The 57671-nt window shown below is 64.2% G+C and carries 41 protein-coding genes, 2 tRNA genes and 2 pseudogenes (2 of these 45 running past the window's edge); 26 read left to right on the top strand and 19 right to left on the bottom strand.

Features of this window, described 5'->3' with window-relative positions; all coding sequences use genetic code 11:
• Together JD971_RS12150 and JD971_RS12145 are read left to right on the top strand one after the other, a co-directional pair.
• A tRNA-Pro gene (locus JD971_RS12150) sits at nt 1 on the top strand; it begins 76 nt to the left of the window's first position.
• A gap of 955 nt (nt 2–956) precedes the next feature.
• Entirely contained in the window at nt 957–3287 is a 2331-nt protein-coding gene (locus JD971_RS12145) for a TonB-dependent receptor (RefSeq protein ID WP_202083739.1), read from the top strand.
• A 349-nt stretch (nt 3288–3636) separates the two neighbouring features.
• On the opposite strand, the gene JD971_RS12140 is transcribed toward JD971_RS12145, so the two are convergent.
• Entirely contained in the window at nt 3637–4416 is a 780-nt protein-coding gene (locus JD971_RS12140; protein WP_202083737.1) for an SDR family oxidoreductase, read from the bottom strand.
• Between the two features lie 536 nt (nt 4417–4952).
• Between JD971_RS12140 and JD971_RS12135 the strand changes: the two are divergent.
• Together JD971_RS12135 and JD971_RS12130 are read left to right on the top strand one after the other, a co-directional pair.
• Nucleotides 4953–6275 (top strand): annotated as a pseudogene (locus JD971_RS12135) (Hsp70 family protein).
• A 141-nt stretch (nt 6276–6416) separates the two neighbouring features.
• Nucleotides 6417–8252, top strand: coding sequence for a DUF885 family protein (locus tag JD971_RS12130; protein WP_202083735.1), 1836 nt, complete (start codon nt 6417–6419; stop codon nt 8250–8252).
• 628 nt (nt 8253–8880) lie between these two features.
• Here the strand turns inward: JD971_RS12130 and JD971_RS12125 are convergent.
• The 4 genes from JD971_RS12125 to JD971_RS12110 form a co-directional block, all read right to left on the bottom strand.
• Complete coding sequence (locus tag JD971_RS12125; protein WP_236672079.1) at nt 8881–12213, bottom strand: efflux RND transporter permease subunit; 3333 nt, start codon at nt 12211–12213, stop codon at nt 8881–8883.
• Complete coding sequence (locus tag JD971_RS12120; RefSeq protein ID WP_202083733.1) at nt 12203–13354, bottom strand: efflux RND transporter periplasmic adaptor subunit; 1152 nt, start codon at nt 13352–13354, stop codon at nt 12203–12205. Before JD971_RS12120 ends, JD971_RS12125 begins: the two co-directional genes overlap by 11 nt.
• 11 nt (nt 13355–13365) lie before the next feature.
• Entirely contained in the window at nt 13366–14619 is a 1254-nt protein-coding gene (locus tag JD971_RS12115) for a TolC family protein (protein WP_202083730.1), read from the bottom strand.
• A 118-nt stretch (nt 14620–14737) separates the two neighbouring features.
• The gene (locus JD971_RS12110) at nt 14738–15022 is read right to left on the bottom strand and encodes a hypothetical protein (protein WP_202083728.1); all 285 of its coding nucleotides are present in this window, start codon (nt 15020–15022) and stop codon (nt 14738–14740) included.
• 493 nt (nt 15023–15515) lie between these two features.
• Here JD971_RS12110 and JD971_RS12105 point away from each other — a divergent pair, with 493 nt between their 5' ends.
• Both JD971_RS12105 and JD971_RS12100 read left to right on the top strand, forming a co-directional pair.
• The gene (locus JD971_RS12105; protein ID WP_202083726.1) at nt 15516–16820 is read left to right on the top strand and encodes an MFS transporter; all 1305 of its coding nucleotides are present in this window, start codon (nt 15516–15518) and stop codon (nt 16818–16820) included.
• A 138-nt stretch (nt 16821–16958) separates the two neighbouring features.
• Entirely contained in the window at nt 16959–17984 is a 1026-nt protein-coding gene (locus tag JD971_RS12100) for an aromatic ring-hydroxylating dioxygenase subunit alpha (protein ID WP_202083724.1), read from the top strand.
• Between the two features lie 42 nt (nt 17985–18026).
• Here the strand turns inward: JD971_RS12100 and pcaD are convergent, their stop codons facing one another.
• Genes pcaD through pobA form a run of 7 tightly spaced genes read right to left on the bottom strand, consistent with a single transcriptional unit; the run spans nt 18027 to nt 24329 of the window.
• Nucleotides 18027–19223 (bottom strand): 3-oxoadipate enol-lactonase, encoded by a 1197-nt coding sequence (pcaD, locus tag JD971_RS12095; protein ID WP_202083721.1) that lies wholly within the window; start codon nt 19221–19223, stop codon nt 18027–18029.
• Nucleotides 19224–19225: 2 nt separating this feature from the next.
• Nucleotides 19226–20323 carry a lyase family protein gene (locus tag JD971_RS12090; protein ID WP_236672078.1) on the bottom strand — a complete coding sequence of 366 codons (1098 nt, stop codon included), beginning with the start codon at nt 20321–20323 and terminating at the stop codon, nt 19226–19228.
• 38 nt (nt 20324–20361) lie between these two features.
• Nucleotides 20362–21066, bottom strand: a complete 705-nt coding sequence (gene pcaG / locus JD971_RS12085; RefSeq protein WP_202083717.1) for a protocatechuate 3,4-dioxygenase subunit alpha — start codon at nt 21064–21066, stop codon at nt 20362–20364.
• The gene (gene pcaH, locus JD971_RS12080) at nt 21059–21772 is read right to left on the bottom strand and encodes a protocatechuate 3,4-dioxygenase subunit beta (protein ID WP_202083715.1); all 714 of its coding nucleotides are present in this window, start codon (nt 21770–21772) and stop codon (nt 21059–21061) included. The genes pcaG and pcaH overlap by 8 nt, the downstream gene beginning before the upstream one ends.
• Complete coding sequence (locus JD971_RS12075; RefSeq protein ID WP_202083713.1) at nt 21769–22443, bottom strand: 3-oxoacid CoA-transferase subunit B; 675 nt, start codon at nt 22441–22443, stop codon at nt 21769–21771. Before JD971_RS12075 ends, pcaH begins: the two co-directional genes overlap by 4 nt.
• Nucleotides 22440–23150, bottom strand: a complete 711-nt coding sequence (locus tag JD971_RS12070) for a CoA transferase subunit A (RefSeq protein ID WP_202083711.1) — start codon at nt 23148–23150, stop codon at nt 22440–22442. Before JD971_RS12070 ends, JD971_RS12075 begins: the two co-directional genes overlap by 4 nt.
• Nucleotides 23151–23153: 3 nt before the next feature.
• On the bottom strand, nt 23154–24329 hold the full coding sequence (pobA, locus tag JD971_RS12065) for a 4-hydroxybenzoate 3-monooxygenase (RefSeq protein WP_202083709.1): 1176 nt from the start codon (nt 24327–24329) through the stop codon (nt 23154–23156).
• A 131-nt stretch (nt 24330–24460) separates the two neighbouring features.
• Between pobA and JD971_RS12060 the strand changes: the two genes are divergently transcribed.
• The 5 genes from JD971_RS12060 to JD971_RS12040 all read left to right on the top strand — a co-directional run bounded on the left by JD971_RS12060 (nt 24461) and on the right by JD971_RS12040 (nt 30938).
• Nucleotides 24461–25345, top strand: a complete 885-nt coding sequence (locus tag JD971_RS12060; RefSeq protein WP_202083706.1) for a helix-turn-helix domain-containing protein — start codon at nt 24461–24463, stop codon at nt 25343–25345.
• A gap of 787 nt (nt 25346–26132) precedes the next feature.
• On the top strand, nt 26133–26774 hold the full coding sequence (locus tag JD971_RS12055; protein ID WP_202083704.1) for a TetR/AcrR family transcriptional regulator: 642 nt from the start codon (nt 26133–26135) through the stop codon (nt 26772–26774).
• Nucleotides 26771–28456, top strand: coding sequence for an MFS transporter (locus JD971_RS12050; protein WP_202083702.1), 1686 nt, complete (start codon nt 26771–26773; stop codon nt 28454–28456). The genes JD971_RS12055 and JD971_RS12050 overlap by 4 nt, the downstream gene beginning before the upstream one ends.
• A complete protein-coding gene (locus JD971_RS12045) occupies nt 28453–29574 on the top strand; it encodes an HlyD family secretion protein (protein WP_202083700.1) in 1122 nt (373 codons plus the stop codon). The genes JD971_RS12050 and JD971_RS12045 overlap by 4 nt, the downstream gene beginning before the upstream one ends.
• Complete coding sequence (locus tag JD971_RS12040) at nt 29571–30938, top strand: efflux transporter outer membrane subunit (protein ID WP_236672077.1); 1368 nt, start codon at nt 29571–29573, stop codon at nt 30936–30938. The genes JD971_RS12045 and JD971_RS12040 overlap by 4 nt, the downstream gene beginning before the upstream one ends.
• Nucleotides 30939–31506: 568 nt before the next feature.
• Here the strand turns inward: JD971_RS12040 and JD971_RS12035 are convergent.
• Nucleotides 31507–31580, bottom strand: a tRNA-Gly gene (locus tag JD971_RS12035).
• A gap of 184 nt (nt 31581–31764) precedes the next feature.
• Here JD971_RS12035 and JD971_RS12030 point away from each other — a divergent pair.
• Nucleotides 31765–32556, top strand: a complete 792-nt coding sequence (locus tag JD971_RS12030) for an SDR family oxidoreductase (RefSeq protein ID WP_202083699.1) — start codon at nt 31765–31767, stop codon at nt 32554–32556.
• A 16-nt stretch (nt 32557–32572) separates the two neighbouring features.
• Here the strand turns inward: JD971_RS12030 and JD971_RS12025 are convergent, their stop codons facing one another.
• The gene (locus JD971_RS12025; protein ID WP_202083697.1) at nt 32573–34621 is read right to left on the bottom strand and encodes a S46 family peptidase; all 2049 of its coding nucleotides are present in this window, start codon (nt 34619–34621) and stop codon (nt 32573–32575) included.
• 280 nt (nt 34622–34901) lie between these two features.
• On the opposite strand from JD971_RS12025, the gene JD971_RS12020 reads away from it, so the two are divergent.
• Together JD971_RS12020 and JD971_RS12015 are read left to right on the top strand one after the other, a co-directional pair.
• Complete coding sequence (locus JD971_RS12020; protein ID WP_202083696.1) at nt 34902–36125, top strand: argininosuccinate synthase; 1224 nt, start codon at nt 34902–34904, stop codon at nt 36123–36125.
• 101 nt (nt 36126–36226) lie between these two features.
• The gene (locus JD971_RS12015) at nt 36227–36814 is read left to right on the top strand and encodes a septal ring lytic transglycosylase RlpA family protein (RefSeq protein WP_236672076.1); all 588 of its coding nucleotides are present in this window, start codon (nt 36227–36229) and stop codon (nt 36812–36814) included.
• Here JD971_RS12015 and JD971_RS12010 read toward each other — a convergent pair.
• The 3 genes from JD971_RS12010 to JD971_RS12000 all read right to left on the bottom strand — a co-directional run bounded on the left by JD971_RS12010 (nt 36811) and on the right by JD971_RS12000 (nt 38198).
• Nucleotides 36811–37152, bottom strand: a complete 342-nt coding sequence (locus JD971_RS12010) for a hypothetical protein (protein WP_202083695.1) — start codon at nt 37150–37152, stop codon at nt 36811–36813. The two genes, JD971_RS12015 and JD971_RS12010, sit on opposite strands and share 4 nt — an antisense overlap.
• Before the next feature lie 186 nt (nt 37153–37338).
• On the bottom strand, nt 37339–37989 hold the full coding sequence (locus JD971_RS12005; protein ID WP_202083694.1) for a hypothetical protein: 651 nt from the start codon (nt 37987–37989) through the stop codon (nt 37339–37341).
• Nucleotides 37989–38198, bottom strand: a complete 210-nt coding sequence (locus JD971_RS12000; protein WP_202083693.1) for a hypothetical protein — start codon at nt 38196–38198, stop codon at nt 37989–37991. The genes JD971_RS12005 and JD971_RS12000 overlap by 1 nt, the downstream gene beginning before the upstream one ends.
• Before the next feature lie 534 nt (nt 38199–38732).
• Between JD971_RS12000 and JD971_RS11995 the strand changes: the two genes are divergently transcribed.
• Nucleotides 38733–39488 (top strand): hypothetical protein, encoded by a 756-nt coding sequence (locus tag JD971_RS11995; RefSeq protein WP_202083692.1) that lies wholly within the window; start codon nt 38733–38735, stop codon nt 39486–39488.
• Nucleotides 39489–39501: 13 nt separating this feature from the next.
• On the opposite strand, the gene uvrA is transcribed toward JD971_RS11995, so the two are convergent.
• Entirely contained in the window at nt 39502–42408 is a 2907-nt protein-coding gene (gene uvrA / locus JD971_RS11990; protein ID WP_202083691.1) for an excinuclease ABC subunit UvrA, read from the bottom strand.
• A 193-nt stretch (nt 42409–42601) separates the two neighbouring features.
• On the opposite strand from uvrA, the gene JD971_RS11985 reads away from it, so the two are divergent.
• The 6 genes from JD971_RS11985 to JD971_RS11960 all read left to right on the top strand — a co-directional run bounded on the left by JD971_RS11985 (nt 42602) and on the right by JD971_RS11960 (nt 50361).
• A complete protein-coding gene (locus JD971_RS11985) occupies nt 42602–43087 on the top strand; it encodes a hypothetical protein (RefSeq protein WP_202083689.1) in 486 nt (161 codons plus the stop codon).
• A gap of 60 nt (nt 43088–43147) precedes the next feature.
• The gene (locus tag JD971_RS11980) at nt 43148–44971 is read left to right on the top strand and encodes a von Willebrand factor type A domain-containing protein (protein ID WP_236672075.1); all 1824 of its coding nucleotides are present in this window, start codon (nt 43148–43150) and stop codon (nt 44969–44971) included.
• An 8-nt stretch (nt 44972–44979) separates the two neighbouring features.
• Nucleotides 44980–45513 (top strand): RNA 2',3'-cyclic phosphodiesterase, encoded by a 534-nt coding sequence (gene thpR, locus JD971_RS11975; RefSeq protein WP_202083687.1) that lies wholly within the window; start codon nt 44980–44982, stop codon nt 45511–45513.
• Between the two features lie 465 nt (nt 45514–45978).
• Entirely contained in the window at nt 45979–47523 is a 1545-nt protein-coding gene (locus JD971_RS11970; RefSeq protein WP_202083686.1) for a hypothetical protein, read from the top strand.
• 3 nt (nt 47524–47526) lie between these two features.
• Nucleotides 47527–47997 carry a YadA-like family protein gene (locus tag JD971_RS11965; RefSeq protein ID WP_202083685.1) on the top strand — a complete coding sequence of 157 codons (471 nt, stop codon included), beginning with the start codon at nt 47527–47529 and terminating at the stop codon, nt 47995–47997.
• 198 nt (nt 47998–48195) lie between these two features.
• Complete coding sequence (locus tag JD971_RS11960; protein ID WP_236672074.1) at nt 48196–50361, top strand: M3 family metallopeptidase; 2166 nt, start codon at nt 48196–48198, stop codon at nt 50359–50361.
• Between the two features lie 137 nt (nt 50362–50498).
• Here JD971_RS11960 and JD971_RS11955 read toward each other — a convergent pair whose 3' ends face one another.
• Nucleotides 50499–50798, bottom strand: coding sequence for a GCN5-related N-acetyltransferase (locus JD971_RS11955; RefSeq protein WP_202083684.1), 300 nt, complete (start codon nt 50796–50798; stop codon nt 50499–50501).
• Between the two features lie 242 nt (nt 50799–51040).
• On the opposite strand from JD971_RS11955, the gene mdh reads away from it, so the two are divergent.
• From mdh to lpdA, 5 genes and pseudogenes are all read left to right on the top strand, one after another.
• Nucleotides 51041–52003: a malate dehydrogenase gene (mdh, locus tag JD971_RS11950; protein WP_202083683.1), complete on the top strand. Its 963-nt coding sequence runs from the start codon at nt 51041–51043 to the stop codon at nt 52001–52003.
• A gap of 33 nt (nt 52004–52036) precedes the next feature.
• On the top strand, nt 52037–52927 hold the full coding sequence (gene sucD, locus JD971_RS11945) for a succinate--CoA ligase subunit alpha (RefSeq protein ID WP_202083682.1): 891 nt from the start codon (nt 52037–52039) through the stop codon (nt 52925–52927).
• 111 nt (nt 52928–53038) lie between these two features.
• On the top strand, nt 53039–55885 hold the full coding sequence (locus tag JD971_RS11940) for a 2-oxoglutarate dehydrogenase E1 component (protein ID WP_202083681.1): 2847 nt from the start codon (nt 53039–53041) through the stop codon (nt 55883–55885).
• Nucleotides 55886–55950: 65 nt separating this feature from the next.
• Complete coding sequence (odhB, locus tag JD971_RS11935; protein WP_202083680.1) at nt 55951–57195, top strand: 2-oxoglutarate dehydrogenase complex dihydrolipoyllysine-residue succinyltransferase; 1245 nt, start codon at nt 55951–55953, stop codon at nt 57193–57195.
• A gap of 71 nt (nt 57196–57266) precedes the next feature.
• A pseudogene (lpdA, locus tag JD971_RS11930) lies at nt 57267–57671 on the top strand (dihydrolipoyl dehydrogenase); it runs 1000 nt beyond the window's last position.

The following is a 57671-nucleotide window of genomic DNA, read 5'->3' as shown; positions in this document are numbered from 1 at the left end:
AATTTAGCGCGCTAAGTCGCAGATTTCCGCCTTCCCGCCGGGTTTCCCATCTGTTCAGCCCACACGGCTGCACCGGTAATGACCCGACAAACGGGATGGCCTTCACTTGCGCCCCGCATCTCTTATGCCATCCGCATCGAGGGCCGTAATTCCTTTTGTTGGCGTAGCCGTTTTCGAAACGGGCATCCGCAACCCATCGGCCTTGGTGCTGCAGACCGCCGGACCGGGCGCCGCGCATAAGGCGTGCCGGTCCCGCCAGCGCATTTCGTGAGCGTAAGAGCCAATCAGCCAATTGCGAAGGACGGCCAGGGTCTGCGAACCCGCATCGAAATCGGCGCGATCTTCTGCCGGCAATCCGAATCACGAAATGCGAGCGTGGTGACAGGCTGATAACACCCCCCTTCGTTGTTAATTTTAGGTGCGGGGGCACAGCGCATCCCTCGGAATGGCTAGTTCTTTAGGCCCTGCTCTTCATCTGAAAATCCACGGCGTTCGTGCGCGGTGTTCACGGGGCCTCAGGGCCGGACCTCGCCCCGCATGATTGTTCGAAGGCACGCCCACCCGCGCGCCTTCGATCGCGGAGGGAACATGTCTGCTTCGCTCCATTCGGGACGGGCGATGCATCCGGCTGGCCCAAACATGTCTGAAAGTGTTTGGCATGGCGCGCTGCCCCGGTGGGGCCTGGGCCGGCCGGGTTGTAACGTCCTGCGGGGACTGAATGCGCAGCGCAGGCGGGCTAAACACTGCGGGTCACGCCAGAGAGCGTCACCATAAAATAAGGTCAAGGGGGGAACCCGATGCGAATTTCTTTTCACCACATTTTGCGTGCAACCGCGTCCGCAGCGGCCATTGCAACGATCGTCCCGGTTTCGGCATTTGCACAAGAACTTCCGAGCGAAGAGACAGGCAATGTCGTATCAACCGCGCAGGAGGAACAGGGTGCGTCCCCTCCCGTCGTGGAGGAGATCGTCGTCACCGCAAGACGGCGTGAAGAGACTTTGCTCGACGTGCCGGTGGCCGTTTCCGCCGTTTCGGCAAGCACGCTGTCGCGGTCCAATGCCATAGACCTTCCCAAAATGGCCGAAATCGTGCCATCGGTCATCATCTCGAACTCCCGGTCGTCGGGTGGTGGCTCGATCGCCATTCGCGGCATCAGCTCGCCTTCGGGCGTGGTCGGTTTCGAGCAGAGCGTCTCGGTCGCGCTCGACGGTATCCAGACGAGCAATGGCAAGATTGCGCAGGTCGGCATTTTCGACGTGCAGCAGATCGAGATTCTGAAGGGGCCGCAGGCGCTCTTCTTCGGCAAGAACAGCCCGGCAGGCGTCATATCGGTTACGACGAAGGGCCCGACGGACGAGCTGGAGGTTTCAGGCAGCCTCGGCTATGAATTCGTGGGCCGCGAATGGATCGGCGAAGGCGCGGTGTCCGGCCCGATCGGACAGGACTTCGGCTTTCGCGTCGCTGCGCGTTACCGCGACCTCGATGGTTGGCTCTTCAATGACGCGGGGCAGGCGCCCAACCCATTCTACACGCCCGCCCTGCCCGAAGGCTTCGCCGTTCTGCCCGGCGTAGAGGACAACCGGTCGGGCAATACCGAACTGCTCGGCCGCGTCACCCTTGCCTACACCCCTCCCCGGGCGTTTTCCGCCACTTTGAAGGCTTTCGCGGACCGGTATCGCGACGATGGCGCCGGTTCCAGCGGACAGAACATCGGCCCGTGCAGCGGCCCGCGTCCGCGCATGTACGGCATTCCCGATCCCTTTGGCGAATGCCGCGCGGACAATCACATGACGAACGGGGACATTCCCGTCGCCGTCGCGCAGGCGATCCCGCTCAGCCGGGGGGACGGGCGCAATTTCGGCGCAACCGATTTCCAGTCTGTCTCCCTCAACATGGAGCTGGATCTCGGGGCCGTGTCGATCACCTCGCTCTCGGGCTACAACCACAACTGGTTCCGGTCCGACTACGGCCTCGACAATACGAGCTTCTCGCAGCTTTATGCGGTGGAGCGCGACCGCATCAACGAATACAGCCAGGAATTGCGTCTCTCGACCGATCTGGATGGCCCGGTGAATTTCCTGGGCGGTGTCTATTACCAGAAAACCACGCGTGATGTGCATCAGGACATCTCGCTCGGCTATGGCTTTTACAACCCGGCGAATGACCGGGTGACGACGACCGACACGGTCATCGAACAGGACGGGCGCGCCATTTCGGTGTTCGGGCAGGTGCTTTACGAGATCACCCCCGATCTGGAATTCGCGGCCGGCGGACGGTATACGAACGAACGCAAGACGCACCATCAGGAGGTCCTTTACGGCTTCGGTTCATTCAATGTCGTCGATGTGGTGCTGCCGGGCGAAACCGAACCGGGTGTGATCAACGGCCGTTACGAAGAGAATAATTTCTCGCCGGAAGTGACGCTCACCTGGCATCCCGGCGTCAATCGCACGATCTACGCGGCTTACAAGACCGGGTTCAAGTCGGGCGGCTTTACCGCCGGTTTGCCCAGGGCCACGACGGAAATCGGCGACCTCGATTTCGGTTCCGAACGGGTCAAGGGCGGCGAGATCGGGTTCAAGGGCCGGGAGGGTCCGCTCCAGCTCACCAGCGCGTTTTTCCTCTATAATTTCTCCAATCTTCAGGTGAATGCGTTCGATCCCGCGCGGGTGTCTTTCGTCGTCGGCAACGCGGGTTCGCTCCGCCAGAGAGGTTTCGACGTCGAGACCAATTACGAAGTCAACGACATGCTCACGCTTCACGCTGCGGCCACCTATGTGCACAATCGCTTCAAGGATTACGTCGGGCCCTGCTACTCCTACACGTTCCCGGCCGGCACGACACGGGGCACGGCGGTGCCGCCGCCCAACTGTTCCTTCGTCAACGATACCGCGTTGACGTTGCAGCAGGATCAGGACGGCCGCGTGCCGGCCCGATCGCCGGACTTTTCGGGCAATGCAGGGTTCCAACTCACTGTGCCCACCGGCGGTCTCATGCTGGGCGCCACGGGCGACATGTTCTATTCCGACGGTTACTGGTCGTCCGATACCAAGGCGCCGAGCACCTATCAGGACAGCTTTTTCCGCTTCAACGCCAGCCTGAGCGTCGCGGAACCGGACGATCGCTGGCGGCTGTTGCTGGTGGGTCGCAACCTGTCGAACAAATATTACCTGCAATACGGCATGGATCGTACCGGCGGGGCCAGCGTTCCCGGCAATATCGGCGAGCAGCGCGGCTATGTGGCGCGCGGGCGGGAAATCCTGCTGCAGGCGAGTTTCCGCTACTGATACTGGATCGGGATTTTCGCCAAAAAAGGGGCGTCGGCGCAAATGCCGGCGCCCCTTTTCGCTTCCGGCAATTCCCGAGACCGCGACAGCCGCGCCGGCGGAGTCAAAGCGCGGCAACGCGGTCGCCATTGCGTGGCCTGACCGCACCGACTCTCGCCGCACGCCCAAACGATCGCGATGAGGCTCGGCGCTTGCCGCCTGCCTGCTCCGGCGCGTCACTCGCCCCTTGGGCATCCACGGCATCGACGACGATGTCCATACCACCGTCGCTCTCTCCGATCAGGCACCTCTTCTTCCACCCCGCGGCCGCAAGCCGGACGAGGCCGATATTCCAGCGCCCGGAATACCATCAACCCGGCGACGCGGCAGACCCTGCCAGCAATCCTCCGTCGATATTCACCTCCGTGCCGGTCACATAGGTCGCCTCATCCGAGGCCAGCGTCAAGGCGATGGCCGCCACTTCCTCCGGCATGCCAAACCGCCGCAGCGGCGTGTCCGCGACCAGTGCCGTCATCCGCGCTTCCCGATCGGGCCCCTCGCCCAGCATCGGTTCCCATATCGGCGTCAGAATGGCCGCCGGATGGATCGAGTTGCAACGTATCTGCCAGCCTTGTTGCGCGCAGTAGAGCGCGACGGTCTTGCTATGGTTGCGGATCGCGGCCTTGGACGAGGCATAGGCCGCCGCGCCCGGTATGCCGACCAGACCCGACCGCGACGATATGTTGATGATCGAGCCTGCGCCCGATGCTTTCATCGCGCCAATTGCGTAACGACAGCCAAGAAACGTGCCGTCGAGATTGACCCGGTGCACCGCGCGCCAATCGGCAAGGCTGGCGTGCTCCGGATCATGGGCGGTCATGCCCGTCTCGAACCCCGTCACGCCGGCATTGTTCACGACGACATCGGCCACGGGAACAACCTCGGCCAATCGCGACCAGTCGCCTTCCTCGCGCACGTCGAGCGGTTCGAACCGGCACCCGATCTGCGCGGCAGTATCCGCGCCATTGGCCTCGTCGATATCGGTGACGACGACCAACGCGCCTTCGTCGTGGAAGCGGGCCGCGATGGCACGGCCAATGCCGCGCGCCGCACCCGTGATGACGCATGTCTTGTCTTTCAATCTTTGCATGATGATCCCGAAACCGGAGCCAGGCCCGCGGATTGCTCCCGCAAGCATAGGTTGTGCCAGCCCAGCGGTGACACCCGACGCGCGGAGCGGCCACTGCGAAAGCACGCGGATTGTCACGCCGTTTCGAAGAGGCGCTCTGTCCCTTGCCGGGCGCCTCTTCCTCGACCGACGCGCTGATGACGGCCGCGTCATGGCACGGACCGAACCCCTGCCGCCATAGCCGCATCGCGCACGGCCGTCACCGATTTCCCGCGGCGACGACAGGTGGTAGGCGTCTCGCACGCCGAACGCGAAACGGGCGCTTATCAACGTCGCGGGCCGGATCGCCGGGCGGTGACGACGAAGATCGGGACCGTTCTTCGCACGCCGCCTCTGGCATGTGCCGCGCATTTTGCTATGCGGCACGGCATCATCGACACCATGGCGGCACCTCACCGTCCCTTCCGGGGGCCGTCCTTCGCAGGGGCCGCCGTTCCGGATGCCGGCATGGGCCATGGTGTTTCAAGACTTTTGGATACGAACGGAAAATCCCCGCCATGCTGAAAGATGCATCATGCCCGCGCGCGATCGGAATCGATTTCGGCACCACCAATTCGGTCGTCGCCGGAATCGCGCAGGACGGCGCGCAATCGCTGGTCGATTTCGCCGCGCCCGGCGGTTCGGCGTCCGTTTTTCGCACCGCCCTGTGCTTCTGGCAGGACGAGGTCGTGCCAGGGGCGGTCGCGCATGAGGCCGGTCCCTGGGCGATCTCGGAATTTCTCGATTTTCCGCAGGGCAGCCGCTTTCTCCAATCGTTCAAGTCGCTCGCCGCGAGCCGGCTGTTCGATTTTACCAATATCTTCGGCAAACGGCTTGAGTTCGAGGATCTGGGCCATGTGTTTCTCGACCATTTGGTGCATCATGGCGGCGATGCCCTGGCCGCGCTGCCCGATCGTATCGTCATAGGCCGCCCCGTCCGCTATGCGGGCGCGCGGCCGGACCCGGAACTGGCGCGGGCACGGTATGACGCCATGTTCGCGCGGCTCTACCGGCCGGTCCATTACGTTTACGAGCCGCTGGGCGCCGCCTATGGCTTTGCATCCCGGCTGGATGCGCCCGCCAATGTCATGGTCGCCGATTTCGGCGGCGGCACGAGCGATTTTTCCATCGTCCGCCTGCAACCCGCCGGTTCGCGGCAACCAAGCGTCCCGCTCGGCTAAGCCGGCATCGGGATTGCCGGCGACCGGTTCGACTATCGCATCATGAACCATCTCGTGCTTCCCCTGCTCGGAAAAGGTGGGACCTATCGCTCCTTCGACAAGACGGTCGATATTCCCGCGACCTATTTTCATGATTTCAGCGACTGGTCGCGGCTTTCGCTGATGCGCAATCGCCGCACGCTGGACGAACTCCACAAATTGCAGCGCGGCGCGACGGACCTAGCCGCGATCGACCGCATGATCGCCGTCGTCGAAAACGAGCTGGGATACGGGCTGTACGAGACGGTGGGCAGTGTGAAGCGCATGCTGTCGACACAGACGCATGGCCGGTTTCAGTTCGAGGGGCCGGGCCTGTCGATCGACGCCGACATCGCACGCAGCGATTTCGAGGACTGGATCGCGCCCGATCTCGCCGAGATCGAGGCGACGGTCGACCGCGCCCTGGCCAAAGCGAAGCTTTGTGCAGGCGACATCGACCAGCTGTTCTTGACCGGCGGATCGTCGCTGATCCCGGCGGTTCGCCGCCTGTTCGAACGGCGCTTTGGCGAAGAGCGCATCGCCGCGGGCAACGAGCTGACGTCGATTGCCCATGGTCTTGCCCTGATCGCGCAGGCGGACGATCTCGACCAGTGGACGGTGAAGGATGACGACGAGGGATAGGCATTGGGGCACGCGTCCCCGCGCTTGATGCGATCCGGGTTTCCTCTTGCGCTGCCCCGTCCTACACCTGCTGATCCTGCGCCTGCGCGACCTGTGCATGTTCGGCCTGTGCGCCGCATTTTTGAAAAGGACTTACCCCGCATGATCCATCGCCTGCTTCCCGCCCTTCTCCTCGCCGGTTGCAGCGCGCAGATGGGGCAAGTGCCTGTGGCTACCCCCGCTCCTCCCGCAAATCCGGCGATGTCCTCCACCGCGCAGGACGATGCGCGCCTGCTCGCCTTTCTCGACGCGGCCTTCGATGCGCAGGCGGCGCTGAGTCCCGAAACATTGACGAGCCTGGGTTCTCGGGAGGGTTACGACCGGCTGGACGACTATACGCTCGCGGGGAGACGGGCCGAACTCGCGCTCGCCGAGCAGCAGCTTGCCCGGATGCGGGCGGAGTTCGATCCGGCAAGCCTCGGTCCTTCGGCGCGGATCAGCTATGCCCTGTTCGAACGCGATGTGGAACGCAGCCTGCAGAGCGCCCGCTTCCTCGCCTATGGCTTCCCGGTTTCGACCAATGGCACGCCCGCCGGCGATATTCCGGTCTTCCTCATCAATCAGCACAAGATCGAAAACACCGCCGACGCCGAGGCCTATATCGCGCGGCTGCGCGACAGCGCGCGTGTCATGCGCGAAACCGTCGCGGTGATGAGGGAGCAGGCGGCGATGGGCATCGTCCCGCCCGAAATGGTCTTCGCCCCGGCCACCGCCGATGCGCGCAGCATCATGGAAGGCGCGCCGTTTACGGACGGGGAGGACAATCCGATCTGGGCCGATTTCGGGGAAAAGGTCGACGCGCTGAATATCGTCCCGTCGGAAAAGGACAGGCTCATGAGCGCGGCGCGTTCGGCGCTGACCGGGCCGTTCCGCGATGGGATCGAAACCTTGATCGCGGGCATCGCGGCCATCGAACCGCGCGCCGATGGCAATAACGGCGCGTGGAGCCTGCCCCAGGGCGATGCCTATTATGCCGACCGGCTGAAGATCTCTACGACCACCGATCTCACGGCCGAGGAAATCCATGTCATTGGCCTGCAACAGGTGACCGCCATACGTGCGGAGATGGATGCGGTGAAGAACGAGATCGGCTTTACCGGCACGCTGGAGGAATTCTTTACCGCGCTGCGCACCGATCCCGCCTTTAAATATCCGAACAGCGAACGGGGCCGGGAACTCTATCTGGACGAAGCGCGCAGATTGATTGCCAATGTCATGGCGAAGGCGCCGCAATATTTCGAACGTTTGCCGGAAGCTTCGCTCGAGGTGCGCGCGGTCGAACCCTTTCGCGAGGATACGGCGGCGGTCGCATTCTACAACAGCCCCGCGCCCGATGGGTCGCGGCCCGGCATATTCTACGTGAACCTTGCCGACATGAACCAGGTGAACCGCGTGCAGACCGACGGGATCGCCGCGCACGAAGGCGCGCCCGGCCATCATTTTCAGATCGCCCGCGCGCAGGAGCTCGAAAGCCTGCCGAAATTCCGGCGGTTCGGCGGCTACGGCGCCTATACCGAGGGATGGGCCCTCTATTCCGAACGACTGGCCGACGAGATGGGCGTCTACACCACGCCGGAACAGCGGTTCGGCATGCTGTCGTTGCAGATGTGGCGCGCGATCCGGCTCGTGCTCGACACCGGTATCCATTCCAAACGCTGGTCGCGGGAACGCGCCATCGACTATTTCCGCGCCAACTCGCCCAATTCGGAACGTGATATCGCGAAGGAAGTCGACCGCTACATCAACAACCCCGGTCAGGCGACCAGCTACATGATCGGGCAGCGCAAGATCGCCGAACTGCGCGCGCGCGCCGAGCGCGAACTGGGGCAGGATTTCGATATTCGCGCATTCCACGAAGCCATTCTGGGGCAGGGTTCGCTGCCCCTTGACGTGCTGGAACAGCAGGTCGAACGCTATATTGCCAATGCGAAACGCTGAACCGGCGGAGCGCGACGCGGCACCGGCGATGATGGCCCGGTGCCGCGTGGGGTCGGCAATATCGTTGCGAAGGGCGGAGGCATCCCTGACCCTGCTCAGACGAGCGGCGGCGGCGGATCTTTCTGCTCGTGTCGTTTCATCCATATCCTGATCGGCGGATCGATCGCCGGTGGGACTATTCCTTGGCGTTTTCGAAACCAGTTAGCACGGTAACACTTGCGTCTCGGCTTGGCCGGGGCCGCGTTCGTCGGCGCCCAGGTCGCCCGCTTTGCCTTTGTTCGGTGGCATGGTGAAATCGACACCGGCGGTGCTTGCATCGGTCTCGTTTCGGGGCTTCACGGCGGCTGGCTGCATTCATCGATGACCGATGGTCATGTGAAGGGTTGGGGCGACGGAGATCCGCTCTTGCGAGGGCGGTTTGCCAAATGTTCCGGTCCGCGTGCTGGCTCCAAGAGGGGTGAACTTTCTGCCAACTGCAGTTCGCGCATCCCGGCGATCATTCTGGCCCCGTTTAGCAACACGCGATGGTCGCGGTCGTTCGGCCCTTCGTCCGGGGGGATCGCGCGAGTTTCTCCTGCGCCGGGGGGCTCCCGGCTGACAGGCTTGCGAGCATCGCGCGTCCCGATCATCAGGCATGGTCCGGCATCTCCGGCTGCTCTTCGCGTGCCTTGCTCCGGCGCAGGCGGTTCCGCCACGTCGTCCGACCGCCAGCGCTGTCCCCGGCGCGGTTGAGCACGAGCCGCGCAATCGCGGGCAGGACGAACAGCGTGAGCGCGGTCGCGCTGATCAGGCCGGCGATCACCACCGTTGCCAGCGGACGCTGAACCTCCGCGCCGGTGCCGCTCGCGATCGCCATCGGCACGAAGCCGAGCGACGCGACCAGCGCCGTCATCAGCACCGGCCGCAGCCGCGCCAGCGCACCATCCGCGATGGCATCATCAAGGGCCATGCCGTTGTCCAGACGCTGACGGATCGCGGTCATCATCACCAGTCCGTTCAGGACCGCCACGCCGGACAGCGCGATGAAGCCCACCGCCGCCGAAACCGAAAACGGCATTCCCCGCAGAGCAAGAGCGAACACGCCGCCCGCCAGCGCCATCGGGATCGCACTGAACACGGCGAGCGCCGGAACCCAGCCGCCGAGCGCCACGAACAACAACAGCAGCACGAGCGCGAAACAGATCGGCACGACAAGCGCCAGCCTCGCCTGCGCGGCGCGGAGATTCTGATATTGCCCGCCCCATTCGATGAAGGATGCAGGCGGCAGATCCACCTCTTGCGCCACGCCTGCGCGTGCCTCCTCGACAAAGGAGCCGAGGTCGCGTTCGCGCACATTGGCCGACACAATGACCAGCCGCCGCCCCTGCTCTCGCCGCACCTCGGCAAGGCCGTCCACCACCCGGAATTCGGCTAGCGTGCGCAGCGGAACGGTTGCGCCATTGGCAAGCACGATGGGCAGCGCGCCGAGCTGATCGAAGTCGTCGCGGGCCGCATCCTCCAGCCGGACGACCACGTCAAACCGGCGGTCCCCTTCAAAGACCAGTCCGGCCGGACGACCGCCCAGCGCGACGGCCACCGATTGCGCGACATCCTCCATCGTGAGGCCATAGCGCGCGATCGTCGGACGATCGAAAGCGATGTCGAGCGTGGGGAAGCCCGTGACCTGCTGAACCTTGACGTCCGCTGCGCCTTCGACCTCGCGAAGCACCTCTGCGACCTCGCCGGCGGAGCGGGTCAGCGCGGTCAGGTCGTCACCGAAAAGTTTCACCGCGACATCGCCGCGGACACCCGCGATCAGTTCGTTAAAGCGCAACTGGATCGGCTGGCTGAATTCGTAAAGATTGCCGACGAGCCCGCCCAGCGCATCCTCCATCTGTTCGACCAGCTCGTCCTTGGACAGGTCGGGATCGGGCCATTCCTCCCGCGGTTTCAACATGACATAGGCGTCGGACGCATTGGGCGGCATCGGATCGCTCGCGACCTCCGCCGTGCCCGTGCGCGAAAAGACCAGCGCGACCTGCGGAAACGCTTCGAGCACATCCTCCACCCCTCTTTGCATGGCGAGCGATCGTTCGAGCGAGGTTGACGGTATCCGGAGCGACTGCACCGCGAGGTCCCGCTCGTCCAGCTGCGGCGTGAATTCGCTTCCCAGAAACGTGAACACGACAGCGGCAAGTGCAAAGACACCGGCCCCCGCCCCGATCACGGGCCATGGCCGCGCAATGGCCCGGCGCACAGTGACGCCATAGCGTTCCTTCACCATCCGGACCGGCTTCACTTCCGTCTCGGTCAGCCTGCGATTGAGGAACACTGCGACCATCGCCGGCACGAAGGTCAGCGACAGCACGAACGCCGACGCCAGCGCCAGCATGACCGTGATCGCCATGGGCGAGAACGTCTTGCCCTCGACCCCGGTAAAGGTGAGCAGCGGGGCATAGACGAGCAGGATGATCGCCTGCCCATAGACCGTGGGCTTGATCATCTCCTGCGCGGCGAGCCGGGTCTCGGTCAGCCGCTCGCCGAGGTTCAGCAGCCTGCCCTCGCGATGCTGCCGTGCGGCGAGCCGGGCGACGCTGTTTTCGACGATGATGACCGCGCCATCGACGATCAGCCCGAAATCGAGCGCACCGAGGCTCATCAGATTGCCCGACACACCCAGCCTGTTCATTCCGACCGCCGCCATCAGCATGGAGAGCGGAATGACCAGCGCGGCAATGATCGCCGCCCGCATGTTGCCCAGCATCAGGAACAGCACCGCAATGACCAGCAGCGCGCCTTCGACGAGGTTCTTCTCCACTGTCGCGATGGTCGCATCGACGAGCGAGGATCGGTTGTAGACGATTTCGGCAACCACGCCGGCGGGCAGCGACGCCCGGACCGCGTCCAGCCGTTCCGCCGAAGCTGCGGCAACGGTGCGGCTGTTCTCGCCGCTGCGCATGAGGACGGTGCCGACGACGGCCTCCTCGCCATTGAGCGAGGCGGCGCCGGTCCGCAAATCGCCCCCGATCCGAACCGTCGCCACGTCGGCGATCCGGATCGGGACGCCTTCACGCGTCGCGACGACCGCCTGCTCGATGTCCTGCGTTCCGCCGAGGCGCGCATCGACGCGGACAAGCAAAGCCTCGCCCGCGCGGTCGACGAAATTGGCACCCTCGGCAAGGTTCGCCGCCTCCAGCGCCGTGATCAGCGCATCGAAAGACAGGCCATAGCCGGTGAGCCGGGCGGGATCGGGCTGTACGAGGAACTGCTTTTCATAACCCCCGATGGAATCCACGCCGGCGACCCCATCGATGGAGCGCATCAAGGGCGCAACGACCCAGTCCTGCACCGTGCGCAGATACGCGGCCTTCGCAATGGCGGTGTCGAGGCGCTCGCCGCGCTCGGTGATGAAGCTTCCGTCGCTTTGCCAGCCGGTCCGGCGATTCAGCGGCGCGCCGCGACCGGCGGGATGCTCGTATTCGATGGTATACATCAGCACTTCGCCAAGGCCCGTCGAAATCGGTCCCATCGTCGGTTCCGCGCCTTCGGGCAGCGCGGCGCCGATGGGCGCAAGCCGTTCGTTGACCTGCTGCCGGGCGAAGTAGATGTCGGTGCCTTCCTCAAAAATCGCGGTGACCTGGCTGAACCCGTTGCGCGAGATCGAGCGGGTCGTTTCCAGCCCTTCGATCCCGGCAAGACCGGTTTCGATGGGAAAGGTCACCTGCGTCTCGACCTGCGCGGGCGAAAGCGCCGGGGCGCTGGTGTTGATCTGCACCTGCGTGTTGGTGATGTCCGGCACCGCGTCGATCGGCAGGCGCAGGAGGTTCATCGCGCCGTAGATCGCGGCAAAAGCGGTCAGGACGATCACCGCCCAGCGGAACCGGACGGCAAAATCGAGGATCGAACCGATCGGACCGGGGCGATCGCGCCCCGTGGCGTAATCGGTATCCGCGGCCGGGGCGGGCGCGTGTTCAGTGCCCATGGGTCGCGCCCTCCTTTCCAAGCTCCGCCTTGAGGAGGAAGGCGTTGCCGGCGGCGATGCGCCACCCCTCCTTGAGCCCGGACAGGATCGTCACCATGCCTGCGGATCGGCTGCCGATGGCGACATCGCGCGCCTGAAAGCCGCTTTTCGTCCGGACGAACACGACATCACGGCCTTCGACCACCTGCACCGCGTCCTCGGGTATCGCGATACGGGTGCGGTCCACCTCGCCCGAAGGCCGGATGCGGGCCTGAAGAAATGCACCGGGCTGGAGTCCCGGAACACCGCGCGGGAGGGAGAGAACAGCCGTGGCGCTCCTGCTCTCCGGATCGAGCGACGGCGTCACGGATTTCACCCTTGCGCCGATTTCGCGGTCGTCCCCGGTGATGAGCAGGGCCTCGTCGCCGGGTTGAACAAGGGAGGCTTCCGCGGACGGTAGCGCCACCTCGATCTGAAGCGCGCTTGGATCGATCACGCTATAGAGTTCTTCGCCCGCATCGACGAAGGCACCGAGCATGATCGGTGCGGCGGCGATCCTGCCGGAAAGGGGAGAGGTAACCGCCAGCGAACGCCCGTCGCCGCTGACGCCGGCGGCCGCAACCGCGGCCTGCGCGCGGTTGAGGTCCGAACGTGCGACGCTGAGATTGGCCTGTGCCGCTTCGAGATCCTGCCGCGCGGTCACGTTTTCTTCGAACAGGCGCCTTTCGCGGTCGTAAATGGCGGACAGCTCGGTCATGCGGGCGCGGGCGGCGCTGACCTGCGATGCGAGGGCGGACGCATCCGCACTTTCGATCCGGGCGACGGTTTCGCCGCGCGACACATATTCACCGAGCGTCTTGCCCACCGAACGCACGACGCCCGATGCACGGGCGTCGATACGGGCCGAGGCCGCCGGGCTCGCCGCGACGGTGGCGGGAAAAACCAGCTCGACCGCGGCTCCTGACCGCACCGGTGCGATCTCTATCCCGGCACGCCGGATCTGCTCATCGCTGAGGATGAGCGCTCCTTCGGGCGCTTCGCGTTCGGCTTCCTCGTGACCGTGGGCAGGGTCGTCGGGTTCGGCATGCGGCCGGAATATCAGCGTCAGAGCGCCGATCGCGAACACGATAGCGGCGATGATCGCCAGCTTGCTGCGGGTCATTGCTATATCCTTCATTGTGCGGCCAGAGCGATGAGTTCGGCGGCGGCGAGGCCCCGTTGTTCGCGTGCGGCGATGAGCGTCTCGCGGATCGTGTCGCGTGCCTGCGCGGCGGAGAGAACCTCGATCAGGGCAAAGCGCCCGTTGCGATATCCGATGCGGACGAGGCGCAGCGCCTCCTCGGCCTGCGGGAGCGAAGACTGTGAGAGCGTTTCGACGCGCGCATCGGCGCCGCGATATCGCGCGCGGGCCGCGGCGACGGATTGTTCGTAATCGGCCTGCGCGACGGCCTGGCGGGCGGTCGCCGCGCGCAGGCGGGCCCCGGCCGCCGCGATATTGCCCTGGTTCCGGTCTCGGAAGGGCAGCGGAACCGACACGCCAACGACGAACGCGTTGTCGCTTGTCTGTTCGAGACGCCGCACACCGGCGGAGACGGTCGGGTCCGGGATTCGCAGGCTTCGCTGTCGCGCGATCTCGGCGGCGGCGGCCGTGCTTTCGGCCCGCGCCACGCGATAGCGCAGGCTTTGCGGCACCTCGGACATCAGCGAGGCGGGCGGCACGAGTTCAGGAAACTGCGCCGGAACGAGCGGCGCTTCGGGTCCGGCCCAGAGCGATGCCAGCGCGGTGCGCGCCGACAGGCTTTCGGCCTCGGCTTCCAGCAGACGCGCGCGCGCCTCGGCGAGGGCCGCGTCCGCACGCAGCGCGCGCAGAGGCGGCTCCCGCCCGACTTCGACGAGGACGCGCGCTATGCGTGCCAGCTCCTCGTTGCGCGCGGTCACGTCCCGGGCAAGGTCGTACCGCGCTGCGGCGGCGACCGCCGCGATGTAGCGCTCACGGACCAGCTGCCCCAGTTCCACCGTGGTCAGCTGCGATTTCAGCGACATCAGCGCTGCCTGCGCCTCGGCGGCATCGATCCGGGCGGAACGCTTGCCGCCAAGCTCGACACGCTGGCCGAGCAAGAGGGTGTATTCCGTCGACTGAAGTCCGGAAAACGCGCCGCTTCCGGCTATGTTCTCGACTTCGAAAGACATCTCGGGGTTGGGCCTGAGGCGCGCTTGATCGACGAGAGCCGCCGCCGCGTCCGTCTCGGCGCGGGGGCCGACGAGACGCGGGTTGGTGACAGGGGCATCGCCCTGTTCGGCGACCCCGCTCAGCGCAAGAGCATCGTCGAGCGTGACGACACGCGGACCCTGCGCATTGGCAGGCCCCGTGGACAGGGCGAGCATCAGCCCCCAGATGGGAGCCGCTCGCCATGATATGGCGGACATGAAGGGATATTCCTCTGCTGACGTTCGGTTCGGCGTCGGAAACAGGTCCGACGCGCGGCAAACGTCAGGCGCGAGGAGGGGGTAGGGTCAGTTCAACCAGGATGGACGCAAATCGGGGCTAATCCGCGGCATGGAGCGCGGCCACAGCCGAATCCGGCGCGAACGACCCGGCAGGGCTGCGAACCGCATGCGATGCATGATGACAGTGGCCATGCGCACAGGTACCGTGCTTTTCCGGCCCTGTGTCATCGCTCCCCGGTTCGCCATGCTGCTCCAGCTGCGATGCCACAGGAGCCTCGCCTGCGCATTCGGACGCCTCGGCCACCGGCGCCCAGAGGACACCGAATGCAGTGCACAGCGCGACAAGCTGCAGCATGAAGGAGCGGGCGAAAAGCCGGGACATCGGCGTGGGCCTAGCATCAATTTCCACGCGGGGAAAGCATCCTTCGGGACATGAAAGAAAAGGACCGGTTCCGGAAGCACGCCGATCGTTGCCGGTTTCGCGATACACATGACACGATCATGCTCAAATTCGCCGAACATGTTCGCGGACATTCGGGCAAGGCGCCCGGAGCATTCGTTCTTTGCCGCACCGCCCCGGCCAACCTTGTGGAATGCCCGTCCAATCCGCCACGATAGTGGTGCCTCCAATATTGCAACCGTAACGATGGACGCGATGCTTGCCACGATATCCGGCATCGCTACGACGCGCACGCAGCAGGATCGGAGGGGATTTCAATGGATAATTTCGGTCGGAATCGCTCCGTCACCTGCTATCCCTCACCCCTTTCGCGGGTATGCTGCGTGAAAGATACGGTGGGCGGACGGCTCCGGAACAGAGGCGACGTCGCAATCGCGCGGACGACCAGGCCGCGGTACGAGAAGGATGCAGGTGAATGACCGAAACGGACCCGAGACAGACCATCGAAACAGACAATATGTCACGTTTCCAATGGTCGGTCGTTGCGATCATGGTCGGACTGCTGGCGCTCGACGGGTTCGACGTGCTCTCGATCAGCTTCGCCTCGCCCGGCATCGCCGCGGACTGGGGCATCGACCGGGCCGCGCTCGGCATTGTCCTGTCCATGGAGCTTGTCGGGATGTCGTTCGGGGCGATCATCTTCGGCCGCCTGGCAGATGGGCTGGGCCGGCGCGGCGTAATCCTGGCGTGTCTTTGCATCGTGTCGTTCGGCATGTTCGGCGCCTCGTCCGCGAACGGCGTATACCCGCTTTGCGCGTGGCGAGTGCTCACGGGACTGGGGCTTGGCGGGGTGCTGGCCGCGACCAATGCCGCGACGGCGGAGGTTGCCAACGGACGGTTTCGCGCGCTGTGCATCGTGCTCATGGCCGCAGGCTATCCGCTCGGAAACGTGATCGGCGGGAGCGTCGCTGCACAATTGCTCGCATTTTACGACTGGCGTGCGATCTTTCAGTTTGGCGCGGTGGTATCGCTGCTCTTCATCCCGGTCGTGTGGTTCGGCGCGCCGGAATCGATCAATTTCCTCATGCACAAACGCCCGCCGGATGCGCTGCTGAAAATCAACGCCATCCTCGCGCGGATGAAAAAGCCAGCCATAGGCGCACTGCCCCCGCCCGACGCGGAGCGCGAACGGCCCGGTTTCAAAACGCTCCTCAGCGGGAGCCATCTGCTTCCCACCGCGGCGCTGACCTTTGTCTATTTCGCGCATATCATGACGTTCTATTTCATTCTGAAATGGATACCGAAGATCGTTGCAGACATGGGCTTCGCGCCCTCGTCCGCGGCGACGGTGCTCGTCTGGGCGAGCGTGGGCGGTCTGTTGGGGAGTGTGACGCTGGGGCTTCTTACGCTGCGGGTCAGGGTGTTCTGGCTCACCGTGCTGGCCATGCTGTTGTCGGCGGCGGCGGTCGTCTGGTTCGGACAGATCCGGTCGGACCTTGCGGAACTTTCCATGGCGGCAGCAATCGCCGGTTTCGTGACCAATGCCGGCGTCGTCGGGATTTACGCGGTCGTGGCAAATGCGTTTCCCACCGAATTCCGGGCGTCGGGAACCGGCGTGGTCATCGGCTTCGGCCGGGGCGGCTCCGCCCTGGCGCCGGCGCTCGCAGGTTTCCTCTTTTCTGCCGGATACGGGCTTGGCTCTGTCGCCTTGCTGATGGCGCTGGGCTCCTTGATGGGCGCGGTCGTTCTGACCCTTGTGGTCCGCAGGATCGCGATGTAACGCGCCTTGCAACAAACAGAAATCGGCGTTCTATTATAGCTTCTGCGATCGGGCCGGCGCCTGCATAGCGGAAAACACGCGCCACCCGGTTCGCGCAGGCAGCCAGCGGTGAAGACGATGTTGGAAGAGAGGTGATGAATGACGTGGCTCAACAATGCCTGGTATGTGGCAGGATGGGATTACGAGGTCGGGACGGAGCCGCTCGCGCGGACGATCTGCAACGTGCCGGTGATGCTGTATCGTAAGCTTGATCGCAGTGTCGTGGCCATGCGCGATGCCTGTCCGCATCGCATGCTTCCGCTTTCCATGGGTTTGCGCGAGGGGGATTCGATTCGCTGTCGCTATCATGGCCTGAAGCTTGGCCCGGACGGCATCGCCGAGGAAATGCCGCTGCGCTCCGAACCCGTGAATACGCGCGTTTGCACCGAAACGTTCACCGTCCATGAGAAATATCGCTTCGTCTGGATCTGGATTGGCGAGAAGGAAAAGGCCGATCCGAGCCTCATCCCCGAACTCTGGCCGTGCGAAGCCAACGGATGGACCCACGATGGCGGGTATTACCACGTCGCGTGCGATTATCGGTTGATGATCGACAATCTCATGGACCTCACGCACGAAACCTACGTGCATTCAGGGTCGATCGGGCAGCAGGAATTGATGGAAAGCCCGATGGAAAGCCGCACCGAAGGCCAGACCGCCTATCTCAGCCGATGGATACCCGATATCGATGCGCCGCCGTTCTGGCGCGGCGCGCTCAAGAAAGACGGGAATGTCGATCGTTGGCAGATCTGCCGCTTCGACCTGCCTGCATCGGTCATGATCGACGTCGGCGTCGCACCTGTCGGAGCGGGCGCGACACTGGAATCCCATGATCAGGGCGTGCGCGGCATGGTGATCGATTTCATGACGCCGGAGACGGAAACGACCCATCATTATTTCTGGGGCATGGCGCGCAATTTCGACATCGACGATGCCGGTTTCACCGCGCGTTTTCGCGAACAGCAGGCTGCCGTCTTCGCCGAAGACCGCGAAATTCTGGAGGCGCAGCAGCGGGCGGTCGAGACGAACCCGGACATGAAGCTCAACGCCTATTCCATCGATCAGGGCGGTGTGCGCGCCCGCCGCATCATAGCAAAGGCGATTGGAGCCGAAACGTCCGGCTGATCATCGGATCCGCGGGACCGGCGCCGGGTGGCGCCGGTCCGCTCATTCCGGCGCGGCGGCATCCCTCGCGTCGAGCGCGTCGATGATCTTGACCGCTTCGGAAAAGCCGGTGTTCGCCGCAGGGACGCCGGCGTAGATCGCGGTCTGCATCAACACCTCCTTCAATTCGTCGCGGGTAAAGCCGCCCTGCTCCAGCCCGGAGCGGACATGCAGGGCGAATTCCTCCCAGCGCGACAGGCTGGCGGTAATGGCGAGCACGAGCAGGCGGCGCGTGCGATCGTCGAGACCGGGGCGGCCCCAGATTTCCTGCCACGCGATGCGGGTGATCATCGCCTGGAAATCGGCGGTGAACGGCGTGCGCCCGGCAAGACTGCGATCGACCCACGCATCGCCCAGAACGCGGCGGCGATTGCGCAGACCGGCTTCGAACAATGTTTCGCCCGCTGCATCGACCTGGTGATCGGTGAGGAAGAACCTTCGCAGCGCGCCGGCCAGTGCACGCGGTGCTTCCACCGGCGCCAGATGCGCGCATTTGAGTTCGGTCCCGGTCGCATCCGGAATATCGGCAAGCAATCTCTCGCCATGGGGATCGCGCGGGGTGGAAAGGTCCTGCATGCCGGTCACGACAAGCGTGGGCGCGGCGATCTCGTTCAGCCTGCCCGCAAGCTCCATATCGCGGATCGCGCATCCCGCGCCGGCATAGCCCGCCGGGTCCATGGTGAGCAGGCCGCCGCGAATGCTCTCGGCAATTTCCGGATGGCTGGCGACAAACGCCGGGTCCAGAAAGCGCCCCATGGCGAGGTCGGCAATGGCGTCCATGCCCTCGCTTCGCACCATATCGACACGGGTCTGCCAGGCATCGCGATCCATCGTCGCGGAGGTGCAGATGAGCGAGAGGCCCGCCACGCGGTCCGGATGATCGAGCGCCAGTTGCATCCCGATCATACCGCCCAGCGACACCCCCGCGATGCGCGCCTGCGCGATACCGGCGGCATCCATCGCCGCCACGACATCGCGTGCCAATGTCGACAGCGTATAGTCGCCGTCCGGCGCATCGGACGCGCCATGACCGCGCGTGTCGATCCGCAACACGCGGAAATCGGGCAGCAGATGCGGCAGGCATGCCTCCCACAGGCCCATATCGGTGCCGATCGAATTGAGCAGGACGAGCGGGGCGCGATCCGCCGCCCCCTCTATCTTCCAGTAAATGCGGGCATCGTCATTACGCGCGAAAGGCATCGTCAGTTTTCCTTGCCTGGTGTGAGCAGCGCCTCGATCAGCTTCGCGCTTTCGCCGAGGTCTACCGGACCTTCGGGCACGAATCCGGCGAGCGCCGAACAATCGATTTCAAGCCCCTCCGCCACGTCCGCCATTGCGGAAAGCGCCCCCGCGGCGAGCAGGAACAGCTCTGCCATGACCGGTGCCTCGGCCTGCCATCCGCCAAGCCCACGTTCCAGTTCGGCGCTCAGCCCGCCCAGCATGGTCGCGGCCAGGCCCGGTGCCCGTCCGGCCGCCGAAAGCGCGGTCTGGCACCCGGTCGGATTGCGTTTGTGCGCCATCGCAGAGGAACCGCCGCGCCCCTCGACCGCGGGTTCGCGGGCCTCGCCGATGGCGTTTTGCGACATCAGCGCGACGTCGCGCGCCATCTTGCCGACCGCCCCGATCAGCATGGCAAGCGACGCGGCGATCGATGCGGGGCCATTGCGCCGCGCATGCCACGGCGGCGCCGCACGCAATCCCAGTCGTGCCGCCATGTCGTCTGCAATGGCTGCGCCGTTTCCGCCCTGCGCCGCACGGGTTCCGACCGGTCCGCCCAATTGAAGCACGGCATGGGTTTCGACCGCATCTGCGAACATATCGCGCGCCTGCGCAATTCCCGCATGCCACTGCGCAATGCGAAGGCCCAGCGCAATCGGCAGCGCATCCTGCAACAAGGTGCGCCCCATCGTCGGCGTGGCGGCGTGTTCGCGCGCTTTCGACGACAGCGCCGTCATCACCCGCGATGCATCGCGGGTGATGAGCCTAGCCCCTTCGCGAACCTGCATCATCATCACGCTGTCGGCGACATCCTGACTCGTCGCACCGCGATGAACCGATGGTTTCGCCGCGTCGGGAACGGCGTTCCTGATGAAGCGGACGAGAGGGATCGCGAGCGTTCCGGCGAGCGCGGCTTCGTCCGCCCATGCGGCGGGATCGATGCGCGATGTTGCGCAGCAATCGGTTATGCTGCGGGCGATTTCGCGAGCGATCACGCCATGCTTTGCCTGCGCTTCGGCAAGGGCGCTTTCGAACGCCAGCGCGTGGGCGACGATCCTGTCATCGCTCCACGTGTCGAGCATGGCTGCCGTCGTTGCCGGCCTGCGGAGGAGCCGGTCGCTCACAGGTCGAAGAAGACCGTTTCGTCCGGCCCGCCGAGCGCGATGTCGAGCGTCCAGACGCCCTCCTTCTCCGATCGTGCGAGCAGCGTGCCGCGCCGATCCTTCGGCACCTGCGCAAGGATCGCATCTGAATCCAGCCCCTCGCTCCCGGCAAAATACACCCGCGTCGCCAGCCGGTTCAGCACGCCGCGCGCGAAAACCGAAACCGCGATATGCGGCGCCTGAAGCGTGCCGTCCGGGCCGGGCACGCGGCCCGGCATGATGGTCCGAAACCGGTAGGCGCCGTCATCCGAGGTGGAGGAGCGGCCGAAGCCGACGAAATGCGGGTCGATCGCGGCATCGTCGCGGGCATCGTCCTCGCTTCGATAGCGGCCCTCGGCGTTCGCCTGCCAGATTTCGATCATCGCGTCGGCCACCGGCGTACCCTCGGCATCGCGGACAATTCCGACGAGTTCGATCGGCTCACCGCGCGGCGTCCCGGTCGGCGCGGAAAGATTGAGCACGTAATGCGCCTCCCCGAACAGCTCCGGTCGCGCGCCGAGGTCGGATTTCCCGACCAGGTCGGCCCCGCCCTTCCACGGTAGCCCGTAATGAAAGAATGGCCCGACCGTCTGCGACGGGGTCTGCCCGAACAGCGCAGGATCCTGATTGTCCTGCCGCGGTGCTGCGTTACGGCCTTCCAGCGTTGCGGTCACGTCAGTCATGGCCATCCTCCTCGAACGGGGTCTGCTCGCGGCCTTTGAGGACCACGTCGAACAAATAGCCCAGCGCCCGGTTCGGTTGCGTCGTCTCGATGTCGAACCGGCTCACCATTCGCTGCCTGTAGGGCATCGGTATCGCATTGGCGATGGGGTCGATCTCGATCAGCGGATCGTCCGGAAAATACATCTGCGTCACCAGCCGCGTCGCGAATGCAGGGCCGAGCAGCGAAAGATGGATATGCGCGGGCCGCCACGCGTTCTTGTGATTGCCCCAAGGATAGGCACCGGGCCGGACCGTGGTGAAACGATAACGCCCGTCCGCATCGGTGACGATCCGCCCTGCCCCGGTGAAATTGGGGTCGAGCGGCGCATCCCAGCTATCCTTGGCATGGATATATCGCCCGGCGGCGTTCGCCTGCCAGATTTCCATGACCGTATCGGGCACGGGACGGCCGTCTTCATCCAGAACGCGTCCCGACACCACGATGCGCTGCCCGATGGGTTCGCCGCGATGCTGCGCCGTGAGGTCCGCGGCCGCCTTGCCCATGAGCCGGTCCCAGCATCCCGAAGGCCCGGTCGTTTCGGTGAGCGTGTGCGGAATTTCGATGCGCGGCTTTTGCGGCGCACGCAGCACGGTCGAGCGATATTCCGGGACCAGATCCCGCGGCATTCCCGCGTCGCCCCGGCGATAGGACACAGGCGCGCTCATGCCGCGTCCCCAGCAAGCTCGGCAGGAATGGCGAGCGGTGCATCGGTTGCCGCGCGCACCTCGTCGACCGTCACACCGGGCGCCAGCTCGACCAGCCGCAGCCCCGGCTTGTCGCACGCAATCACGGCTAGATTGGTCACGATGAGATCCACGCACCCTTTCCCGGTCAGTGGCAGCGCACATTCCGACAAAAGCTTGGGTTCGCCGTGCTTGCTCACATGGTCCATGACCACGACCACGCGCTTGACCCCCGCGACGAGATCCATCGCGCCGCCCATGCCCTTCACCATCTTGCCCGGAATGGTCCAGTTGGCGATGTCGCCCTGCGCCGACACTTCCATCGCGCCCAGGATAGTGAGGTCGATGTGACCGCCGCGGATCATCGCGAAACTCTCGGCAGACGAAAAGAAGCTCGACGTGGGCAGAGCGGTGATCGTTTGCTTGCCCGCATTGATGAGGTCGGGATCGGCCTCACCCTCGTAGGGGAACGGACCCATGCCCAGCATCCCGTTTTCGGACTGCAAGGTGACATTGATGCCGTCCGGAATGTAATTGGCCACCAGCGTTGGAATGCCGATGCCGAGATTGACGTAATACCCGTCCTCGAGCTCGCGTGCGGCGCGTGCCGCCATCTGCTCCCGGCTCCAGCCTTTCGTGTATTCGCCCATCATGTCGTCTCCCGCGCCCGTGTTGTCAGCTTCTCGATCCGCTTTTCATTGATGGTCGATTGAACGATGCGATCGACATAGATGCCGGGCGTATGGATGCAATCGGGATCGAAGGTTCCTTCGGGCACGATCTCCTCGACCTCGACCACCGTGACCTTGCCTGCCGCCGCCATGTTCGGATTGAAATTGCGCGCCGTGCGCCGGAACATCAGATTGCCGGCGGGGTCCGCGCGCCACGCCTTTACGATCGAAAGGTCCGATTTCAGCCAGGTTTCCCGCACATACATCTCGCCGTCGAATTCCTCGACCGGCTTTCCTTCGGCCACCACGGTTCCGTAACCGGTCTTTGTAAAGAAGGCGGGAATGCCGGCGCCGCCTGCGCGAATACGCTCGGCAAGCGTGCCCTGCGGATTGAGTTCGAGTTCCAGTTCGCCCGACAGATATTGCTGCTCGAACAGCTTGTTCTCGCCGACATAGCTGGAGATCATCTTCGCGACCTGCCGGCTTTCGAGCAGCATCCACAGGCCGAACCCGTCGGCGCCCGCATTGTTGGAAATCACGGTCAGATCCCGGACCCCCGCCGCGCGAATTTCGGGGATGAGGCTTTCCGGATTGCCGGACAGTCCGAACCCGCCGGACATGATCGTCATGCCGTCGAAGAGCAACCCGTCCAGCGCGGCTGCCGGGCTATCGTATATTTTTTGCGCCATGTTCTACTCCAGGGGCAGGCCGACATAGTTTTCCGCGAGCGTGCGCTGCGCGGGGATCGAACCGCGAATGTAGTCGAGTTCCGCCATCTGTATACGGCGGTCGAAACCGTCCATATCGGGATAGCGATGCGTGACGGAAGTGAACCACCACGAAAACCGAACCGCTTTCCACACCCGCGACAGGGCGCGCGCGGAATAGCCGTCGATCCCCGCCGCCGATTTCTCGCCGTAATATTCCACCAGCGCATCGGCGAGGATTTTCACGTCGCTGATGGCAAGGTTCATGCCCTTGGCCCCGGTGGGGGGAACGATATGCGCGGCGTCCCCGGCCAGAAACAGCCGGTTCCAGCGCATCGGCTCTGCGACATAGGACCGCAGCGGCGCGATGGATTTTTCAAAGCTCGGACCGCGCGTGACCCGCCCGCCGACATCCGGGCCGAGCCGCAGGCACAATTCGTCCCAGAACCGATCGTCGCCCCAATCCTCGATCCGCTCGTCGATCTCGCATTGAATATAGTAGCGGCTGCGCGTGGGGGACCGCATCGAGGCCAGCGCGAAACCACGTTCGTGATTGGCGTAGATCAGCTCGTCCTCGACCGGCGGAACCTCGGCGAGAATGCCGAGCCAGCCGAAGGGATAGACCCGCTCGAATTCCTTGAGCACGCCGGTGGGGATGGTCTTGCGGCTGACGCCGTGCTGACCGTCGCAGCCGACGATGAAATCGCATTGCAGTTCGTGCGCCTCGCCATCGTTGCGCCAGCGCAGCATCGGCTTGTCCGTGGCGGCGTCCTCGATCGCGACGTCCTCCGCGTTCCATACAATCTTGACCCCGCGCGCATCGGCGGCGGAGAACAGGTCGCTCATCACTTCCTGCTGCCCATAGACCGTGACGGTGCGCCCGCCCGTAAGACCGGCCATGTCGATATGGATGAGTTCGCCATCGAGGCTGAGATTGGTGCCGCCGTGCACGAGCCCCTCGGCGTCGAGCCGCTCCGCCAGACCGAGGGAATGCATGACATCGACCGTCACCTGTTCGAGCACGCCGGCCCGGACGCGCCCTTCGACATATTCGCGGTCGCGGCGTTCGAGGACGACGGCGTCGATACCCTGCTGCGCCAGAATATGCGCGAGGACCATCCGCCCCCGCCCGGCGCCGATAATGCCGATCTGGGTTCGCATGCGATTTCCTCTCCTTGCCGTTGCGCCACTTTCGCAGCGAGCCGGCAATCTGCCACGAGGGGCGCCGTGGTGACCATGCATGCGCCGCGCGAACACTTGGACAATTCGCCAGACCGGTGGTAGGCCGAGATATGGCAAGCAGCGCGGTCCCGAGTTTCTATCTCTATGGCGAACCGCCACGGAAGGCGGATGCGAACTTCGTTCATATCGAAGCGCTCGTCGATCGATCGCGGCCGAGCGAATGGACGATCCAACCACATTCGCACCGCGACCTGCACCAGATCTTCATCCTTGAAACCGGGTTCAGCGCCATTTCGATCGAGGATGAAACCCATCGCATCGCCGCCCCGGCCCTGCTCCTCGTTCCCGCAACCGTCGTGCATGGTTTCGCGTGGGAAGAGGATTCACGCGGATGGGTCGCCAGCGTCGCGCGCTCCTATTTTGACCGGCTGGTGCAGCCCCATGGCGAGCTCCGGGCTCTTTTCGCGCGCAGCAGGATCGTGCCTCTCGACAGTCGGCTTCGCGCGATGGTCATCGCGCTGGCGGGCGAACTGCGCCGCGAACTGGGCTGGTCGGCCATCGGGGACCGCGCGGCAACAGAGGCGCTCACCCTGCAACTGCTGGTGCAATGCACACGCAGCGTCGCGGCCGATCGCACCGGGATCAGTGTCGCGCCATCGCGGGCGGCCGAGCTGGTCGCACGGTATCGGGAGCTTGTCGAAAGGCGGTTTGCCTTTCGTGAACCGGTCGCGGCCCATGCCGCGGCGCTCCATGTCAGCGAAAGCGCGTTGCGGGACGCCTGCGCGCGCGTGGCCGGCAAATCGCCCGCACGCATACAGGACGACCGCAGCCTGCTCGAGGCGAAGCGTCTGCTGATCTACTCCCACCTCTCCATCGCCGAGGTGGGCTATGCGCTGGGGTTCGCGGACCCCGCCTATTTCTCGCGCTTCTTCCGCCGGAACGAAGGCGATACTCCGTCCCGATTTCGCACGCGATCGCACGAACGGCAGGCTTGAATTGAAGGGGCGGCGTGACGAACTGGTCTGATCGCGAGTGCCCCCCGCAATCGGTGCGATGTCAATACCGGGACTGTCGCTCGGGCGGGAAACGGAGCACGGCCCGACGGTCACGCGCGCCCTCACCTCCGCGGAATATCGCGACATCCGGATGATCGGCTGGCAGGTGCCGTCCCCTGTAGCGACAGGGCACGGCGCCGAACAGGGCAACCAAAATGGGTACTGTCGTTCCCGGGCCGAAGTTGCGACAATAATCCGTACGGTCGTCGAGGGCCAAATCTTTCGCGCCTGCTCCGACGCAAGAAACGACGAGGCCGACCTCATTCTGACCCGTCTCCGACATGCGTCCGGTTTCGTCCCATTCCGCCTTCGGCAAGCATCAAACCGTTCGAACCAAGGCAATCTGTTTTTCAGGCGACATGCCCGCCATCGTCCACAGCACAAGTCGGATGGCGACGAGCGAGATGGGCCTGTGCGCTGTGCTCTGCGTATTCGCCTGTCGAATCCGGCGCGCGCATCACATTCGCACGATACTAAAGGCGAACGGGGGGTCGTGATCGGGCGGGCAAGTTGTGCCGAGGACAGACACCGATACCTCTATGACGCACCCGCGCGGGGCCGCTGTTTCGCGACGAATTGTCTTTTTTTGCAAGAGGCGGGAGGCGGGCGAATATCCCGAAATGTCAGGCGGCACTGACCGACATCGCATGTGTCGAGGCCGGCTTATTCAACGGTCATTGAATATTTACCTGTCGGGTATTATGTCGCACTGCACAAGGAGCGGCGAATGACTGAACGACGCGGGCGCGGACGTCCGACAGGACCAGATGCGGATACCGGTGCGGCAATTTCCATGGCCGCGCTGCATCGCTTTGCAGCGCAGGGTTTCGAGGCGACGTCCCTGCGCGAAATCGCGAAGGATGCCGGCGTCGATGTCGCGCTGATTTCCTATCGCTTCGGCGGGAAGACCGGCCTGTGGAAGGAGATCGTTTCGCAGGCATCGGGCGACCTTCGCGCGGCGCTCGATCAGGCTCTCGGCGAGATGGACGGTGCGAATGCGCAGGACCGGCTGGACCATTCGGCACGCGTCTTTCTGGCCTATCTGCTCGATCGCCCGGAGGTGCCCCGGCTTTTGCTGCGTGACATCACCGTCGACACCGACCGGTCGCTATGGCTGCTCGAGACGCTTTCGCTACCGCTGCACCGCCATTTCATTGCCCTTGCGCAGGCCGCGGCGGACGAGCGGCCCACAGAAACGGAGCATCTGCAGTTCCGGGTCGCCAATTTCATCTATTCCGCCGCCAGCACGGTCGCGCGGCGCGAACGGCTGAGCAGGCTCGTCGCGGACATGGGGGCCGACATGGGGGATGACGCGCAATTCGCAGCGGCGCTGGAAGCGACGCTGGTGGAAGGAGCGCTGGCGCTGTGACCGACCACGACACGCTCATCGACCATGTCGGCGGCTATCGCTTCAAACCGCACGAAATGCCGATCCTTCCCGGGTCCCCGGCCAATCCCGACAACCCGCCGGGGCGCCGGGCGGCCTATCTGCTGATCGGCATGTTCATGGGATTGCTCGCCGGCGCGCAGAACGGTTTCCTCCTCGCCAATTCGCCCGCGTTGCAGGCCGAATTCGCGTTGACGCCCGTCGAAGCGGGCTGGTTCACGGTTGCGTTCTATTCGACCTATGCGACGATGAGCATGCTCTTGTTCCGGGTGCGGCAGGAATTCGGCATTCAGCCTTTCGTACGCTGGGCGATGGCAGGGCTGGTCACGGCCAATTTCGTGCAGATGATCGAGCCCGGATACTACCCCGAACTTGCTGCGCGGGCGGTTGCGGGCATTACGGCAAGCGGGCTGTCGGCGCTTGCCATCTACTATCTCATGCAGGGGTTGCCCGCCGCGATGCGCGTGGGCGGACTGGTGATTTCGCTGGGCATGACGCAGGTCGCATTCCCGCTCACCCGCGCGCTGTCTCCGGCCTTGCTGGTGGATGGCGACATCACCCATGTCTTTCAGTTTCAGTTCGCGCTGTCGCTGCTGGGTTTCGGTATGGTCTACCTGCTCCGCCTGCCACCGGGCATTCGCAAGAAGACTTTCGAGACGCTCGACATTCCCAGCATCGCGCTGTTCATCATCGGCGTTGCGGCGCTCTGTGCGTTCATCATTCAGGGCCGTATACAATGGTGGGACACGCCCTGGCTGGGCTATGCGATGGTCGTCGCGATCATCGGGTTGGGCGGGTGTTTTCTAATTGAGGCGAACCGCAGAAGCCCCATGCTCGACCTCAGCTGGCTGTCGAGCCGGTCCATTCTGGCGCTTGCGCTGACCGGTGCGACGGTGCGCATCCTTGTCGCGGAACAGGGCTTCGGAGCGAGCGGTCTGTTTGCCACGCTGGGGTATGGCAACGAACAATTGACCACCTATTTCTGGATCCTGACCGGGGCGACGTTCGGCGGCATGGCGTTGTCGATGGCGCGGCTCGACCCCAAGGATCTTACCCGGCCGGTGCTTTTCGCGATCCTCGTCATCGGCGTGGCCGCCTTCGTCGATACGCGCACGGGCACGATGACGCGGCCGCAGGATCTCTACCTCACGCAGGCCGCAATTGCGTTCGGGGCAGTTTTTGCCATGGGGCCGATCATGATGGAGGGCCTCTTGCGCGCGCTGGCCGCGGGACAGAGCTATGTCATCGGTTTCATTGCGATCTTCTCGCTCTCGCAATCGGTCGGCGGGCTTGCCGGGAACGCGCTCCTCTCCGCGTTTCACACGGTGCGGTTGAAGATGCATCTGATCGATGCCGGCGGCACGCTCACGCTTGCGAACCCGCTACTGGGACAGGCGATAGGCAATGCCGCGAGGAATGCCGCACCGCTTCAGGGCGATCCCGCGCTGCAACAGATGACCGCAGCAGCCAGCGTGTCGCAGGAAGTAGGGCGCGAAGCCGCGGTGCTCGCCTTCAACGACGTGTTTTTCCTTATCGGCACGCTTTCGGCGGTGACTTTCGTCGTCGTCTTTGTGCCCTGGCTCATCAACCGGATACGCGGGCGTAACCCGCTCGCCAAGGAATTGGCCTTCCTGGAGGCCATGCTCACAAGGACCAGACAATGACGAATTCGACCCCGTCTGACATCGAAGAAGAGACCATCACCGTCGAAACGCCCGCGCCGGAGCAGGAGACAGGATGGTCGCCCAACCCCTCGCGCCGACGCATCGTAATCGCCGTCGCGGTCATTCTGGTCGGCGTGTTCGCCGCGCTTTTCGCCTGGGGCCTTCCACCCTTCGGCGGCGGCGACGAAACGACCAACAATGCCTATGTCTGCGGACGAACGACGGTGGTCAGCCCGCAGGTCGCGGGCTATCTCGTCGAGGTGCCGGTCGTGGATTTTCAGCGGGTGAAGGAGGGCGATCTGCTCGCCCGGATCGACGATGCCCCGTTCCAGGAAAAGGTCCTGCAGGGCGCTGCCAACACGGCGGCGCAACAGGCCACCCTCGCCAATAGCGCGCAGAGCCTGCGCTCGGCACAGGCGCAGCTCGAACTCCAGGATGCAGCGGTGGCGTCCGCGCGTGCCGGATTGCAGAAGGCGCAGGCCGACATGAACCGCGTTGCCGAACTGGTCGACGAAGGATCGGTGTCCCTGCGCGAACGCGATCAGGCGCGCGCGGCCCTGCAACAGGCGCAGGCCGGAGTGAGGCAGGCGCAGGCACAGCGCTCCATCGCGGCAGAGAGCGTGCGGTCGGTCACCGTCGGTCGAGGCGCTCTCGAAGCGCAGGTTGCCGGCGCGGAAGCGTCGAAAGGGCTGGCCGAATTCGAACTTTCACGCACGGAGATCCGCGCGCCTCGTGCCGGGCGGTTGAGCGAGGTTACCGCGCGCGTCGGTCAGCTTGTGAGCGCAGGCACGCAGCTCATGTATATCGTGCCCGACGATCTTTGGGTGGTGGCCAATTTCAAGGAAACGCAAACCGCGAACATGGCAGTGGGCCAGCGCGCAACGCTCGAGATCGACGCGCTGGGCGGTATCGTACTGTCCGGCCGCGTGCAGAGTATCGCACCTGCCGCCAGCAGCGAATTCAGCCTGGTGAAGCCGGACACGGGCGCAGGCAATTTTGTGAAGGTGCCCCAGCGTATCGCCGTCCGGATCGTGCTTGACAAGGGACAGGAAGCCGCCCGCCGGCTCGGCCCGGGCATGTCCGTCATCGCCACCGTCCATACGGAGGACAGGTCGTGACGCGCAGACCGCTCTTCCTGATGGCCGCATCCGCCCTCGCCCTTGGCGCTTGCGCTCCCACTTTGCAGGATGCCCCGCCCGGCGCGGCGGTTGCGCCGCCGACGGCGTGGCGGACGAGCCTGCGGGTCACCGCCCCGGTCGAGCAGGACTGGTGGAACGCGTTCGGCGATCCGGCGCTGTCGCGTCTCGTCGAGCAGGCGCGGCGTAACAATCCCGACGTGCGGATCGCCGCGGCCCGTGTGGAGGAAGCGCGCGCGACCGAACTGGGTTCGCGCGGCTACCTCCTCCCCTCGCTTGGCGCAGGGGTCGAGGGCGCGATCCGGCGGGAGGTTTCCCCCTTCGGTCAGGGTCAGACGATCGTCGCCGCGCAGCCTGCGTTTCGTGCGTCCTACGAACTCGACCTGTTCGGCAAGAATGCTGCGCGCGTGGACGCCGCCGAGGCTGGTGTCGCCGCGAGCGCTGCGAGCGAAGAGGCCGCGCGACTTTCGGTGAGCGCGGCGACGGCCACCGGCTACATCACGCTCCTGGCGCTCGACAAGCGGCTGGCCGTACTGGAGGAAACTCTGGCGGCGCGGCAGGAGGCGGTGAAATTCGCCCGCGACCGGGCCGAAGTCGGCTATACCTCGCAGCTGCCGCTCCGCCAGGCCGAGGCCGAGTATCAAGCGACCGCCCAACTCGTCCCGCAACTCAAGGCGCAGATCGTGCGGCAGGAAAATGCCTTGTCGGTGCTGACAGGGGAAGTGCCGGGCGCCATCGACCGTGGCGGTACGCTGAAGGATTTGCGCCAGCCCGCTCCCCCCGAAACCTTGCCGTCCGAACTGCTGCGTCGCCGTCCCGATGTCGCGGCCGCGGAATATCGCATCGCGGCGCTCGACGCCAGAATGCGCATGGCCCGCGCCGATTTCATGCCCTCGATCGATCTGGGCGTGACGGCCGGTGTGGTGCTCTCCGACCTGCTTGCCGATCCCATTGGTGTATGGTCGCTGGGCGGCAGCATCCTCGCGCCGATCTTTCAGGGCGGTAGGTTGCAGGCACAGCTTGACGGTGCGACGGCGCAGCGCGATCAGGCCGCCTTTGCCTATCGCTCGACGGTCCTGAATGCCTTTCGCGAGGTCGAGGACCGCATGGCCGCGCTCGCCAATCTGAGAGATCAGGAAAATGCGCTCGCAGCCCAGCAGACGGCCGTGGCCGATGCGCTGCGCCACGCGCGCAATCGCTACCGCGCGGGTTACACGCCCTATATCGAGCAGGTCGATGCACAGCGCGCCCTGCTCGGGGTCGAGCTGTCACTGGTGCAGGTGAAGGCCGATGAGCTCACGGCTGTGGTGGGTCTTTACGAGGCCGTCGGCGGGGCGCCGGAATAAGAACACCCGCGCGCGACGTTTCGCGGGAGCGGGCCGATCCTTGCCAGCTATTGTACTGGCAGATGCGTTGTCAGTATTGGCGACGCAAGCTTTGCCCTCGTGTATAAATGGCCTGCCCGATGGCTGCCCTCGCTCTCGATTCGGCGAAGGGAAGCGTATCGGCTCGCTCGATGCCGCGGTCGACTGAACGCCGGTAAAGCCGTTGAGTGCTGATAGAAGGTATTCGCACCGCTTGACCTTCGCCGGTGCCAAGGCTGCCATAGTCAGACGCCGCTTGAACCACTCCGAAAGGAAGGGGGCTTACGATCCGCTCAATTATAAGCTTTCGAACCAGCCCAGCCTTTGCGAATTTCGACGTTTTTTAGCCCCTCGATCTCGGACGCTTAATTAGAAACCGCGCCCGGATTGGGAACAGTCAAATTGCCAGAGAGCTGCATGCCATCAACGCAGTCCCCAAATCAGCGGGAATTGGCGAGACTAGCCGGGCAAATGCAGGATAATCGCACGCCAGAAACTCTTAGATTCCCAAAGGTTTATAGAGTTTCCGAGATGTTTGAGAAGGCAGTGCTGGAGCGGGTGAAGGGAATCGAACCCTCGTCGTCAGCTTGGGAAGCTGCTGCTCTACCATTGAGCTACACCCGCAGCTGTAAGGCGCTGCTGTGATGCGGACCGCGTTTGAGTGCGATCCGAGCCTTCGCTCGCTCCCATGCACCCGATGGATTGTCCGGTCAATACAGCTTCGACACGAAGACTGCCTCGCCTCACGCGATCGCGTCAATTCCATACCATGGCTTGGCATCGTGACCATCTGGTATAGATAGGGCGAATGTCTCGCAAAGAGCAGAAGCAGATCGGCTGTCCCACGGTCCTGGTCACCGGCGGCGCCCGGCGATTGGGCGCGACGATCGTGCGCCATTTTTCGAAGGCGGGGTTCCACGTCCTGATTCACTGCAACCGATCGACCGAAGCGGCGCATGCGCTGGCGAACTCACTGCCAAGCGCGGACGTCGTGTCAGCAGATCTTTCCAAGCTCGAAACGATCGATCGCTTTGTCGCCGACCTTGCCGTGCGCGTCCCGGGCTGGAACGTCCTCGTCAATAGTGCGGCGATTTTTGAGCCCGATCTTGCGGACGACCTCGATCCCGACATTTTCTGGCGAAGCAATGCCATCAATGCGGCGTCGCCTTCCCTCCTGTCTCAGGCTTTTCTGCGCCATACGACCACGGGATCGCAAAGGTGCGTCATCAATCTTATCGATCAGAAGATCGCCAATACAAATCCCGATTTCTTTTCCTATACCATGTCGAAACACGCGCTTTTTGCCGCGACGCGCATGATGGCGATGCATTTTGCATGCAGTTCCGACCGTATCTACGGCCTTTGTCCGGGCGCGATGTTGCCGAGCCACGATCAGCACGACGCCGAACACGAACGAAGTAGCCGGATGAACCTGCTGCACAGGCTGACCTCGCCCGACGAACTGGCACAGGCGGCGGTTTTCCTGGCCAAGGGTTACGTTGCCAGCGGCGCGACCTTGTTTGTCGACTCCGGGCAGCATCTGCTCAGTCAGGATCGCGACGTCCTGTATCTCGCCCGCGAGGGTGGCGGAGGGCGCTGAACGCCCCCCGCCCTCGTCAATTTGCGTTCAGTTCGCGAACGAGACGCGGCGACGGGTAGATGGTTTCCAAGGCTTCCTGCACCGCGGCGGCCGACACCGACACGGTCCGGTTCAACTCCGGATCGTAGCCGTAATTGCCGCCGATGGAATGGATATTGCCATCGAATGCCGCGCCGATGACCGAACCGTCGCGCGCTATCGTGGGCGAGCCGGAGTTACCGCCGATGATGTCATTGGTCGACACGAAATCATAGGCGGTCGATTTATCGATCTGCCCTTCCTGCGCCAGATATTGGGACGCGAGATCATAGGGCACGTTCCCGGTCGCACGCTCGAACGCACCGCCGAGCGTCGTCACCGGATCGATCTCACGCCCACGTTCGGTCCAGCCCTTCACCTGACCGTAGCTGATGCGAAGCGTGAATGTCGCATCGGGATAGATCGTGTCGCCATAGGTCGCAAAGCGGGCATCGGACAGATCGGCCTGCGCGACCGAGATGGGTCCGGTCACACGCTCGTTTACAGCCTGCCGCAATTCCCGTTCCCGTTCGTCGAGACGCAGCGCATATTGGATCATCGGATCGTCCGAAGCCTCGATCGCGGCCATGCCATTGTCCCAGAGATAGCGACGATATTCCGGCTCATCCACGCGGGTTCCGGTCACGAGCCGGCTGGCCAGCCCTTCGGGAGATTCGCTTCCGAGCAGAAGCTTCGTGTCCGGATCGTCGGCACCCAGATATTCGCGCGCCTTCGACAGGCTCCAGCCCAGCGTTTCCTCCTCGAGCCAGGGATAGATCGGGCGTTCGTCGAAGAGGTTCTTGCTCAGCAGCGGCAGCGCGCTTTCGGTAAACCCGGGCAGACGTTCCGCATTCGGTTTTTGCCGTTCCTGCGCCGCGCGCACGAGCGTCTGCGCGAAGCTGAAAAGCGAGCTCTGCGGATCGATGAAACGGTAGGAAAGATAGAGATCGCGATAATCGCCCATCGCACTGTCGATCGCGGTCCACGGATCGCCGATCTGCGCATTTCCGGCGCTGCGTTCACGCAGGTCTGCTTCCTTGCTTTCCAGCGTTTCGACGAATTCGGCATCGTTCAACGCACGCTGCCGCGCGAGATAGACCTTGAGCGAATTCTCGATGCCGAACAGGGTATCCTTCGCCTGCCGCGCCTTTTCCGGATCGCTTTCGCCGATGGCAATCAGCCGTCCGCGCAGTTCCGACATCGTCGCGATAGTGACCGGAATACGCAGGTCGCGATCGAAGTCGACCTGCGCCTGGGTGTAGAGGCGCGAGGTCGAGCCGGGATTGCCGACGACGAATGTGATTTCGCCCGGCTCTGGCCGGCGCGGGTTCCAGCGCAGGTGATTGGCCGGAGCGACCGGCTTGCCATCTTCGTAGGCGCGCAGGAACGCGGCATCGAGCGCATAGCGCGGATAGTTGAAGTTGTCGGGATCGCCGCCAAAGAAAGCGGCCTGAAATTCCGGTGCCCATGCGATGCGGACGTCGGAATATTTGCGATAGCGATAAAGCTTGTACTGACCCCCGCCGAACAGGCTCACGACCTGACAGCGGATTGTTTCATCCTCGCATCCTTCGGATTCCAGATCGGCGATACGGGCATTACGCGCATTGACCAGCGCCTCTCCGGTCAGCCCCGCGATCCTGCCCTGAATATCATCGGTGACGTCGGTAATCTGCGTCACGACCTCCGCCTGCTGTCCGGGGCACATCCGCTCTTCCGCGAGGCTGCCGGGATTGAAGCCGTTTTCGATGAGGTCGTTGTCGGCGGTGGAGAGATCCTGAAGGCAGCTGACCACGCAATGATGATTGGTCAGGATGAGCCCCGCATCCGACACGAAGCTTGCCGAGCATCCGCCGGTGAGGCGCACGGCCGCCGCGCGGGTACGATCCAACCATTGTTGATCCGGCGCCCAACCATATTCCCCTTCCATCCGTTCGGTCGGGAAATTGTCGAAGGTCCACATCCCCTCCTCCGCCGCGGCGGGCGCGGAAAGAACAGCGGGCGCAGCGAGCATGGCGCTCGACAGGATCAGGCTACGGATACGCATGGATGGCATACTCTTGGCTGGTAAGGCCTCTTTTGAAAACGGGGCCTCTTGATAGACGGACGTTTGCCGCGCCGGAGACGGTATGGAACGTTTCCTTCGCAACAATCTCGATGGTTGATTGCACGGACCAGGGCGTTTGAAAAGCCCCGCAGGTCAAGCGTCGCTTGTTGGCCGCATGGAAAATGCACACAGGCGCACCGACGTTGCATATTGCCGCCCCGGTTCGTGGCTGATAGGCGCAGCGCAAATCTGCCGTAGCCGTAATCGAAAGAAGTGCCGCATGTCGCATTCCGATATCAACAAGGTCGTCCTCGCCTATTCGGGCGGACTGGACACCAGCGTCATCCTCAAATGGCTGCAGGTGACCTACGATTGCGAGGTGGTGACCTTCACCGCCGATCTCGGTCAGGGCGAAGAACTCGAGCCCGCGCGCAAGAAGGCGCAGATGATGGGCGTGCCCGACAAGCATATCTTCATCGACGATCTGCGTGAGGAATTTGTCCGCGATTTCGTCTTTCCCATGATGCGCGCCAATGCACGCTACGAAGGCGACTATCTGCTCGGCACCTCGATCGCGCGCCCCCTCATTTCCAAGCGCCTGATCGAGATCGCCTGCGAAACCGGCGCCGATGCCATCGCCCATGGTGCGACCGGCAAGGGCAACGATCAGGTTCGCTTCGAACTGTCCGCTTACGCGCTGGCGCCCGATATCAAGGTCATTGCGCCCTGGCGCGAATGGGATCTCAACAGCCGCACCGCGCTCATCGCCTGGGCCGAGCAGCACCAGATCCCCGTACCGAAGGACAAGCGCGGCGAAAGCCCGTTTTCGACCGACGCCAACCTTCTTCACACCTCGTCCGAAGGTAAGGTGCTCGAAGATCCGTGGGAGGAAACGCCGGATTACGTCTATTCCCGCACGGTCAATCCCGAGGATGCGCCCGATACGCCCGAGTATATCACCATCGACTTCGAAAAGGGCGATGGCGTCGCGCTCAACGGGACTTCGATGAGCCCGGCTGAATTGCTGGCGGCATTGAACGAGCTGGGTCGCAAGCATGGGATCGGGCGACTGGATCTCGTTGAAAACCGGTTCGTGGGCATGAAATCGCGGGGCATGTACGAAACGCCCGGCGGGGAAATCTATGCCCGTGCGCATCGCGGGATGGAGCAGATCACGCTCGACCGCGGTGCCGCGCATCTCAAAGACGAGCTGATGCCGCGCTATGCCGAGCTTATCTATAATGGTTTCTGGTTCTCCCCCGAACGTGAAATGTTGCAGGCGGCCATCGATCACAGCCAGGCGAATGTCAGCGGCACCGTGCGGCTGAAGCTTTACAAGGGCAATGCCGACGTGGTCGGCCGCAAGAGCCCGGTGAGCCTCTATTCCGAACGCCACGTGACGTTTGAAGACGACGCCGGCGCCTATGATCAGGCCGATGCGGCGGGCTTTATCAAGCTCAATGCGCTGCGCCTGCGACTCCTTGCCGGGCAGGGGAAGCGTTAAGCGGCATTAACCATGTTGCACCTGCGAAAGCAGGGTAAGCTGTTCACGGGGTCGGACAAACCGACCCCAAATGGCTGTCTCACCATGCTATATTGCGAAGCATGGATGACACACAAACGCTTCCAACCCGCCGCAAACGGCTGGCCACGCTAATCCGCCTTCGCAGGCAGCGCGCCATGCTCGTGTTCGGCGTCGCCGCCATCGTTCCCGCCTCCGCCGCGCTCGCCGTGTCGGAGAACGAGGCGCCGCAGACCGTGGCCATCGGCGATGGCGTGGCCGGGGTAGATTCCGAACTCCCCGCCGCATCCCCGGTTCCCGCCGAAGAGGCGATCCCTGCGAAAAACCGCCTTGCCGCTCTCGCCCATCAGGTCGAGGCCAACGTGTCCGACATCCGCCGCGAGCTTGGCACGGGCGAGGCGAGCTATTACGGGCCGGGCCTTTCCGGGCGCCCCACGGCGAGCGGCGAGCGTTTCGACCCCACCGAGCTGACCGCCGCGCACCGCACGCTCCCCTTTGGCAGCAAGGTCCGCGTGACCAGCGAACGCACCGGCAAATCGGTCACCGTGCGGATCAACGATCGCGGCCCGTTCCACGGCAATCGCGTCATCGACCTGTCCGAAGCCGCCGCCCGCACCATCGGGCTTGCCGCGCGCGGACGCGGTCAGGTGCGGATGGCGCTGCTCAACTAACTCCATTTGCGTTTTTCGCGCGAAACGGGCGTTGCCGCATCGGCGGTGACGCCCGTTTGCGTTGCGCACCATTGGCGCACCCCCTGCACCCGGTCGGCCCGGACCGGGTCCCCCGGATCCAGCCGTTCGGCCCGCAGCCGCGCCACCGTGCAATGGCACAGGCGGTTCGCTCGGCGGGTGTCGAGGCCGCGCGCCGCGTACCGGGTCGTGCAGCGTTCCACCGCGGCGGCGTGGGCGGGCGTCATCACCCCGTTCCCCGTTTCGCTGCCACAGGCGGCGAGCGCGCAAAGCGCAAGCGGCGCGGCCAGCGCGGGGCGGATCATTGCCGGGATCGTCATGCGGTTCGGGCGGGCCATGCGCGATGCTTTGCACATCGTGGTTAAGGCCGGGTTAGCGCATGCGACGAAGCGGACATAAGTGACACGTCCAACATGCGCCGTCCGCGTCTTCGCCCCGCCGCCGCGCGCGGCAATCTGCGGCTTTGCGGGGGCGAGGGTGACGGATCGGCGCATGGGGCGAAAAAATTACCGGCGGTGGCCGCGGGGCGGATAGCCCGGCGCGGTGGCGGGCGGTCCCGCCTGCGCCGGGTCGGCGTACCAGCTGCGCAGGAGGAACTGCGTCTCCGCCCGTTCGGCGGTTTCGGGTTCGACCGGATCGCGGCCCGGCACGGGTTCGCCATCCTCCCACTCCAGCGGGCCGTGTTCGATGCGGTCGAGCAGACGGTCCCAGCCTTCCGCGCTATATTCACGCGCGATCTGATGCCGGCCGATGCGCCAGGGGTTTTCGGCGATCCAGATGGCGAGCCGTTCGTCATAGACGCGGTGCGAGCCGATGCGTTGCCCGTGATAGTAATGCGGCACCTCGACGCCGTTGATCGCGCGGTCGAGCATGGCATGCGCAAGCTGCGACAGCCCGGCCTCCAGCGCGGTTTCCCAGCCGAGATCGAAGGGCGTATTCTTCAGCCGGGCGCGCAGGCGATAGGCGGATTGCCGGCTCTTGCCCACGCTGCGCGCGGCCTGCGCCACGGATTGCGAGGCGGTGAGTTCGCGCAGGAATGCCGCCATCAGCGATTTCGTCCACGCATCGCGGCGCGCAGGTCGCATGACGCGGCGCGGCGCTTCGTCATCGGGGTGCGGGTCGGCGGGCGGCGTTTCGTGCGTGTAGGACGCGGCCATTACCAGCGCCCCCGGATCGCGGAATCGTCGCGCGTGCGGACGGTGCGCGCGGTGCCGAGCAGCACTTCCTCATTGCGCATATGCTGAATGAGCAAGGCCGGGGTGGTCCGCGGCCCCTCCCCTATGCGCCCCTGCGCGACATGATCGGCCCAGCGACGGGCATGGTCGAGATGGTCGATGTCGCCGGGCGGCGGGATGTAGAGGGGCATGGTTCACCTGTGGTTGTGTGGCAGGGAACCGGGGGATTTAGGGGAGTGTGGGGTTGTAGGAAAATAAAAAAAGCTCCGCCGAAGCGGAGCCAAGGTGTTGATAGGAGAGTAAAGACCGGAATCTAACCCCGTTGACTGGCGCTAAGCCTTAGTTCGGAAACGAACGCCAATGCGCACACACGTGCTCAACACGTCCGAAGCGCAAACGGATGTAGGGACGAACCCAAACCATTCCATTTTCCTTGCAAAAAACGCGAGTGCGTGCGACTCTCTGTGTTCCACTACGGAGAGATCAACACGCCTAGCGTTAGATTGAACCGAGGGCCGGCCTTTGGGTCGGCCCTTTTTCGTTCCGGCTCACGTTACCGGATCCGTCACTTCATCTCATTGTTACGCACCGCCCTTCCGCCATCTCGTTGTGAGATTTTGGCATTAAGGGGAAGTTTACCATATCAAATGAAAAGCGCAAGCGCAGGGATTGATTTTTCCGCGCTTAGCGCTTACTAAGCTTATGCAAACGCGAGGAAAAGAGATATGGCACGGTTACGCAGCCCAAACTACCCTTCAATTCCACTTCCTCAAGCTATTGATTTAGTTGATAAAATATTTAAGTTTGATCGTACTAACGTTATCGATAAGCAAGTCGCCGTTGAACATATGGGTTATACGAGCCTAAACGGGCGTACCCTGAAACTGCTTGGGGCTTTGAGCCAGTACGGACTTCTTGATAAGGTTGGAAAGGGCAACGTGCGCGTATCCCCTACTACCGTAACGATTTTGCACGGAATGGATCAGGGCGAAAAAAACCGTGCAATTAAAGAAGCCGCTTCATCGCCAGCTCTGTTCAGGCGCCTACGAGATGATTTCGACAGTCCTTCGGAAGCGACAATCACTTCATTTCTTATGCGCGAAGGCTTTACCGACGCCGCTGTCGACCCGGTTCTCAAAAGTTATAAAGACACGATTGCCTTTTTAGAAGCTCATGGAATCTCGGATGGCCGTGGAAATGGCGTGGACGAGGATACTGGTCCGTTTGATGACGAAGAATATACGGAAGATGGTGACGTGACGCCGCCCCCCCGATGGGAGAGCGGCGCTAGCGCGAGAGAAGAGAAGACTAAGAATCCCATTAAGCGGGATAGCGCGTTACCCCTAAACTCGACAAAACCGCTTTTTGATTTCGAATCCGTGCGGATCGAGACGGTTATCGATAATCCAGACGATCTAGCGGAACTAATCGACCGCCTAGAGCGGATAAAAGGAATGCTGCCTGCAAGAGAGGTAAAATGATTTCTCTGAAGAGTTAAACCATCCCCCGCAAATAGTGCCCCGTAAAGCTGCGCTCTTCCTTCACGACATCCTCCGGCGTGCCTTCGGCGACGATTTCGCCGCCGCGCACGCCGCCGTCGGGGCCGAGGTCGATCAGCCAGTCGGCGGTCTTGATCACGTCCAGATTGTGTTCGATCACCACCACCGAATTGCCCTGATCGACGAGGCGGTGCAGCACCTCCAGCAATTTGCGCACATCCTCGAAATGAAGCCCGGTCGTCGGCTCGTCCAGGATATAGAGCGTCTGCCCGGTTGAGCGGCGCGCCAGTTCCTTGGCCAGTTTCACGCGCTGCGCCTCGCCGCCGGACAAGGTCGTCGCCTGCTGCCCGACCTTGACATAGCCCAGCCCCACCTCGTTCAGCATGCGCATCTTGTCCCGGATGGGCGGCACGTTTTCAAAGAAGGTTTCCGCATCCTCGATCGTCATGTCGAGCACGTCGGCGATCGAGTGCCCCTTGTGCCGCACCTCCAGCGTTTCGCGGTTGTAACGCTTGCCGCCGCATTCCTCGCACGTGACATAGACGTCGGGGAGGAAGTGCATCTCGATCTTGATCAGCCCGTCGCCCTGGCATGCCTCGCACCGGCCGCCCTTCACGTTGAAGCTGAAGCGGCCGGGTTTGTAGCCGCGGGCCTTCGCCTCCGGCAGGCCGGCGAACCAGTCGCGGATATTGGTGAAGGCGCCGGTGTAGGTCGCCGGGTTCGAACGCGGGGTGCGGCCGATGGGGGACTGGTCGATCTGAATGACCTTGTCGCAGTTTTCGAGGCCGGTGATCTTGTCATGGGCGCCCGCGATGATGCGCGCGCCGTTCAACGCCCGCGCCGCGCCGGCGTGCAGCGTGTCGATGGTAAAGCTGGACTTGCCCGAACCCGACACGCCGGTGATGCAGGTAAACGTGCCGAGCGGGATCGACGCGGTGACGTTGCGCAAATTGTTGGCGCGGGCGCCGTGGACCGTGATTTTCTTCTTGTTGCCCTTGCGCCGCTCGGTCGGGACGGCGATTTCGCGCGTGCCGTTGAGATATTGGGCGGTGAGCGATTTTTTGGATTTCAGCACCTGTTTCAAAGTGCCTTCGGCGACGATCTCGCCCCCGTGGACGCCCGCGCCGGGGCCGAGGTCGACGACGTAATCGGCGGCGCGGATCGCATCCTCGTCATGTTCGACGACGATCACCGTATTGCCGAGATCGCGCAGGCGTTTCAATGTTTCGAGCAGGCGGTCATTGTCGCGTTGGTGCAGGCCGATGCTGGGCTCGTCGAGGACGTAGAGCACGCCGGACAGCCCGCTGCCGATCTGGCTGGCGAGGCGGATGCGCTGGCTTTCGCCGCCCGACAGCGTGCCGCTGGTGCGGTCGAGGTTGAGGTAGTCGAGGCCGACATTGTCGAGGAAGCCGACGCGTTCGTCGATCTCCTTCAATATGGCGGCGGCGATCTGGTTCTGCTGATCCGTCAATTTGGAGGGCAGGTCCTTGAACCAGGCGAGCGCGTCGGAGACGGACAGGCGCACGGGGCCGGAGATGCTCTCGCCCGCGACCTTCACCGACAGCGCTTCGGGTTTGAGGCGGGCGCCGCCGCAGGTCTCGCATGGTTGCGCGGTCTGGTAGCGGGCGAGTTCCTCGCGCATCCAGGCGCTTTCGGTTTGCAGCATGCGGCGGTTGAGATTGCCAATGACGCCCTCGAACGGCTTTTTCACCGTGTAGCTTTTGCGCCCGTCCTTGAAGGTGAGCGGGACGGCCTTCCCCTTCGTGCCGAACAGAATGGTGTCGTGCACGGCTTCGGGCAGTTCGGCCCACGGGGTGGCGAGGTCGAAATCATAAGCGGCGGCGAGGCTCGACAACACCTGCATGTAGTAGGGGGACGGCGGATTGGACTTCGCCCAGGGCACCACCGCGCCTTTCTTGAGCGAAAGATGTTCATTGGGCACGACCAGCTGCGGATCGAACAACAACTTTTCGCCCAGCCCGTCGCAGGCCGGGCACGCCCCTTGCGGCGCGTTGAAGGAGAACAGGCGCGGTTCGACCGCCTCGATTGTAAAACCGCTGACCGGGCAGGCGAAGCGTTCGGAGAACACGATGCGATTGGCGGGCAGCCCTGCACCCTTGAGCTGGCCGCCGGTGGCATTGGTGGCGCCTTCGCCCTCTTCCTCGCGCCCCGGCACGACGCCGTCGGCAAGGTCGACATAGGCCAGCCCGTCCGCGAGTTTCAGCGCGGTTTCGAAACTGTCGGCCAGCCGCGTCTCGATCCCCTCGCGCACGGCGAGGCGGTCGATCACGACCTCGATGTCGTGCTTGAACTTCTTGTCGAGCTTGGGCGCGTCGGCGATTTCGTGAATTTCGCCGTCGATGCGCACGCGGGTAAAGCCCGCCTTCTGCCATTCGAGCATTTCGCGGCGATATTCGCCCTTTCGCCCACGCGCCACGGGGGCGAGCAAATAGAGCCGCGTCCCTTCGGGCAGTTCCATCACCCGGTCGACCATGTTGGAGACGGTCTGCGCCTCGATCGGGAGGCCGGTCGCGGGGCTGTAGGGGACGCCGACCCGCGCCCAGAGCAGGCGCATGTAATCGTAGATTTCCGTCACCGTCGCCACGGTCGAACGCGGGTTGCGGCTCGTCGTCTTCTGCTCGATCGAGATGGCGGGCGACAGGCCGTCGATATGTTCGACGTCCGGCTTCTGCATCATCTCGAGGAATTGCCGCGCATAGGCGGACAGGCTTTCGACATAGCGGCGCTGCCCCTCGGCATAGATCGTATCGAAGGCGAGGCTCGATTTGCCCGACCCCGACAGGCCGGTGATGACGATGAGGCTGTCGCGCGGAAGGTCGATGTCCACGCCTTTGAGGTTGTGTTCGCGCGCGCCGCGCACGGAAATCTTGGTAAGGGCCATGAAAGGTCGTGTTCCGCAAATGTTCGCGCCAGTCAAGCATGCGTCGGGGGCAATCGCCGCGCCGTGGCGTGTCGGTGAAAATGATGTGCCATCCATGTGGGCGCGGGCCACGCGATTGCAACCGAGCGGGCACGGGTTGCGTGGCGCCGTCACCGCGCCGGAACCCGGATCCGCCGACCGTCGTTATGCGCCCATGAAAATCGCTCCCCTTCTGTGCGCCGCGCTCGTCTGCGCCTGCTCACCCGCCGCGGATGATACGGATCCGCCCACGCAGACCGCCGCGCAGGACGGCGAAACCACCACGCCGGACGCGCCGGACGCCGCGCCCCCTTCCCCCGGCCAGCCCGCACCGATGACAGACGTGCCCGAGCGGTTTCGCGGCCAATATGCGCAAAAGGCCGAGGATTGCGGCCCCCGCTTTGCCGCCATTCCGACGCAGGAACCCGTCACCCTGCGGAGCGATGACGTGCGTTTTTTCGAAACGGGCGGCCCCATCACCCATGTCGAGGTGGACGGCGATGCCATTGCGGTCACGCTCCGCGAAACGGTCGGCCCGGACGAGCATGCGCGCGCGATCTATCTTGCCCTCAACGGCGACGGGACGGTGCGCTATCGCCCGGGCGATGGCGAGGATGTGCGCCGCTATATCCGGTGCGGGGAACAGGACGCCGCGCAATAATCGCGCTTGCGCTCCGCAACGCCGGTGTTCAGCATGGGCGCGCGGAATGGGAGATACGCGATGATGGCAGGAAAACACGCGCTCTGGCTTGGCGCGATGGCGATGACGCTGGGTGGATGCGCGACGACGCCCGTGCCCGCAACGCCTGCGCCCGCATCGCCCGTGGCGCCGCCATCGCCGCAGGTTCCGTTCGCCGCCGCGCCGGGCGGTGATGCCGCCCCGTCGCGCGCGGCATCGGCGGACACGGCGGCCGCGCGCATCTGTGCGCCGTTCCTCGATCCGGGGGAGGACACGGAAGAGATCGTGCTCACGGGCGCAAGGGTCAGGCCCGCGCCGGGCGCGCCGCCTGTAAACCGGACCGCCGGGTCGCCGCCGCCTCCCCCGCCTCCACCGCCACCGCCACCGCCGCTGGCCAGCGCCGCGCCAATGGTCCAGCCGCAGATCGGCTACGCCCCCGCGGCGCAGAGCCGCGAACGCTATGCCGGCGAGGAGGTCGCCGATGTGCAGCGCGTTGCCGAGGCGCCGGTGTCCACCTTCGCGGTGGATGTCGACACCGGCAGCTACGCCAATGTGCGGCGCATGATCGGGGACGGCGACCTGCCGCCGCAAGCCGCGGTGCGGACCGAGGAGATGCTCAACTATTTCCGCTACGCCTATCCCGCGCCGGGCGCGGACGGGCCGCCCTTCACCATTTCCGCCGACATGGCGCGAACGCCGTGGAATGCGGAGACGCGCGTGCTGCGCATCGGGTTGTCGAGCGCGGCGCCGCACCGGGAGACGCGCGGGCCAGTCAATCTCGTTTTCCTCGTCGATGTGTCGGGTTCCATGGCGACGCGGAACAAGCTGCCGCTGGTGCAATGTTCGCTGGCCCTGACGGCGGAGCGTTTGCGCCCCGACGACCGGGTGAGCATCGTGACCTATTCGGGCCAAACGCGCGTCGCTCTCAAACCCACGAACGACAAGCCTGCGGTGATGAACGCGATTGCCGGGTTGTCGGCAGGCGGGTCGACGGCGGGGGGCGCGGCGATCGAACTCGCCTATGATCTGGCGCGGCAGAACTATCGCGCGGGCGAGGTCAATCGCATCATGCTGGCCACCGATGGCGATTTCAATGTCGGCCTGACCGATACGGATGCGCTGATCGACATGGTGGAGCGCGAGCGGGAGGGCGGCATTTCGCTCACCACGTTGGGCTATGGCACGGGCAATTACAACGAGGCGATGATGGAACAGATCGCCGACCACGGGAACGGCAATTATTTCTATATCGACCGCGCGGAGGAAGCGGCCAAGGTGCTGGACGAGGAACTGGCCGCGACGCTCGTCACCATTGCAAAGGATGTGAAGATACAGGTCGAGTTCAACCCGGCCCATGTCGCCGAATATCGCCTCATCGGCTATGAAAACCGGGCGCTCGCCGAACAGGATTTCGCCAATGACCGGGTCGATGCGGGCGAGATCGGCGCGGGCCACCAGGTGACCGCGCTTTACGAGATCGTCCCGGCGGGTGCGAAGGGATGGTTTCCCGAACGCCGGTACGAGGCCAATGCGCGCCCCATCGCGCGCGGCGACCGGTCGGGCGAGATGGCGGTGGTGCGTCTGCGGTATAAATTGCCGGAGGGTGCGCGGTCCATGTTGATCGAACGGGCGGTCCCCGCGGGCATGATCGCGGATGCGGAACCGGCGCGCGGGGACATGGCCTTCGCGCTTGCCGTGGCGGGATATGGGCAGGCCCTGCGCGGGGATGACAGGCTGGGCGCGTGGACATTGGACGACAGCGCCGCGCTGGCCCGGACGCAGGGGGGCACCGGCCCGCTTCGCGCGGAATTTGCCGATCTCGCCGCGCGGGCCGCCGGGTTGATGCGCGGCGATTCCGCGCCGTAGCGGCCGCCGTGCACAGGCTTTTCGTCGGCATCCCCCTGCCCGAAGCGATTGGCGATGCGCTGATCGATACGATGGACGGGATCGAGAATGCGCGCTGGCAATCGGATGCGCAATTGCATCTCACGCTGCGCTTTATCGGCGAGGTGGACCGCCCGCTTGCCAATGATGTCGCCGATGCGCTCTCCCGCGTGGTGCAGGACGCCTTTCCGCTGCGTTTCGAGGGGATCGGCCATTTCGCGCGCAAGGGGCGGGCGACGGCGGTGTGGGCGGGGGTGCCACGTTGCGACCCGCTGCTCACATTACAGCGCAAGGTCGAGCAGGCGTGCCGCGCGGCGGGGTGCGAGCCGGAGACGCGGCGCTTCATGCCGCATGTGACGCTGGCCCGGCTGAATTTGGCGAGCGGTTCGATCGGCGATTTCCTGCGCGCGCATGCCACGCTCCGCACGCCGCAGTTCGAGGTGGATCGCTTCGTCCTTTATGAAAGCCATCTCAGTCGCGGCGGATCGCATTACGAGCCGGCGGTGTCCTACCCGATGCGGTGACACGCGTGGCGCGCAGGCGGATCGGGCATTGGATTCGCGGCGCAATCGGCATGACCCGCCCGTGGCCCCCGGCTTATCCGGTCCGCGAACGGATTTTTTGCGCCCTGTCGTGGGACATCCCTACCGTGACGGGCGAGTCGGCGTCAATTGTTTGAAAACCCTGCATTTTACCAGGCGGCTTAATTTGCGCACCGCGGAATGTCCGTGAATTGTCGTAAAGTAAAAATTTACCAACAAATCAGATAGATAGTCCGATTTTGGATAGAAAAATTCTTTTCTCGTCCAAAGAACAATGATCCCATCGCATCAATCGAATGAAAGGGACGCAACCCGATTTGTCATAGGTGCGATATGTATTCTGGCTCAAGCTTTACGGGAATTCCGGCTATTATCTCTAGTGCGGCGGTTCTATTTTCCTCATCGTTCTTATTTTCACAGAATTCGCGGGCACAGACTATTACTCCGGTGGTCGATGTCTGCTCCGGTATTCAACTTGATCCTTCGCTCGTCACCGATGTCATCGCGACGGTCAATCAACCGGTGATCGGAAATCTGGAATCGGTGCTCGGCGGTCTTACGCTCGGCGTGGTGGATCTTGGCCTTTCGGATGCGCTCGACGATGCGCGCAACGGCGATCCCATTGCGGTGACCGTGCTCGACAGCGACGGGCAGATCGTGGGGCCGGGCGATTGCGATCTTGCGGCGGACAGCCTCTCGCTCAACGCGCAGGGCGGGATCGCGATCGGCGGCAATGCGATTACCGGGCTCGGCGCGAACGGGCGGCCCGCCTCGGCCGGCGCGCTCGACGCGATTGCGTTCGGGAATGGTGCGCGGACCGCGTCTGGCGCAGGCGGGGCGATCGCCATCGGTACGGGCGCCGACGCGGATGCCGCGAACAGCGTCGCCATCGGCAGCGGCGCGGTCGCATCACGCGGGGCGCTGACCGGCTATACCGTCGACGGGCTTGCCGGAACGCAGAGTTCGGTCGGCGAGTTTTCCGTCGGCGCGCCGGGCGCGGAGCGGCAGATCACGAATGTCGCCCCTGGAACGCAGGCGAGCGACGTCGCGACGGTCGGTCAGGTTCAGGGTGCGCTCGACGCGATTGCGGGCGTCGATACGCGCGCGGTGCAATATGACAGCGCACAAAACACGCTCGTCACGCTGGCCGGTTCGGGCGGAACGCGGATCACGAATGTGGCGAGCGGCGCCATCGCGGCCGGCAGCAGCGACGCCATCAACGGCGCGCAACTCTTCGCCACGAACCAGGACGTTGCGGGCAATACGTCCGCCATCGCCAATCTCGATACGCGAATTTCGGATACGAACGTGCAGGTCGCGGCCAATTCGATCGACATTGCCAACCTCGGGACGCGGATCGACAATATCGCGGCCGGCGGCGGCGGCGGCGGTGGCGGCGGTGGCTCCGATGCACAATTCGATCAGATCGTGCAGACCGTCAACGCGATCGATCAGAGGGTGTCGACCGCCAACACGACCATCACCAACCTTCAGACGCAGATCAGCCAGCTTTTGAATGCCGAACCGGGCGTCGTCGGCGAGGACGGCGATGTCGTGGTCATCAACGAGATCGTCGAGACCGTCACTGAGAACACCACCATGGTGGAGAACCTGGAGCAGATCGTGGAGGATCAGGGCGACGATGCAGCAGCGATGGATGTCCGCATCGCCAGCAACACCACCAATATCGAGCGGATCGAGGGGCAGCTCGACACGGTTCCGGTGACCTATGTATCGGACGCCGACGATACGGTGCGCAGCGATGTGCCGACCAATACGGTCGCCTTCATCGCGGCGGATGGCGAGACGGTCCGGGTCACGGACGTGGCCGCGGGCGACGTCTCTTCCGGCTCGACCGATGCGGTGAACGGTGCACAGCTTGCCGCCACGAATGCGGCGGTCGCGGCCAATCGCACCGACATCGACGACATTTCGACCAGCCTTCGCGGAAGCACGGTCGTGGCCGTGCAATATTCGAACGCGGACCAGTAGGCCGTGTCGAACGGCGGTACCATCACCAACGATGTCACGCTGGTCGGTGCGGACGATACGGCGCCGGTCGCGCTTCACAATGTCGCGAACGGGACGCTGGCCAATGATGCGGTGAATGTCGGCCAGATGGAGGCCGCGATGGCCGGAACCATGGCCTATGCCGATGCACGGCTGACCGAGGCTCTCGATTACACCGATGCACGGTTCGCCGCGCTCGATTACGACCTTCGCGAGGCGCGCAAGGAAAGCTTTGCCGGGACCGCCGGGGCGATGGCCATGGCCGGATTGCCGCAGGTCGTCGAGGCCGGCACGCGCATGATCGCCGGCGCGGTCGGGCATTTCAGGGGACAGACCGCCTTCGCCATCGGCGCATCGCTCGCCGCGAACGAGGGGCGAACCGTCTTCAAGCTCAATGGCTCGATCGATACGAAGGGATATGCAGGGGTTTCGACCGGCGCGGGATTTGCGTTCTGAACCATTGTAGGCCGGTTCGGCCATGACACGGCCGCCCCCTTTTCATGAAAGGGTGGCGGTCGTTTCATTTGCTATCAATGTCCGGTTCAACCATGAGGCGTTATCACGTCGTACATGTTTGACAGGAGGAACGATTTGACGCGGACAGGATTACTGGCGAGCGCAGCTTTTGCGCTGACCCTTGGGGGATGCGCGACGATGGACAATGACGCAATGACCCCGGCGACCGGCGCCGCGGCGCTTCCGGGAAGCGGCGGCATGCCGGACATGAGCGCGGTCCCGCAGGCGACCGGCGTGTTCGCCGCCCCGTCCGACCTGCCCTTTCACGCGCCCGATTTCACCGCGATCGAGGACAGCGATTACCTGCCCGCGATGCGTCAGGGCATGGCGATTCAAAAAGCCGAGGTCGCGGCCATCGCCAATAATCCGGCGGCGCCGACCTTTGCCAACACGATCGTGGCACTCGACGCGTCGGGCCAGTTGCTGGGCCGTGCGGCGCGGGCATTCTATGCCGTGACGGGGGCCAATACGAACGACACGCTGGACGCCGTCGAAACCGAGATCAGCCCCGAGATGGCGTCGCATTCGGATGCGATCTACCTCAACGCGCCTCTGTTCGCGCGGGTGAAGGCGGTTTACGACAATCGCGCCGCGATGAGCATGACAGTCGACGATGCCGCCCTGCTCGAAGAAACGTACAAGCAGTTCGTCCATGCCGGCGCCAACCTGTCCGATGCGGACAAGGCCCGCCTGCGCGATCTCAACACGCGCATGTCGACGCTCACCACGCAGTTCGGGCAGAAGGTCACCGCAGGCACCAATGATGCCGCGCTGATCGTGGCGGACCGGGCGATGCTCGCCGGGTTGACCGATGCGCAGATCGAGGCCGCGGCCGATGCGGCGTCGTCGCGGGGCAAGGCCGGGCAATATGCGCTGGTGCTACAGAACACGACGCAGCAGCCGCTGCTCTCCAGCCTCGACAATCGGGAAACGCGCCGCCGCCTGTTCGAGGCCAGCCTGACGCGCAATTCGCAGGGCGGTGAGGACGACACCAACGGAATCGTCCTCGAACTCGTCAAGCTCCGCGCCGAGAAAGCGGCGCTGTTCGGCGAGGACAATTTCGCCGAATGGCAGATGTACGACCGCATGATCGAAAGCCCCGATGCGGCGATCGAATTCATGCGCGGCCTCGCCCCCGCCACGGCGCAGGCGCAGACGCGCGAAGCCGCCAAGCTGAACGCGATGATCCGTGCCGAGGGCGGCGATTTCACGGTGCAGCCGTGGGACTGGAGCTATTACGCGGAGAAGGTGCGCAAGGCGGAATACGATCTCGACGAGGATGAGATCAAACCGTATTTCGAGATGAACAACGTGCTCGAAAACGGGGTGTTCTATGCCGCGAACCAGCTTTACGGCCTGACCTTTGCAAAGCGCGACGACATTCCCGTCTATCACCCCGATGTCACCACCTATACGGTGTTCGACCGCGACGGGTCGGAGCTGGGCCTGTTCTATTTCGATCCGTATCAGCGCGAGAGCAAGCGCGGCGGGGCGTGGATGTCGAACTTCGTCGATCAGTCGCATCGCGACGGCACGAAGCCGGTCATCTACAACGTGCTCAACATCCCGAAGCCCGGCGCGGGTGAGCCGACGCTGCTGACCTTCGATGAAACCACGACGATGTTCCACGAATTCGGCCATGCCCTGCACGGCTTCTTCGCGGATCAGGAATATGCATCGATGTCGGGCACGGCGGTCGCGCGCGATTTCGTCGAATTCCCGTCGCAGATGAACGAGAAATGGGCGAGCGAGCCGCGCGTGCTGGCCAATTATGCCAAGCATTACCGCACGGGTGAGCAGATCCCGCAGCAGTTGATGGACAAGATCGACGCGGCGGCGAAATTCAACCAGGGCTTTGCCCTTGGCGAGACGCTCGCCGCGGCGATGATGGACATGTCGTGGCACACGTTGACCCCGGCGCAGGTGCCGACCGGCGTGGCCGCGTTCCAGACGCGCGCGCTGGCCGATACCGGGCTGAATACCGGCATGGTGCCGCCGCGTTATAGCTCGCCCTATTTCCGGCACGTGTTCGGGGGCAGCTCCTACTCAGCCGGCTATCACGCCTATCTGTGGACCGAGATGCTGTATCACGATGTCGGCACCTGGTTCGACGCCAATGGCGGCATGACCCGCGCGAATGGCGATCGGTATCGCGATGTGGTGCTGTCGCGCGGTGGGACGCTCGATTACGGGACGGCGTTTCGCACGCTGACCGGGCATGACCCGCGGGTGGAGCCGATGCTGGAGGCGCGCGGTTTCATTCCGGGCGATTCCGAACCGACGAATGCCGACGAAACCGGCTGATTCCCGAATCTGGTGACGTAAGATCGGACCAGCCGGGGCAACCCGCGCCGGTCCGGTTTGCGTTGTGGCCGCCGCTATGCGCGATGGGGCGATTGCGGCGCGGGGGTGCCGGATGAAACGCTGGAAACGGGGTTCGACTAACCCCCGCCCTTCCCGCGCCAGCGAAGCGAACGCGCGTTCAACGCCGGCAGCAGCGCCGGGTCGGCAAGGCAGCGTTCTCCCAATCCGATTGCGCGGTGCAACATGTCCGGCGGTGCGTGGCGATAGGCCGGGCGCCACACGACATGATCGTACCACCGCCCGCCGCACGCATGGTCGAGCAGGATGCGGGCAAAGCAATGATCATGCCGCACCGGCCAGCCGTGCGATGCGGCCACGCGGGGCAGATTCTCGCGCGTGAGCCACAGCCATCTGTTTTCAAGTTCGTCTCGCCGCATATGCGATCCGGTCTAGCGCGCGGCGGAAAAGCGGACCAGCCCCGGCGTGGACTTGCACGCGGATGCGCTTCTTGATATTGCGAAGTGTTATCAAAGATTGTTGGCGCCCTATCGTTTTGGCGGTTGCAATCGGGTGTTGCGGCGCCTACCCACCCTATCAGAAGGCCGTGCCGCGATTGTTCGCGGGCTGTCGCTGCGCGCACTGGTCCGGACCCGCGAATGCGAAGAGGAATACTGACCTGATGGCACGCAAGAAAATTGCCCTGATCGGCTCGGGCATGATCGGCGGAACGCTCGCCCACCTGGCTGCGAAGAAGGAAATGGGCGACGTCGTCCTGTTCGACATTGCCGAGGGCATGCCCCAGGGCAAGGCGCTCGACCTGTCGCAATGCGGCCCGGTCGAGGGTTTCGACGCGAAGATCACCGGCACGAACGACTATGCCGACATCGCCGGTGCCGACGTCGTCATCGTCACCGCCGGCGTTCCCCGCAAGCCGGGGATGAGCCGCGACGATCTGCTCGGCATCAACCTCAAGGTCATGAAATCGGTCGGCGAGGGAATCAAGAACAACTGCCCCGACGCCTTCGTCATCTGCATCACCAACCCGCTCGACGCAATGGTATGGGCCTTGCGCGAATTTTCCGGCCTGCCGCATGAAAAGGTCGTCGGCATGGCGGGCGTGCTCGATTCGGCGCGTTTCGCGACGTTCCTCGCGTGGGAATTCGACGTGTCGGTGAAGGATGTGAACGCCTTCGTCCTGGGCGGCCATGGCGACACGATGGTGCCGGTCCTGTCCTACTCCACCATCAGCGGCATTCCCGTTGCCGACATGGCGAAGATCAAGGGCGTGGACACCGTGCGTCTCGATGAAATCGTCGACCGTACGCGCAAGGGCGGCGGCGAGATCGTCGGCCTGCTCGGCAATGGTTCGGCCTATTACGCCCCGGCAACGAGCGCGATCGCCATGGCCGAGGCCTATCTCGGCGATCAGAAGCGCATCCTGCCCTGTGCCGCGCATCTGACCGGCAAATATGGCGTCGACGGGCTCTATGTCGGCGTTCCCGCGGTCATCGGCAAGGACGGCATCGAGGATGTCGTCGAGATCGAATTGAACGACGAGGAAAAGAACAATCTGCAGGTCAGCGTCGATGCGGTGAAGGAACTGCTCGAGGCGTGCAAGGGGCTCGACGGCTCGCTCGCCTGAGCCCGGCCGCCTGTCAATCAAGAGGAGATCGAGATGAGCATTCTCGTAGACAAGAATACCAAGGTCATCACGCAGGGGATGACCGGTTCGACCGGCACGTTCCACACGCAGCAGGCGCTGGATTACGGGACGCAGATGGTCGCGGGCGTGACGCCGGGCAAGGGCGGCACGACGCATATCGGCCTGCCCAATTTCAACACCGTCGCCGAGGCGAAGGCCGAAACCGGCGCGACCGCATCGTGCATCTACGTGCCGCCGCCGTTCGCCGCCGACTCCATTCTCGAGGCGATCGACGCCGAGATGGAACTGATCGTGGCGATTACCGAGGGTATCCCCGTGCTCGACATGGTGCGGGTGAAGCGTGCACTGGAAGGCAGCAAGTCGCGCCTCATCGGGCCGAACTGCCCCGGCGTGCTGACCCCCGGCGAGTGCAAGATCGGCATCATGCCCGGCTCCATCTTCAAGAAGGGCAGCGTCGGCGTCGTGTCGCGTTCGGGCACGCTCACCTATGAAGCGGTGCATCAGACGACCGCCGTGGGCCTTGGTCAGACGACCGCGGTCGGCATTGGCGGCGACCCCGTCAACGGCACGAATTTCATCGACGTGCTCGACCTGTTCCTGTCCGACGACGAGACCAAGTCGATCATCATGATCGGCGAGATCGGCGGCAGCGCCGAGGAAGAGGCCGCGCAGTTCATCAAGGACGAGGCCGCCAAGGGCCGCAAGAAGCCGATGGTCGGCTTCATCGCGGGCCGCACCGCGCCTCCGGGCCGGCGCATGGGCCATGCGGGCGCCATCGTTTCGGGCGGCCAGGGCGGCGCCGACGACAAGATCGCGGCGATGGAGGATGCGGGCATCCGCGTTTCGCCTTCCCCGTCCAAGCTCGGCGAGACGCTCGACGCTCTGCTGAAGGAAATGGCCTGAGGCCGCGGGTGGGCCGGATCGCGACATGCGCCATAGGGCGCTGCGTGATCCGGCTCGCCACGATTTTCATATTTTCGCCGGAACCCCCGGCAGGCTGCGAGATTGAGCGCCATGGCTAACGACAATTCGTCCCCCCTCCCCGACCTCGATTACGACGGACCGCAGCAAGGTCCGAGCTGGGCGCGCAAAGCCTGGCCGATGACGGGTGACGGAGCGTTCGACGATCTGACGCAGGCGCTCGACCCCACGCGCATGAAGGCCGAGGTCAAGGACGCGGCCAAGAAAAAGGGCGCCCCGGTCGATGAAAAGGCGGTCGAGGCCGCCGCCGATGCGTCGGTCCGCGCGATGCTGCTGCTGCGCACCTATCGCGTGCGCGGGCACCTTGCGGCCGATCTCGATCCGCTGGGTCTTTCCCATCGCGAGCTTCCCGCCGATCTCGAACCGGAATATCACGGCTTCAAGGGCGACGATCTCGACAAACCGGTCTATATCGGCGGGAATCTGGGCCTGGAATGGACCACGGTTCGGGAGATGGTCGACATCCTGCGCGCCAATTATTGCGGCAGCGTCGGTCTCGAATACATGCACATTTCGGACGTGGAGGAGCGCCGCTTCCTTCAGGACCGGATGGAAGGCGCGGACAAGTCCATCGACTTCACCTTGATGGGCAAGAAGGCGATCCTGTCCGCCGTGATCCGCGGCGAGCAGTACGAGAAGTTCCTCGGCAAGAAATATGTCGGGACGAAGCGTTTCGGCCTCGACGGCGGCGAGGCGATGATCCCCGCACTGGAATCGGTCATCAAATATGGCGGCGCGATGGGCGTTCGCGAGGTGGTTTACGGCATGGCCCATCGCGGTAGGCTGAACGTGCTCGCCAATGTCATGGGCAAGCCCTACAAGGTGATCTTCCACGAGTTTTCGGGCGGCAGCGCCAACCCCGAGGATGTCGGCGGTTCGGGCGACGTGAAATATCACCTCGGCACGAGCACCGACCGCGACTTCGACGGCATCAAGGTGCACATGAGCCTCGTGCCCAACCCCTCCCACCTTGAGGCAGTCGATCCCGTCGTTCTGGGCAAGGTCCGCGCGCAGCAGACGTTCCACGACGACATCGGCACCGACGAGGAAGGCCGCGGAAAGCACAAGCAGGTGCTCCCCGTGCTGATCCACGGCGACGCGGCGTTTGCGGGACAGGGCATCGTGTGGGAATGCCTCGGCTTTTCGGGCATTCGCGGATACAACACCGGCGGCTGCATCCATTTCGTCATCAACAACCAGATCGGCTTTACCACCAGCCCGCAATTCGCGCGGTCCAGCCCCTATCCCTCCGACGTGGCGAAGGGGGTCATGGCGCCCATCCTGCACGTCAATGGCGACGATCCCGAAGCGGTCACGTTCTGCTGCAAGCTGGCCATCGAATATCGTCAGAAATTCGGGCGCGACATCGTGATCGACATGTGGTGCTATCGCCGCTTCGGCCATAACGAGGGCGACGAGCCGAGCTTTACGCAGCCGCTCATGTACAAGCAGATCAAGAACCATCCCGGCGTCGCCGCGCTCTATAGCGAGCGGCTGCGCGAGGAAGGCGTGATCGACGCCGAGTGGGAGAAGGAGCAGGAAAAGAGCTTCACCGACCATCTCGAAGAAGAGTTCGCCGCGGCCAAGAGCTACAAGCCGAATCAGGCCGACTGGTTCGCAGGCCGGTGGTCCGGCCTCAACAAGCCGGCCGACCCGGAAACCGCGCGGCGTAGCGTCGACACCGGGATCGAGGGCAAGCTGTTCGACAGCCTGGGTCGCACGCTGACGACTGTGCCGGACGATCTCAAGATCCATCGCACCCTGGGCCGCGTGCTCGATGCAAAGCGCGAGATGTTCGACGGGAAGTCGGGCTTCGACTGGGCCACGGCGGAGGCGCTGGCCTTCGGTTCGCTGGTATCCGAAGGGTTCGCGGTGCGGCTGTCGGGTCAGGATTCGGGCCGCGGCACGTTCTCGCAGCGGCATGCCGCCTGGGTCGATCAGGAGGACGAGCGCAAATATATCCCGCTGTGCCAGGTGCCGCATGGGCGGTTCGAGGTCTATGACAGCCCGCTGTCCGAATATGGCGTGCTGGGCTTCGAATATGGCTATGCGCTGGCCGATCCCAAATCGCTTGTGCTGTGGGAGGCGCAGTTCGGCGATTTCGCCAATGGCGCGCAGATCATGATCGACCAGTTCATCGCCGCCGGCGAAGCGAAATGGCTCCGCGCCAATGGCCTCGTGATGCTGCTTCCACACGGGTACGAGGGGCAAGGACCGGAGCACAGCTCCGCCAGACTCGAACGGTTCCTGCAGCTGTGTGCGGGCGACAACATCCAGGTGTGCAACATCACCTCGCCCGCGAATTATTTCCATGTCCTGCGGCGGCAGATGCTGCGCCCGTTCCGCAAGCCGCTCATCATCATGACGCCCAAATCGCTGCTGCGGCATCCGATGGCGCGGTCGGCACGAGACGAATTCCTGGGCGATCGTCATTTCCGCCGGATCCTGTCCGACACGAAGGACATCGCGGACGAGAAGGTGAAGCGGCTCGTGCTGTGTTCGGGCAAGGTCGCCTACGACCTGATCGAGGCGCGCGACGCCGCAGGGCAGGACGATACGAGCATCGTTCGCATCGAGCAGCTCTATCCCTTCCCCGGCGAACCGCTGGCGACCCGCATCGCCCGCATGAAGAACGTGGAGGAAGTGGTCTGGTGTCAGGAAGAGCCGCGCAACAATGGCGCATGGTTCTTTGTCGAAAGCCAGATCGAGCAGGCGCTCGCCGAAGCCGAAGCGCCGGTGCGCCGCCCCCGCTATGCCGGGCGGCAGCCTGCGGCCTCGCCCGCGACCGGTCTGGCCTCGCGCCATGCAGAACAGCAGGCAGCCCTTGTTTCCGATGCCCTCGGCCTGTCGGTCGAAGACGAAATCCGGCGGCGCAAGTGAGGGGCACAAGCCCCCTCCCCGCCATCAGCATGACCGGCATGACGCCGCGAAAGGACGCGTAAGCGATGAGCACCGAAGTCAAGGTTCCCACCCTGGGTGAAAGCATCAACGAAGCCACCGTCGGCGAATGGCTGAAACAGCCGGGCGACCGGGTGGAGGCCGACGAGCCGATCTGCAGCCTGGAGACGGACAAGGTCGCGATCGACGTGAACGCGCCTGCCGCCGGCGTCATGGGCGAATTGATGGCCGAGGTCGGCGACAATGTCGAAGTCGGCGCACTCATCGCCACGATCGAGGAAGGCAGCGGCGGCGGCGCCAAGCCCGCCCCCAAGCCCGCCGAGGCGAATGACGAGCCGAAGCCCGCCCCCGCGAAGCAGGATGGTGGCGATGCGGCGCAGGGTGGCGACGGCGCCGATGCCGCGGTGCTGTCGCCGGCGGTGCGTCGCGCCGTGCTCGAACACGGGATCGACCCCGCCGGGATCAAGGGATCGGGCAAGGACGGACGCCTGACCAAGGAAGACGTGCTGGCCGCCGCGAAGGCCCGCGATGCAGGCGGCGCCAGCACCAGCGCCCCTGCCCCCGCCCCCATCGCGCCCGCAGACGGCGGCGGCCGCAATGTCGAGCGCGTGAAGATGACGCGCCTGCGCCAGACCATCGCGAAGCGGTTGAAGAGCGCTCAGGACAATGCGGCGCTGCTCACCACCTTCAACGATGTCGACATGACCGCCGTCATCGAGGCGCGCACCCGGTACAAGGATCTCTTCGCCAAGAAGCACGACATTCGCCTTGGCTTCATGGGCTTTTTCGCAAAGGCGGCGTGCCTTGCGTTGAAAGACGTGCCGTCGGTCAATGCGCAGATCGAAGGGGACGAGATCCTCTATCACGACTATGTCGATATTTCGGTGGCCGTGTCGGCGCCGAACGGGTTGGTCGTGCCGGTCGTGCGCGATGCCGACAAGAAGGGCTTCGCCCGGATCGAGCAGGACATCGCCGATTTCGGCAAGAAGGCGAAGGACGGCACGCTCACCATGGACGAGATGAAGGGCGGCACCTTCACCATCTCCAACGGCGGCGTGTTCGGATCGCTGATGTCGACGCCGATCATCAACCCGCCGCAGAGCGCGGTGCTCGGCCTGCACCGGATCGAGGACCGTCCGGTGGCCATCGACGGCAAGGTCGAGATTCGCCCGATGATGTATATCGCGCTGTCCTACGACCACCGGCTGATCGACGGGCGCGAGGCGGTGACCGCGCTCAAGATCATCAAGGACGCGATCGAGGATCCGACGCGCATCCTGATCGACCTTTGATTGTTCGCGCCCGGTGGCGGGCGCACCCGATACCGGCCAGCACTGGCCCGACAAGATGAACGAGATGGAACATGGCTGAATTCGACTTTGACGTTATCGTGATCGGCTCCGGCCCCGGCGGTTATGTCGCCGCGATCCGGGCGGCGCAGCTCGGGCTGAAGACGGCCTGTGTCGAGAGCCGGGAAACGCTGGGCGGCACCTGTCTTAACGTCGGGTGCATTCCGTCCAAGGCGCTGCTGCACGGCTCCGAGCTGTTCGAAGAAGCGCACGGCGGCACCATGGCCAAGTTCGGCGTGATGGCGGATAATGTCACGCTCGACCTGCCGGCGATGCAGGGCGAAAAGGAAACGGCGGTCAAGGAGCTGACCGGCGGGATCGCGTTCCTGTTCAAGAAGAACAAGGTCACCTGGCTCAAGGGCCGCGGCAGCTTCGTCGACAAGCACACCGTGCAGGTCGGCGAGGAGCAGCATTCGGCC

This window comes from Croceicoccus sp. YJ47 (assembly GCF_016745095.1).
Lineage (GTDB): Bacteria > Pseudomonadota > Alphaproteobacteria > Sphingomonadales > Sphingomonadaceae > Croceicoccus.
Note: the sequence above shows the minus strand (reverse complement) of the source record. Positions and strands in the feature narration are given on the sequence as shown.

Coding starts and splice junctions, on each gene's coding strand:
- pcaH (WP_202083715.1), bottom strand. CDS start 21,772: ATGAGCGCGCCTGTGTCCTATCGCCGGGGCGACGCGGGAATGCCGCGG.
- JD971_RS12030 (WP_202083699.1), top strand. CDS start 31,765: ATGTCTCGCAAAGAGCAGAAGCAGATCGGCTGTCCCACGGTCCTGGTC.
- uvrA (WP_202083691.1), bottom strand. CDS start 42,408: ATGGCCCTTACCAAGATTTCCGTGCGCGGCGCGCGCGAACACAACCTC.
- sucD (WP_202083682.1), top strand. CDS start 52,037: ATGAGCATTCTCGTAGACAAGAATACCAAGGTCATCACGCAGGGGATG.
- JD971_RS12115 (WP_202083730.1), bottom strand. CDS start 14,619: ATGTCCGCCATATCATGGCGAGCGGCTCCCATCTGGGGGCTGATGCTC.
- JD971_RS11955 (WP_202083684.1), bottom strand. CDS start 50,798: ATGCGGCGAGACGAACTTGAAAACAGATGGCTGTGGCTCACGCGCGAG.
- JD971_RS12045 (WP_202083700.1), top strand. CDS start 28,453: ATGACGAATTCGACCCCGTCTGACATCGAAGAAGAGACCATCACCGTC.
- JD971_RS12075 (WP_202083713.1), bottom strand. CDS start 22,443: ATGATGGGCGAATACACGAAAGGCTGGAGCCGGGAGCAGATGGCGGCA.
- JD971_RS11980 (WP_236672075.1), top strand. CDS start 43,148: ATGATGGCAGGAAAACACGCGCTCTGGCTTGGCGCGATGGCGATGACG.
- JD971_RS12060 (WP_202083706.1), top strand. CDS start 24,461: ATGGCAAGCAGCGCGGTCCCGAGTTTCTATCTCTATGGCGAACCGCCA.
- JD971_RS12125 (WP_236672079.1), bottom strand. CDS start 12,213: ATGGGCACTGAACACGCGCCCGCCCCGGCCGCGGATACCGATTACGCC.
- JD971_RS12015 (WP_236672076.1), top strand. CDS start 36,227: ATGGATGACACACAAACGCTTCCAACCCGCCGCAAACGGCTGGCCACG.
- JD971_RS12110 (WP_202083728.1), bottom strand. CDS start 15,022: ATGTCCCGGCTTTTCGCCCGCTCCTTCATGCTGCAGCTTGTCGCGCTG.
- JD971_RS12120 (WP_202083733.1), bottom strand. CDS start 13,354: ATGACCCGCAGCAAGCTGGCGATCATCGCCGCTATCGTGTTCGCGATC.
- JD971_RS12005 (WP_202083694.1), bottom strand. CDS start 37,989: ATGGCCGCGTCCTACACGCACGAAACGCCGCCCGCCGACCCGCACCCC.
- mdh (WP_202083683.1), top strand. CDS start 51,041: ATGGCACGCAAGAAAATTGCCCTGATCGGCTCGGGCATGATCGGCGGA.
- JD971_RS12090 (WP_236672078.1), bottom strand. CDS start 20,323: ATGCTCGACACGTGGAGCGATGACAGGATCGTCGCCCACGCGCTGGCG.
- JD971_RS11985 (WP_202083689.1), top strand. CDS start 42,602: ATGAAAATCGCTCCCCTTCTGTGCGCCGCGCTCGTCTGCGCCTGCTCA.
- JD971_RS12010 (WP_202083695.1), bottom strand. CDS start 37,152: ATGACGATCCCGGCAATGATCCGCCCCGCGCTGGCCGCGCCGCTTGCG.
- JD971_RS11960 (WP_236672074.1), top strand. CDS start 48,196: ATGGACAATGACGCAATGACCCCGGCGACCGGCGCCGCGGCGCTTCCG.
- JD971_RS12000 (WP_202083693.1), bottom strand. CDS start 38,198: ATGCCCCTCTACATCCCGCCGCCCGGCGACATCGACCATCTCGACCAT.
- pcaD (WP_202083721.1), bottom strand. CDS start 19,223: ATGCCTTTCGCGCGTAATGACGATGCCCGCATTTACTGGAAGATAGAG.
- JD971_RS12100 (WP_202083724.1), top strand. CDS start 16,959: ATGACGTGGCTCAACAATGCCTGGTATGTGGCAGGATGGGATTACGAG.
- JD971_RS12025 (WP_202083697.1), bottom strand. CDS start 34,621: ATGCGTATCCGTAGCCTGATCCTGTCGAGCGCCATGCTCGCTGCGCCC.
- JD971_RS12140 (WP_202083737.1), bottom strand. CDS start 4,416: ATGCAAAGATTGAAAGACAAGACATGCGTCATCACGGGTGCGGCGCGC.
- JD971_RS12105 (WP_202083726.1), top strand. CDS start 15,516: ATGACCGAAACGGACCCGAGACAGACCATCGAAACAGACAATATGTCA.
- JD971_RS11995 (WP_202083692.1), top strand. CDS start 38,733: ATGGCACGGTTACGCAGCCCAAACTACCCTTCAATTCCACTTCCTCAA.
- JD971_RS12070 (WP_202083711.1), bottom strand. CDS start 23,150: ATGGCGCAAAAAATATACGATAGCCCGGCAGCCGCGCTGGACGGGTTG.
- JD971_RS11940 (WP_202083681.1), top strand. CDS start 53,039: ATGGCTAACGACAATTCGTCCCCCCTCCCCGACCTCGATTACGACGGA.
- odhB (WP_202083680.1), top strand. CDS start 55,951: ATGAGCACCGAAGTCAAGGTTCCCACCCTGGGTGAAAGCATCAACGAA.
- JD971_RS12130 (WP_202083735.1), top strand. CDS start 6,417: ATGATCCATCGCCTGCTTCCCGCCCTTCTCCTCGCCGGTTGCAGCGCG.
- pcaG (WP_202083717.1), bottom strand. CDS start 21,066: ATGACTGACGTGACCGCAACGCTGGAAGGCCGTAACGCAGCACCGCGG.
- JD971_RS12055 (WP_202083704.1), top strand. CDS start 26,133: ATGACTGAACGACGCGGGCGCGGACGTCCGACAGGACCAGATGCGGAT.
- JD971_RS12020 (WP_202083696.1), top strand. CDS start 34,902: ATGTCGCATTCCGATATCAACAAGGTCGTCCTCGCCTATTCGGGCGGA.
- pobA (WP_202083709.1), bottom strand. CDS start 24,329: ATGCGAACCCAGATCGGCATTATCGGCGCCGGGCGGGGGCGGATGGTC.